The organism is Paenibacillus contaminans (genome assembly GCF_003285015.1).
Taxonomy (GTDB): domain Bacteria; phylum Bacillota; class Bacilli; order Paenibacillales; family NBRC-103111; genus Paenibacillus_V; species Paenibacillus_V contaminans.
Genome location: NZ_QMFB01000042.1, coordinates 1 through 57,671, shown reverse-complemented (window position 1 = coordinate 57,671; position 57,671 = coordinate 1). Strand labels below are relative to the sequence as shown.

General features: G+C 53.4%; 44 protein-coding genes and 1 tRNA gene (1 of these 45 running past the window's edge). 29 read left to right on the top strand and 16 right to left on the bottom strand.

Annotation, left to right across the window (positions count from 1 at the left end; genetic code table 11):
• Positions 1-2,060, top strand: partial view of a polyphosphate kinase 1 gene (gene ppk1 / locus DQG23_RS37580; RefSeq protein WP_113036188.1) — the 3' portion only. It extends 37 nt beyond the left edge of the window; only the last 2,060 of its 2,097 coding nucleotides appear in the window; its start codon lies beyond the left edge, outside the window; it ends in the stop codon at positions 2,058-2,060.
• Here ppk1 and DQG23_RS37575 read toward each other — a convergent pair.
• Positions 2,026-3,564, bottom strand: a complete 1,539-nt coding sequence (locus DQG23_RS37575) for a Ppx/GppA phosphatase family protein (protein ID WP_113036187.1) — start codon at positions 3,562-3,564, stop codon at positions 2,026-2,028. The two genes, ppk1 and DQG23_RS37575, sit on opposite strands and share 35 nt — an antisense overlap.
• Before the next feature lie 616 nt (positions 3,565-4,180).
• On the opposite strand from DQG23_RS37575, the gene citZ reads away from it, so the two are divergent.
• The 3 genes from citZ to mdh all read left to right on the top strand — a co-directional run bounded on the left by citZ (position 4,181) and on the right by mdh (position 7,664).
• Positions 4,181-5,293, top strand: a complete 1,113-nt coding sequence (gene citZ / locus DQG23_RS37570) for a citrate synthase (RefSeq protein WP_113036186.1) — start codon at positions 4,181-4,183, stop codon at positions 5,291-5,293.
• Between the two features lie 103 nt (positions 5,294-5,396).
• Positions 5,397-6,692 (top strand): NADP-dependent isocitrate dehydrogenase, encoded by a 1,296-nt coding sequence (icd, locus tag DQG23_RS37565; RefSeq protein WP_113036185.1) that lies wholly within the window; start codon positions 5,397-5,399, stop codon positions 6,690-6,692.
• Positions 6,693-6,722: 30 nt separating this feature from the next.
• Positions 6,723-7,664 carry a malate dehydrogenase gene (gene mdh / locus DQG23_RS37560; protein WP_113036184.1) on the top strand — a complete coding sequence of 314 codons (942 nt, stop codon included), beginning with the start codon at positions 6,723-6,725 and terminating at the stop codon, positions 7,662-7,664.
• A 243-nt stretch (positions 7,665-7,907) separates the two neighbouring features.
• Here the strand turns inward: mdh and DQG23_RS37555 are convergent, their stop codons facing one another.
• Positions 7,908-9,533: a response regulator gene (locus DQG23_RS37555; RefSeq protein ID WP_113036183.1), complete on the bottom strand. Its 1,626-nt coding sequence runs from the start codon at positions 9,531-9,533 to the stop codon at positions 7,908-7,910.
• Positions 9,514-11,322, bottom strand: a complete 1,809-nt coding sequence (locus tag DQG23_RS37550; protein ID WP_158560905.1) for a cache domain-containing sensor histidine kinase — start codon at positions 11,320-11,322, stop codon at positions 9,514-9,516. Before DQG23_RS37550 ends, DQG23_RS37555 begins: the two co-directional genes overlap by 20 nt.
• A 194-nt stretch (positions 11,323-11,516) precedes the next feature.
• Here DQG23_RS37550 and DQG23_RS37545 point away from each other — a divergent pair, with 194 nt between their 5' ends.
• The 3 genes from DQG23_RS37545 (at position 11,517) to DQG23_RS37535 (ending at position 14,640) form a co-directional block, all read left to right on the top strand.
• Positions 11,517-12,383, top strand: coding sequence for a carbohydrate ABC transporter permease (locus DQG23_RS37545; protein WP_238178226.1), 867 nt, complete (start codon positions 11,517-11,519; stop codon positions 12,381-12,383).
• On the top strand, positions 12,383-13,219 hold the full coding sequence (locus DQG23_RS37540) for a carbohydrate ABC transporter permease (RefSeq protein ID WP_113036180.1): 837 nt from the start codon (positions 12,383-12,385) through the stop codon (positions 13,217-13,219). The genes DQG23_RS37545 and DQG23_RS37540 overlap by 1 nt, the downstream gene beginning before the upstream one ends.
• A 119-nt stretch (positions 13,220-13,338) precedes the next feature.
• Positions 13,339-14,640, top strand: a complete 1,302-nt coding sequence (locus tag DQG23_RS37535; RefSeq protein ID WP_113036179.1) for an ABC transporter substrate-binding protein — start codon at positions 13,339-13,341, stop codon at positions 14,638-14,640.
• Positions 14,641-14,771: 131 nt separating this feature from the next.
• Here DQG23_RS37535 and DQG23_RS37530 read toward each other — a convergent pair whose 3' ends face one another.
• The gene (locus DQG23_RS37530) at positions 14,772-16,112 is read right to left on the bottom strand and encodes an FAD-dependent oxidoreductase (RefSeq protein ID WP_113036178.1); all 1,341 of its coding nucleotides are present in this window, start codon (positions 16,110-16,112) and stop codon (positions 14,772-14,774) included.
• Between the two features lie 80 nt (positions 16,113-16,192).
• Positions 16,193-16,732 carry a peroxiredoxin gene (locus DQG23_RS37525; RefSeq protein ID WP_113036177.1) on the bottom strand — a complete coding sequence of 180 codons (540 nt, stop codon included), beginning with the start codon at positions 16,730-16,732 and terminating at the stop codon, positions 16,193-16,195.
• A 204-nt stretch (positions 16,733-16,936) separates the two neighbouring features.
• Here DQG23_RS37525 and DQG23_RS37520 point away from each other — a divergent pair, with 204 nt between their 5' ends.
• Positions 16,937-17,548 carry a DedA family protein gene (locus DQG23_RS37520; protein WP_420330275.1) on the top strand — a complete coding sequence of 204 codons (612 nt, stop codon included), beginning with the start codon at positions 16,937-16,939 and terminating at the stop codon, positions 17,546-17,548.
• Between the two features lie 108 nt (positions 17,549-17,656).
• Positions 17,657-18,079 carry a hypothetical protein gene (locus DQG23_RS37515; RefSeq protein ID WP_113036175.1) on the top strand — a complete coding sequence of 141 codons (423 nt, stop codon included), beginning with the start codon at positions 17,657-17,659 and terminating at the stop codon, positions 18,077-18,079.
• An 82-nt stretch (positions 18,080-18,161) separates the two neighbouring features.
• Here the strand turns inward: DQG23_RS37515 and yfbR are convergent, their stop codons facing one another.
• Positions 18,162-18,779, bottom strand: a complete 618-nt coding sequence (gene yfbR / locus DQG23_RS37510; protein WP_113036174.1) for a 5'-deoxynucleotidase — start codon at positions 18,777-18,779, stop codon at positions 18,162-18,164.
• A gap of 89 nt (positions 18,780-18,868) precedes the next feature.
• The gene (locus tag DQG23_RS37505) at positions 18,869-20,071 is read right to left on the bottom strand and encodes a polysaccharide deacetylase family protein (protein ID WP_158560904.1); all 1,203 of its coding nucleotides are present in this window, start codon (positions 20,069-20,071) and stop codon (positions 18,869-18,871) included.
• Between the two features lie 310 nt (positions 20,072-20,381).
• Between DQG23_RS37505 and DQG23_RS37500 the strand changes: the two genes are divergently transcribed.
• The 4 genes from DQG23_RS37500 to DQG23_RS37485 all read left to right on the top strand — a co-directional run bounded on the left by DQG23_RS37500 (position 20,382) and on the right by DQG23_RS37485 (position 25,700).
• Positions 20,382-21,923, top strand: coding sequence for a fumarate hydratase (locus tag DQG23_RS37500; RefSeq protein ID WP_113036199.1), 1,542 nt, complete (start codon positions 20,382-20,384; stop codon positions 21,921-21,923).
• Between the two features lie 8 nt (positions 21,924-21,931).
• Positions 21,932-22,933 carry a bile acid:sodium symporter family protein gene (locus tag DQG23_RS37495; RefSeq protein WP_238178224.1) on the top strand — a complete coding sequence of 334 codons (1,002 nt, stop codon included), beginning with the start codon at positions 21,932-21,934 and terminating at the stop codon, positions 22,931-22,933.
• Positions 22,934-23,126: 193 nt separating this feature from the next.
• Positions 23,127-24,923, top strand: a complete 1,797-nt coding sequence (pnpS, locus tag DQG23_RS37490) for a two-component system histidine kinase PnpS (RefSeq protein WP_113036173.1) — start codon at positions 23,127-23,129, stop codon at positions 24,921-24,923.
• 60 nt (positions 24,924-24,983) lie between these two features.
• A complete protein-coding gene (locus DQG23_RS37485; RefSeq protein WP_113036172.1) occupies positions 24,984-25,700 on the top strand; it encodes a response regulator transcription factor in 717 nt (238 codons plus the stop codon).
• A gap of 156 nt (positions 25,701-25,856) precedes the next feature.
• Here the strand turns inward: DQG23_RS37485 and DQG23_RS37480 are convergent, their stop codons facing one another.
• Positions 25,857-27,011 (bottom strand): alpha-hydroxy-acid oxidizing protein, encoded by a 1,155-nt coding sequence (locus tag DQG23_RS37480; protein WP_113036171.1) that lies wholly within the window; start codon positions 27,009-27,011, stop codon positions 25,857-25,859.
• A 201-nt stretch (positions 27,012-27,212) separates the two neighbouring features.
• Here DQG23_RS37480 and DQG23_RS37475 point away from each other — a divergent pair, with 201 nt between their 5' ends.
• Entirely contained in the window at positions 27,213-28,061 is an 849-nt protein-coding gene (locus tag DQG23_RS37475) for a DUF92 domain-containing protein (RefSeq protein WP_113036170.1), read from the top strand.
• A 185-nt stretch (positions 28,062-28,246) separates the two neighbouring features.
• Here the strand turns inward: DQG23_RS37475 and DQG23_RS37470 are convergent, their stop codons facing one another.
• Positions 28,247-29,119, bottom strand: coding sequence for an AraC family transcriptional regulator (locus DQG23_RS37470; protein WP_113036169.1), 873 nt, complete (start codon positions 29,117-29,119; stop codon positions 28,247-28,249).
• 145 nt (positions 29,120-29,264) lie between these two features.
• On the opposite strand from DQG23_RS37470, the gene DQG23_RS37465 reads away from it, so the two are divergent.
• Positions 29,265-30,347 (top strand): Gfo/Idh/MocA family protein, encoded by a 1,083-nt coding sequence (locus tag DQG23_RS37465; protein ID WP_113036168.1) that lies wholly within the window; start codon positions 29,265-29,267, stop codon positions 30,345-30,347.
• A 139-nt stretch (positions 30,348-30,486) separates the two neighbouring features.
• Here the strand turns inward: DQG23_RS37465 and DQG23_RS37460 are convergent, their stop codons facing one another.
• From DQG23_RS37460 to DQG23_RS37445, 4 genes are all read right to left on the bottom strand, one after another.
• Positions 30,487-33,423, bottom strand: a complete 2,937-nt coding sequence (locus DQG23_RS37460; RefSeq protein ID WP_113036167.1) for a DEAD/DEAH box helicase — start codon at positions 33,421-33,423, stop codon at positions 30,487-30,489.
• Positions 33,420-34,973 carry an SWIM zinc finger family protein gene (locus DQG23_RS37455; protein ID WP_113036166.1) on the bottom strand — a complete coding sequence of 518 codons (1,554 nt, stop codon included), beginning with the start codon at positions 34,971-34,973 and terminating at the stop codon, positions 33,420-33,422. Before DQG23_RS37455 ends, DQG23_RS37460 begins: the two co-directional genes overlap by 4 nt.
• 342 nt (positions 34,974-35,315) lie before the next feature.
• Entirely contained in the window at positions 35,316-36,770 is a 1,455-nt protein-coding gene (locus DQG23_RS37450; protein WP_113036165.1) for a SulP family inorganic anion transporter, read from the bottom strand.
• Between the two features lie 309 nt (positions 36,771-37,079).
• Entirely contained in the window at positions 37,080-39,080 is a 2,001-nt protein-coding gene (locus DQG23_RS37445) for a methyl-accepting chemotaxis protein (RefSeq protein WP_113036164.1), read from the bottom strand.
• A 312-nt stretch (positions 39,081-39,392) separates the two neighbouring features.
• Between DQG23_RS37445 and DQG23_RS37440 the strand changes: the two genes are divergently transcribed.
• The 6 genes from DQG23_RS37440 to DQG23_RS37415 all read left to right on the top strand — a co-directional run bounded on the left by DQG23_RS37440 (position 39,393) and on the right by DQG23_RS37415 (position 45,797).
• Positions 39,393-40,316: a phosphate ABC transporter substrate-binding protein gene (locus tag DQG23_RS37440; protein WP_113036163.1), complete on the top strand. Its 924-nt coding sequence runs from the start codon at positions 39,393-39,395 to the stop codon at positions 40,314-40,316.
• 272 nt (positions 40,317-40,588) lie between these two features.
• Positions 40,589-41,488, top strand: a complete 900-nt coding sequence (gene pstC / locus DQG23_RS37435) for a phosphate ABC transporter permease subunit PstC (protein ID WP_192894692.1) — start codon at positions 40,589-40,591, stop codon at positions 41,486-41,488.
• The gene (gene pstA, locus DQG23_RS37430) at positions 41,485-42,342 is read left to right on the top strand and encodes a phosphate ABC transporter permease PstA (RefSeq protein WP_113036161.1); all 858 of its coding nucleotides are present in this window, start codon (positions 41,485-41,487) and stop codon (positions 42,340-42,342) included. The genes pstC and pstA overlap by 4 nt, the downstream gene beginning before the upstream one ends.
• Before the next feature lie 2 nt (positions 42,343-42,344).
• Positions 42,345-43,103: a phosphate ABC transporter ATP-binding protein PstB gene (gene pstB / locus DQG23_RS37425; RefSeq protein WP_113036160.1), complete on the top strand. Its 759-nt coding sequence runs from the start codon at positions 42,345-42,347 to the stop codon at positions 43,101-43,103.
• Positions 43,104-43,315: 212 nt separating this feature from the next.
• Positions 43,316-43,975, top strand: coding sequence for a phosphate signaling complex protein PhoU (gene phoU, locus DQG23_RS37420; RefSeq protein WP_113036159.1), 660 nt, complete (start codon positions 43,316-43,318; stop codon positions 43,973-43,975).
• Between the two features lie 34 nt (positions 43,976-44,009).
• Positions 44,010-45,797 (top strand): GGDEF domain-containing protein, encoded by a 1,788-nt coding sequence (locus DQG23_RS37415; protein ID WP_113036158.1) that lies wholly within the window; start codon positions 44,010-44,012, stop codon positions 45,795-45,797.
• 73 nt (positions 45,798-45,870) lie between these two features.
• On the opposite strand, the gene DQG23_RS37410 is transcribed toward DQG23_RS37415, so the two are convergent.
• On the bottom strand, positions 45,871-46,482 hold the full coding sequence (locus tag DQG23_RS37410; RefSeq protein WP_113036157.1) for a TetR/AcrR family transcriptional regulator: 612 nt from the start codon (positions 46,480-46,482) through the stop codon (positions 45,871-45,873).
• Positions 46,483-46,683: 201 nt separating this feature from the next.
• Between DQG23_RS37410 and DQG23_RS37405 the strand changes: the two genes are divergently transcribed.
• A complete protein-coding gene (locus DQG23_RS37405) occupies positions 46,684-48,156 on the top strand; it encodes a DHA2 family efflux MFS transporter permease subunit (RefSeq protein WP_113036156.1) in 1,473 nt (490 codons plus the stop codon).
• Positions 48,157-48,898: 742 nt separating this feature from the next.
• Here DQG23_RS37405 and DQG23_RS37400 read toward each other — a convergent pair.
• Positions 48,899-49,645 (bottom strand): HAD family hydrolase, encoded by a 747-nt coding sequence (locus tag DQG23_RS37400; RefSeq protein ID WP_113036155.1) that lies wholly within the window; start codon positions 49,643-49,645, stop codon positions 48,899-48,901.
• 418 nt (positions 49,646-50,063) lie between these two features.
• On the opposite strand from DQG23_RS37400, the gene polA reads away from it, so the two are divergent.
• From polA to DQG23_RS37375, 5 genes are all read left to right on the top strand, one after another.
• On the top strand, positions 50,064-52,721 hold the full coding sequence (polA, locus tag DQG23_RS37395) for a DNA polymerase I (RefSeq protein ID WP_113036154.1): 2,658 nt from the start codon (positions 50,064-50,066) through the stop codon (positions 52,719-52,721).
• 90 nt (positions 52,722-52,811) lie between these two features.
• A complete protein-coding gene (mutM, locus tag DQG23_RS37390; protein ID WP_113036153.1) occupies positions 52,812-53,672 on the top strand; it encodes a DNA-formamidopyrimidine glycosylase in 861 nt (286 codons plus the stop codon).
• Positions 53,673-53,821: 149 nt separating this feature from the next.
• Positions 53,822-54,496 carry a sporulation membrane protein YtaF gene (ytaF, locus tag DQG23_RS37385; protein ID WP_113036152.1) on the top strand — a complete coding sequence of 225 codons (675 nt, stop codon included), beginning with the start codon at positions 53,822-53,824 and terminating at the stop codon, positions 54,494-54,496.
• A 20-nt stretch (positions 54,497-54,516) separates the two neighbouring features.
• On the top strand, positions 54,517-55,113 hold the full coding sequence (gene coaE, locus DQG23_RS37380; RefSeq protein ID WP_113036151.1) for a dephospho-CoA kinase: 597 nt from the start codon (positions 54,517-54,519) through the stop codon (positions 55,111-55,113).
• Positions 55,110-55,676 carry a lytic transglycosylase domain-containing protein gene (locus DQG23_RS37375; RefSeq protein ID WP_113036150.1) on the top strand — a complete coding sequence of 189 codons (567 nt, stop codon included), beginning with the start codon at positions 55,110-55,112 and terminating at the stop codon, positions 55,674-55,676. The genes coaE and DQG23_RS37375 overlap by 4 nt, the downstream gene beginning before the upstream one ends.
• Positions 55,677-55,822: 146 nt before the next feature.
• Here DQG23_RS37375 and DQG23_RS37370 read toward each other — a convergent pair whose 3' ends face one another.
• Positions 55,823-56,041: an alpha/beta-type small acid-soluble spore protein gene (locus DQG23_RS37370; protein ID WP_113036149.1), complete on the bottom strand. Its 219-nt coding sequence runs from the start codon at positions 56,039-56,041 to the stop codon at positions 55,823-55,825.
• Positions 56,042-56,172: 131 nt separating this feature from the next.
• On the opposite strand from DQG23_RS37370, the gene nrdR reads away from it, so the two are divergent.
• Positions 56,173-56,646 carry a transcriptional regulator NrdR gene (gene nrdR / locus DQG23_RS37365; RefSeq protein ID WP_113036148.1) on the top strand — a complete coding sequence of 158 codons (474 nt, stop codon included), beginning with the start codon at positions 56,173-56,175 and terminating at the stop codon, positions 56,644-56,646.
• 808 nt (positions 56,647-57,454) lie between these two features.
• Positions 57,455-57,530: transfer RNA gene (locus DQG23_RS37360), tRNA-Ala, on the top strand.
• Positions 57,531-57,671: the final 141 nt, after the last annotated feature.

Sequence of the window (57,671 nt, the reverse complement as noted above, 5' to 3'; positions counted from 1 at the left end):
ATTACATAAACCGGGACTTGAGCTGGATCGAGTTCAATTGGCGCGTGCTTGAGGAAGCTCAGGATACGGCGACGCCCCTGCTCGAAAGAATGAAATTTCTGGCGATCGTTTCCAGTAATTTGGATGAGTTCATGAGCGTAAGAGTCGCGGGAGTTAAGGACCAATTGAAGGCAGGCTACGGTAAGAAAGATTTTACCGGCTTTACGCCGGCGCATCTGCTCAAGCGCTTGATGAAAAGAACGCTCCGTATGGTGACGGAGCAATACAAGACGTTCCGCGATATTACGCGGCAGCTTGCCAAGGAAGGCATCGTTTTCAGCGAATATGCGGAGCTCACGGCCACGCAGAAAAAAGCGATGGATGCTTATTACCATGACATCGTATTTCCGGTGTTGACCCCGATGGCGGTCGACCAGAGCCGGCCTTTTCCGCTCGTACACACGCAGTCGCTTTATCTTGCGGTCGTGCTGCTGAAGGAAGGCGACGATCCGGAGGACGAACCGTATTTTGCCATCGTCCAGGTGCCCTCCAATTTATCGAGGCTCATTCCGGTGCCGGCAAGAACGAACAGCAAGAAGCAGGACTATATTTTGCTGGAGGACTTGATCAAACAGCATATACGTACGCTATTCAGCGGTTACGACGCGCTTGCGGTCAATGAGTTCAGACTGACGCGTAATGCCGATCTGACGCTAAACGAAGAAGGCGCGGAGGATTTGCTGGAGGAGATCGAGAAAGAGCTGAGGAGGCGCCGCTGGGGGGCTCCCGTACGGCTCGAGGTGCAGAAGGGATTACATCCGTATGCGCTCGAGATGCTGAAAGAGGAGTTTGAGTTTAACGAGAACGAGCATATTTTTGAAATAGACGGCCCGATCGATCTCAGTTATTTGATGAAGCTGGCAAATGCGCTGCCGAATCACGGTCATTTGCGTTTTTCGGAGATCGATCCGGTATATCCGGAGGAATTTGAAGTCGAAGAAGACATGTTTACGGTGCTGCGGCGCAAGGATGTTCTCATTTACCATCCGTACGAATCATTTGAGGCTGTCGACGATTTCGTGACGGAAGCGGCCAACGACCCGCAAGTGCTTGCTATCAAAATGACGCTTTACCGGGTCAGCGGCAATTCGAAGCTGATCGAGGCGCTGGCCGATGCGGCCGAATCGGGCAAGCAAGTGACGGTGCTCGTCGAGCTGAAGGCGCGTTTCGACGAGGAGCGGAACATCGCCTGGGCGCGCAAGCTGGAGCAAGCGGGCTGTCATGTCGTTTACGGGCTTGTAGGCTTGAAGACGCATGCCAAAATAACGCTTGTCGTTCGCCAGGAAAAAGATATGCTGCGCAGGTACGTCCATGTGGGAACCGGGAACTACAATGGAAATTCCGCCAAATTATATACGGATGTCGGTTTATTTACGGCCAGCCAGTCGGTTGGGGAAGACGCATCGTCATTATTTAATGAGATTACCGGTTATTCGGCCCCCGTCCATTTGAAGGCGTTCGCGGTGGCTCCGACGACGATGAAGGACCGGCTGTTCGACTATATCCGGCGCGAAGCGAAGCATGCGCGGGAAGGCCGCCCGGCCCGCATTGTGGCCAAACTGAACTCCTTATCGAACAAGGAAATGGTCGATGAGCTGTACGAGGCTTCGCAAGCAGGGGTCAAAATCGACTTGATCATCCGCGGCGTCTGCTGTCTGCGTCCCGGCGTTCCGGGACTTAGCGAGAATATTACGGTTCGCAGCATCGTCGACCGGTTTCTCGAGCATTCCAGGATTATTTATTTCGAGAACGGCGGGCAGCCGGAGGTTTGGTTGTCCAGCGCGGATTGGATGACGCGCAACCTCACGCGGCGGATCGAGCTGATGTGTCCGGTCATGGATGAACAGCTGCAGCAAAGCGTCATCCGCATTTTGCAAATCAGCCTGAACGACAACGTCAAGGCGAGGGAGCTGCAGTCGAACGGGCTTTACCGCCGCGTGGCTGCGGGGGAGAAGGAATACCGCAGCCAATTCGAAGCGATGCGCATTACGTCGTGGAAAGAACCGTCTCTTCGCATGTAATGCCGATTCCCCATATTTTGCGGAAATCGCGCTCGAGCATTTCGACTTGCCGCAGCTCGACGGAAGGAGAGTGGGAGCAAACAAGCGACAGCTGGAGCGCTTTTTTATCGATGCTCGTCTGCATCCGGCCGATCGGCTGCGATTCGCTGCGGTCAAGCGCAGTAGCCAGCTGAACGAGCGAACCTAGACGGATGGCCAGCTGGCAGTCGGCTTCGCTGAGAAGGTCGCGGTGCTGCTGGTACGTGTACCTCGTACGGTTTCTCGACCGGTGGGAAGCGATCAGCGCGCAAAGCACGATTTCACGGTGCGACAAGCCGTCGATACGCGAATGCGCCATCAGGTAGAACGTATGCTTCTCAAAGTTGTAATAGTTGACGGTTATGCCGATCCGGTAAAGCAGTGAAGCGACATGCACGTATGAGCGGTTTCGCTCGTCAAGCCCGTGAAGCTCCTGGAGTCCGTCGAATAAGCCCAGCGCAAGCTTGTTTACTTGGATGACGTGCGTGAGCGGAACGGCCGGGTGCAGGCTCAGCAGGTTGTTTACGCTGTATTCCAGCACATTATCGACCATCGGCTGCTTCGGAAAGGCCGTTTCGTAGAAAATGCCGTCCCTTAGCCCCGAACCGCTTATGACAAAACGGGAGCAGCGCGTATAGGCGAAGACGGTTTGCAGGATGAGCAGCCCGGGAACGATAATGTCGGCGCGGTCTTTGGACAGGCCGTCCACCTTCTTGCGCTGCTCCACGCTCAGCGCAGAGAGCTCGGCAATAAGCCGTTCGACGGTCGAGCCGTCGAGCTCCAAGTTATGCGCAAGCGGCAGCGAGTGCTTCGTTTGCCGGAGAACCAGTTTAGCCGCGCTGCGGATCGTGCCGCCAAGCCCGATCAGCGGGAGTCCTGCGGCCGCGGTGCGAATCCAAGGCTCGCAATCGAGAGCGGCCTTAACCAGCGATTGGATGCGCTCCATGTCCTGCTGCTGCAGATGTCCGCTGTCGCTGAAGCGCTTCGTCGTGTTGACGGAGCCGAACGGGAACGAGACGCTGTTTACGATGCGCCGGTCGCGGAACAAGGTAATCTCCGTGCTGCCGCCGCCGATGTCGACGACGAACCCTTCGCGCACGTCGAGCGCGTTCATCGTGCCGAGGAAGCCGAGCCTTGCTTCTTCCTCGCCGCTCAGCACCTCGATATGGAGATTCGTATAACGCTCCAAATAACTTACGATTTCGGACGAGTTTTTGGCGTTGCGAATGGCTGCCGTAGCGACTGCGCGTATTTTGGACGTTCGATGGGATTGGCACAGCTTCTTGAAATGGTTGAGCGTATCGACGATCGACTGCATTTCCTGCTCGGGAAGGATGCCGTCGCTGCCTATTTTTTCGCTAAGCCTTGCCGCTTCCTTGCTTTCGTCCACTACGCGGTGAGCCTTGCGGTCCGTCTCCTCATAAATAACAAGTCGAATCGAGTTCGATCCGATATCGATAATGCCGAATTTGCGGTCTGATTTCATGCGAAGGCAACCTCCCAATAGCTTTGCTCTAAATCTCGGTAAACGCCGGGGCAAAGACGCCGGTCGACGTTTATCCTTGTATGTCGGGCCGTGTCGATTTTACGGTTCTTCTTATTTTACCATTGAATGGTGGGGGAGCAAACCGGAAGGACGAAACAATTCGGATGCCGGTTCAAGTTCTCCTGATAATGGGGAGGTGAGGCTCTTCGGACAAGTTCTGGACACAATTACAGAGGCTGCTCCCTTTACGCCGCTAACTAAAATTAGTATAATATCATGAGAATCATTATCACTTTTTACATATCGTTACTGTTCTCAGAGGTTGTCCGTCCGCGATTTTCCGCAAGGGAGCCGTTAAGCCCGTATAAAGGAATATCACCGCAAATCTTTGCCGGAAGCGCATAAATGCCACCTAACAAGGAACACTTTCAAGAGTGAGTTACGGCAGCGAAGTGCGTTGTCGGACGGATAAACAAAAATCTTTATAGAGCCGATAATGAAGTTTTATGCCTCATTTTGTTCACATCAACTACAAAATACTTTATTATTAAAGTATTGTTTGATGATAAAACTTCCTTATTAGCTACCCCATTCAATTATAAAGGAGAGAAAACTGATGACGGCAACGAAAGGTTTGGAAGGAATCGTAGCGACTACGTCCTCGATCAGCTCCATCATCGACGGCGTATTGACTTACCGCGGCATCAATATCGACGAGCTTGCTGAGAAAGCATCGTTCGAAGAAGTAGCCTATCTGCTCTGGTTCGGCAAGCTGCCGAACGCAACGGAGCTTGCACAGCTTCAACAACAATTAGGGGAAGCGGCGGCCGTTCCCGGCGCGGTTATCGACCAACTGAAGCTTTTCCCGAAAGATGCGAATTCGATGGCGGTGCTCCGTTCCGCAGTATCCGCGCTTGCGCTGTACGACGCGGAAGCGAACGAAATGAGCAAAGAAGCGAACATTCGCAAAGCGATCCGTCTGCAAGCTCAAATCCCGACTGTAATCGCCGCTTACGCCCGCATCCGCGAAGGCCAAGAGCCGGTCGCTCCTAAAGCGGACGTATCGGTTGCAGAAAACTTCCTTTATATGCTTACCGGCCAAACGCCTGAGCGTATTGCCGTAGAAGCGCTGGACAAAGCACTTGTTCTGCATGCCGACCACGAGCTGAACGCTTCCACGTTCGCGGCTCGCGTAACGGTTGCTACGCTGTCCGACATCTACTCCGGCGTTACTTCGGCTATCGGCGCTCTCAAAGGACCTCTGCACGGCGGAGCGAACGAAGCGGTTATGGCTATGCTGGAAGAAGTCGGCACGATGGAGAACGTCGAAGGCTACGTTGCACGCAAGCTGGAGAACAAAGAGAAGCTGATGGGCTTCGGACACCGCGTTTACAAAAACGGCGATCCGCGCGCTAAGCATCTGCAAGTGATGTCCAAAGAGCTGGGCAAAATTACGGGCAACTTGAACTGGTACGAAATGTCCGTTAAAATTGAAGAGCTCGTCACAGGACAAAAAGGATTGAAGCCGAATGTCGACTTCTACTCCGCTTCCGTTTATACGTCGCTGGGCATTCCGCGCGATTTGTTCACGCCGATCTTCGCGATCAGCCGTGCATCCGGATGGACGGCGCATATTTTGGAGCAGTACGACAACAACCGTCTGATCCGTCCGCGCGCTGAATATACCGGACCTGCAAGCGCAGCTTACGTTCCGATTAGCCAGCGCTAATTGCAAGCTTTAAGCAATTCCCACAGCGTGCTGCGGCCATCGCATCATGTTGTGGGAAATGTTTGTGTGACCATAACCAATTATGATCAGGAGGATTTCTTAAATGGCTCAGTTTGAAACTTATGCACAACCGGCTTCCGGCGAGAAAATTACAATCGAGAACGGCAAGCTTCAGGTGCCTAACAACCCGATTATTCCTTTTATCGAAGGCGACGGCACAGGCCGCGACATTTGGAAAGCTTCCGTACGCGTACTTGACGCCGCAGTTGAGAAAGCTTATAACGGCGAGAAAAAAATCGCTTGGTACGAAGTGTTTGCAGGCGAGAAAGCATTCAACACATACAACAACTGGCTGCCTAATGATACACTGACAGCTATGCGCGAATACATCGTTTCGATCAAAGGACCTTTGACGACGCCTATCGGCGGCGGTATCCGTTCCCTGAACGTTGCGCTTCGCCAAGAGCTTGACCTGTACACTTGCTTGCGTCCTGTTCGTTACTTCAACGGCGTGCCGTCCCCGGTTAAACGTCCTGAGCTTGTCGACATGGTCATTTTCCGCGAAAACACGGAAGATATTTATGCCGGCATCGAGTACGCAGAAGGTTCTGCAGAAGTGAAGAAAATGATTCAATTCCTGCAAAACGAAATGGGCGTTAAAAAGATCCGCTTCCCGGAAACTTCCGGTATCGGCATCAAGCCGGTTTCCAAAGAAGGCTCCGAGCGTCTGATCCGCGCTGCGATCGAGTATGCAATCAAGCACGACCGCAAGAGCGTAACGCTCGTACACAAAGGCAACATCATGAAATTCACCGAGGGCGCGTTCAAAAACTGGGGCTATGAGCTTGCAGAGCGCGAATTTTCCGATAAAGTATTCACTTGGAACCAATACGACGCGATCAAAGCGGAGCAAGGCACGGACGCTGCGAACGCCGCACAAAAAGCTGCCGAAGCGGAAGGCAAAATCATCGTAAAAGACGCGATTGCCGACATCGCCCTGCAGCAAGTTTTGACTCGTCCGAAAGATTTCGACGTAATCGCAACGTTGAACCTGAACGGCGACTACTTGTCCGACGCTTTGGCTGCGCAAGTAGGCGGCATCGGTATCGCACCGGGCGCGAACATCAACTACCTGACCGGCCATGCGATCTTCGAAGCTACTCACGGCACGGCTCCTAAATACGCTGACCTTGACGTCGTTAACCCGGGTTCCGTTATCCTGTCCGGCGTTATGATGCTTGAGCACCTGGGCTGGCAAGAAGCTGCCGACCTGATCTACAAAGGCATGGAAACATCGATCAACAACAAAACGGTAACTTACGACTTCGCACGTCTGATGGAAGGCGCAACCGAAGTGAAATGCTCCGAGTTCGCGAACCAAATCATCAGCAACATGTAATTTGACCTAACCAAGAGGAGGGGCAAGATCATGGCACTTACTCGCAAAAAAATTACCGTTGTCGGCGCAGGCTTCACAGGCGCTACTACCGCACTTATGCTGGCACAAAAAGAGCTGGGTGACGTCGTTCTTCTCGATATCCCGCAGCTTGAGAACCCTACGAAAGGCAAAGCCCTCGACATGCTCGAGGCTAGCCCTGTTCAAGGCTTCGACAGCAACATCGTCGGCACTTCCAACTATGACGATACGGCTAGCTCCGATATCGTCATCATCACGGCAGGTATCGCGCGCAAGCCGGGTATGAGCCGCGACGACCTTGTGAATACGAACGCCGGCATCGTGAAATCGGTTTGCGAAAATGTGAAAAAGACTAGCCCTGACTCTATCGTCATCATTCTGTCGAACCCGGTTGACGCCATGACTTACGCGGCTTATCAAACGCTCGGTTTTCCGAAAAACCGCGTTATCGGTCAATCCGGGGTACTCGACACGGCGCGCTACTGCACGTTCATCGCGCAGGAGCTGAACGTATCCGTTAAAGACGTTCGCGGCTTCGTGCTCGGCGGCCACGGCGACGATATGGTTCCGCTCGTTCGTTACTCGAACGTAGGCGGCATCCCGATCGAGAAGCTGATCCCGGCTGACCGCATCGAAGCGATCGTACAACGCACCCGCGTAGGCGGCGGCGAAATCGTCAACCTGCTCGGCAACGGCAGCGCGTATTACGCGCCGGCTGCATCGCTCGTGCAAATGACGGAAGCGATCGTCAAGGATCAAAAGCGCATCATTCCTTCGATCGCTTTGCTGGAAGGCGAGTACGGCTACGACAACCTGTTCCTCGGCGTACCGACGCTGCTCGGCGGCAACGGTATCGAGAAAATTTACGAGCTTGAGCTTACTGCGGAAGAGAAGGCGGGATTGGATAAATCCGCTGAATCCGTACGCAATGTAATCAAAATCGTAAACGGCTAATTCGTTTGCAACGTTTAAACCCCCGCCAATCGGCTGCTTATGCGGCTGATTGGCGGGGGTTTTTGAATTAATGTAAATACTGATTTGCTTTGTAACGAATATAAATNTAAATACTGATTTGCTTTGTAACGAATATAAATTTCAAAGAAACACGATTTCAAGAGCGGTTGAAAGCCTATACCCATTGCCTCGCCAACGAACAAACGTATATCGAACACCAAAGCCGCCGCAAGGCGGTTTTTCTTATAAATGCTTTTTTCGGTATTCCCCCGGCGACAGCCCCTCCGATTTTTTGAACACCTTGCTGAAATATTTCTCGTCGCGGTAACCGACCATTTCGGCTACCTGCACGATGCGAAGATGCGGGCTTTGCAGCAGCAGCTTAGCTTTATCGATGCGGATTCGTTCGATATAATCGGATAGATTTTCCCCGAACACTTGCTTGAACTTTCTGGAAATATATTCGCGGCTCAAATAAAACCGTCCGGCGATATCCTGAAGCGCAAGCTCGTGGTGATAGTGGTTCTGAATATATTTAGCCACCTCGTATATGACGTGATCGTCCTTACGCTGCTCTGCGGTCCTTCTCGATAATTCGAGCAGGCCCCGGGCCCATTCCCGCTGCCAGAGCGTGACGGATAAAATCCCTTCTTGATCGGACGGGATGATGTACCGTGAAGCGTCCGTTTGCTCCGGCCAATCTTCCGAGGTGGCGTCCGTGTCCGTCTTCGCTGCAAACTCCTTCGCATACCGGCTCCTCAGCACGTTGTACTCATGCCGCCACAGCTCAAGCTGCTCCAGACTGATGCCGGGAAGCTTGCGCACCGCTTCGAACCATTGCCCGACAGCCGATTCAATATGATCCTCGCTGCGGCTCCGCAAAGCAAGCCTGATCGCTTCCTCGAAATCGCCGACATGGAGATCAACGGATTTTGGAGCGTTACTTGGAGAGTAAACATGTACCCACGATTGCCGCTTAAGCAGGTTGCGTTGGCGCAAAGCCGTGTTCGCTTCTTGGAACGACTTGGTTATTCCGCAGGGGAACGGCTCCGTCGAGCCGATTCCGAAATCGAACCTCGTTTTGAGGGCGCCGGCAATGCCTTCATTGATCGAGTGAAGCAGCTTCTCCGCATTGTTCGTTTCCCGCCACAGCAGCAAAACGATTTCGCTCGTGCTGTTCCAATAACGGAAGGCGTATCCGGCGTTTCGTTTACGTAAATATTCATTGCAAATATTAACGATGGAGAAAAAAAGAAGGTCGAGCGACGAGGCGAACTTATCGCGCACATTCCTGTCCATCGTAAGCATGCTGAGAATAGCGACGCGGCATTGCTTGATCTCTCCGGATATTTGGAATTCCTGCTGAAGGCTGTCGGAAATCGACTCGAAGTACGTCGGCTCCGAAATCAGATTCGAGAACATTTTATCCCAGTAAACCGGCTTGAGCTGGTTCATTTCGATATTCCGCTGCTGAGCGTGCTGAAGGGCCTTGTCTTCCTGGCATCTTGCCTCGAATGCTTTGCGAAGAGCCTCATTCAGCTCCGAAGGATCGATCGGCTTCAGAATGTAATCCATGCCGCCGTATTTGACGGTGTTTCTGACCAAATCGAAGTCGTCGTGTCCGCTGATCACGATCGATTTCGTGCGCGGCGAATTCGTTTGAAGCCATTCCAGCAGCTGTACGCCGTTTATCCCGGGCATCATCATATCGGTGAAGAGAAACTCGGGCTGCTCCGTTTCCACAAGTTTAACCGCGGCTTCTCCGTCGCTTGCCTCCAGTATCGTATCGATCCCGAAGCCGTCCCAGTCCACAAGCAGCCGAATGGCATCGCGTACGTGCTTTTCATCGTCAACGATCAGTACTTTCAACGCCGGTTCCCCCTTGATTCAACGGAATCCACAAAATAACCTTCATCCCGTGAGGGACGACATTCTCCAGCTCAATCCGTGCATGATCGTTAAAATACAGTTTAAGACGCGCCAAAACGTTAAGCAAACCGATGCTTTCCTCGCCATCGAACCGGGCTTGCCAGCTCGTATCCAGTTTATGTTGAAGCGCAGCAAGCGTATCTTGCGGCATACCGCGGCCATTGTCGGACACATCGATACGCATTCGGCCGTCCCCTGAGATTTTCGCTGCAATTAAGATGCTCCCATCGCGCTCAGGCGAATCGAAGCCGTGCTTGAAATAATTTTCGACGATCGGCTGCAGGATCATTTTGGGCACCTTGACCGCGGCTGCGTCCGGCTCCAGCTCGAAGCGGTATTGCAAGCCTTCGCCGAAGCGCTGCTTTTGCAGCTCCAGATAAGCCTTGACATAGTCGGCTTCCATTGTCAGCGGAACGACCGTATCGTTCGTGTTCATGCCGTAGCGCATCATTTTGCCGAGCGAGGAGATGAGCGAATAAATTTTACGCTGATCCTGCTGCAGCGCCAGCGTTCCGATCGATTGCAGAGCATTATTGAGAAAATGCGGATTGATCTGCGCTTGCAGCGCTTTTAGCTCGTTCGTTTTGTTGGCAAGCTCCAGCCGGTACTCGCGCAAAATCATGTCATTCAACGTTTGCATCATCAGTCTGAACCGCCGTGCCAGCACGCCGAATTCGTCGCCGCCTGTCAGGTCGATCGCCACGTTCAAATGGCCGCTTTGGATTTTGTTGATGTAACCGATGAGCTTCCGGATCGGGTTCGTAAAGCGAAACGATATATATACGGTGGCGGCGATTACGACAACTAGAAACAACGAGTAAACGAGACTGTTGATCAGGGTGATCTGGCGGGCGCTTTGGTAAAGCGCTTCGTCCGAAATCCGCTTGACGAGCGTCCAGTTCATATAAGGCGTCGACATTCGTTCATAGAGCTGGATACCTTTAAAATCGCCGCCCTTCCATTCGAAGCTCCCCTTCGGCTCCGGAAGGCCAAGCATGTAAGGAACCCACCGGTCCTCCAATACACGGCCGATCTGCTCCTCGCGGGGACCGTAAACGACCGTGCCTTTATCGTCAAGAATGTACAGCTCTTCGCCGCTTTTGGTATACAGCTGCTCGCTGATGGAAGCGATAACATCCAAGTTAACGTCGATGGACAAGGTGCCGAGCACTTGCTTCGACGCTACGTCGTAGATCGAGCGGTGGAGCGTGATGACGGTGGCTGGGGGCACATACTCGGGCGTAAAAGGATTCAGCCCGTAATCATGGCTGCGGTGGGAAGGCTCCAGCCAAGCTTGTCCGGGCTCCAGCTCAGGAATATGCTCGGAATCGATCGCTTCCGAGCGGGTACGGTCGTTTAGGATAAGATGCGATCGGTTGCTTTTGGCCACGTGCAAATAAACCTGGTAAATTTCTTTGATCGAGTGGGACATCACCTGCATGCCGCGAAACACTTCTTTGTCGCTTAAATAGTCGGTCAGCCCGTGCTCGACGATGTCGAACAGCTTCGGGTCGTTATAGACGAAGAGCGACGTCTGCTGGATGATGTTCAAATAATTGACGATGTTCGTTTGACCCTGATAAATAAGGCTGGAGTTGGTGCTTTTCGTTTCGTTGATAACCGATTGCTTCGTATAAAAATAAGTGATGAAGATAGACGTGGTAATGGGGACGATCGTGGCGGCCAGCAAAAACAAAACCAGTTTGTTGCGGATGCTGCTTCTGATCATACGGCGCCTCATCTCGCTTCTTTTAAGGTTCAAATGGTAAATCCCATTGTATCAACTAAGATCAATAAATTCCACCTAGTTTGTCATCAGGGTCGGTGTTGCGGATGCTCCGCGAGTTTTATACTTTACATACCGAAATCGTTATAACAACCTGTCGGTAAAAGGAGCTGATGTCCGTGAGCGGCAGAACACGTATGGCAAATTGGCTGCAGCAGTCGGTTTTTGTCGGTCCGGCCGTATTGTTTTTCGGCATTGTCGTTGTCATCCCTTTCCTTATGAGCATCTATTATTCGTTTACGGAGTGGAACGGGGTATCCTCCCAGGTCAAATGGGTAGGACTGGGAAATTTTAAGCAGCTGCTGCTCGAGGATACCGATTTCCGCAAGGCGTTCTGGTTTACGATTCGCTTTTCGGTTGCCGGAGTGCTGCTGACCAATGCGGCAGGCTTCCTGCTCGCGCTGCTGCTGACGAAGGCGCTCAAGAGCCGCAACATACTCCGTACGGTCTTTTTTCTTCCGAACGTTATCGGCGGGTTATTGCTGGGCTTCATTTGGCAGTTTATTTTCGTCAAAGGGTTCGCTACGCTGGGGGAACTAACCGGAATCGGCTTCTTCGAGCTTCCTTGGCTGGGCGATGCTCCAACCGCCTTCTGGGGAATCGTTATCGTCAGCGTTTGGCAGGGCGCAGGGTATTTGATGGTTATCTACATCGCGGCTTTGATGAATGTGCCGAAGGAGCTTTCGGAGGCGGCGCGGATCGACGGCGCAAGCCGCTTGCAAATGCTCCGTTCCATAACGGTGCCGCTTATTATGCCGGCGGTTACGGTATGCCTGTTCTTGGCGATTTCATGGTCGTTCAAAATGTTCGATCTGAACTTGTCGCTCACGAAGGGCGGGCCGTTTAATTCGACGGAATCGGTCGCGCTTAACATTTATCAGGAAGCGTTCCGAAATAACCGGTACGGTCTCGGGACGGCGAAGTCCGTTATCTTTTTTATCGTCGTCGCACTTATTACGATCATTCAAGTCAGGTTTACGAAGCGAAGGGAGGTTGAGGCGTGATGGAAGCAGGGAACCGGTACAACGTCCGTACGTTCGGTCTGGAGCTGATTGCGATCGCTTTGGCACTTCTGTTCCTCGTCCCGTTTTACTTCGTTCTGGTGAATTCGTTCAAAAGCTTCGGCGATCTGCTGAGCAACTCGGCGAGCTTGCCGAAAACGCTTCAGCTTGACAACTATACCCGTGTCTGGAGCATTATGAATTATCCGAAAGCATTCGTAAATTCCTTCATGATTACGGTGCTGAGCAACGTGGGACTGGTCGTCATCAGCTCGATGGCGGCATATCGCTTGGTCAGGCATCCGAGCCGGCTGAACAACCTCCTGTTCGCTTGTTTCGTCGCAGCCATGGTCATTCCGTTCCAATCGATCATGATTCCACTCGTTCGGGTGGCCGATCAGCTCGGGCTGATGAACAGCATTCCGGGGCTCGTCATCTGTTACTTCGGTTTCGGCGTCTCGCTAAACTTGTTCCTGTATCACGGCTTTATGAAATCGATTCCGCGCGAAGTCGAGGAATCGGCCGTAGTTGACGGCTGCACGCCGTACGGCGTGTTTTGGCGGATCGTGTTTCCGCTTCTGAAGCCAATGAGCGTCACGATCGTGCTGCTCAACAGCTTATGGATATGGAACGACTTCCTGCTTCCGCTGCTCGTGCTGAACGGGCCGGAGCTGCGGACGATTCCGCTGGCTACTTACTCGTTCTTCGGCCAGTATACGAAGCAATGGGATTTGGCGCTTGCCGCTCTCGTGCTTGGCGTAACGCCGATCGTGCTTTTCTTTCTGGCGATGCAGAAGCATATTATCGAGGGCATTACAGCCGGCTCTGTGAAGGGATAGCTAGCAGAGAGTTCAACAAGTTCCACCTTTTCGTTCAATATTATCGGTGTGCGGCGTTATAACGTTTTTATAATATTAGCTTGTAAGCGGTAAATCATAACGATGAAGGGGTGTCCACTATGAAAAAGTTTTCTTTGTTCGGTCTCGTCCTTATGCTGCTCCTTGCGCTTGCGGCCGGCTGTGCAGCCAAGAAAGAAGAACCCCCGACAGGGGCTGCCGGAGAATCCGCGAAGCCGGCCGATAAGAAAAATGTGACGATCAAAATGTTCCAGTTCAAGGTTGAAATTGCCGATCAGCTGCAAAAGCTCGTATCGGAGTATGAGAAGCAGACCGGCGTCAAAATCGTAATCGAAACGGTTGGCGGCGGTGCCGACTACGGCGCGACGCTGAAGGCGAAATTCAATTCCGGCGACAGACCGGACATTTTCAATAACGGCGGAAACGCGGATCTGGATCTTTGGCTTGAGCATCTCGAGGATTTGACCGATCAGCCGTGGGTAAGCGATATGGTGAACGGCGCCAAAGACCCGATGACCAAAGACGGCAAGCTGTACGGCATGCCGCTTAACCTGGAGGGTTACGGCTTTGTATATAACAAGGATCTGTTCGCACAGGCAGGCATTACAGAGCTGCCGAAAACGTTAAGCCAGCTCGAGGAAGCGGCTAAGAAGCTGGAAGCGAAAGGCATCACTGCATTCGAGAACGGTTATGGCGAATGGTGGGTGCTCGGCAACCACTTCGTGAACATCCCGTTCGCGCAGCAGGCTGATCCGGATAAGTTCATCAAAGATCTGAACAGCGGCGCGGCCAAAATCACCGGCAATCCGGTGTTCGACAATTGGGTGAAGCTATTCGATCTGACTGTCAAGTACGGCAACAAAAACCCGCTGCAAACGGATTACAACACGCAGGTAACCGACTTCTCGACCGGCAAAGCGGCGATGATGCAGCAGGGCAACTGGACGCAAGTGCAAATTACGAAGACGAATCCGAATATCAAAATCGGCTTTCTCCCGATGCCGATTTCCGACGACGCAGCTGCTATGAATAAGCTTCCCGTCGGCGTGCCGAACAACTGGGTCATCAACAAAAACTCGGCGGTGAAGGAAGAAGCGAAGAAGTTTCTGAATTGGATGGTTACTTCCGACATCGGCAAAAAATATATTACCGAAGAGTTCAAATTCATTCCCGCATTCAAGTCGATAACGGCCGATGAGAACATACTCGGACCTTTGGCGGCCGATATTATCAAGTACAGCAAAGACGGGAATACGCTTAGCTGGAACTGGTTCAAATTCCCGGGCGGCGAATCCTCCAGCAAAAAATTCGGCGATGCGATGCAAGGCTACGTCGGCAAGCAAAAAACGAAAGAGCAGATGCTCGACGACTTCCAAAAAACGTGGGACAGCTTGAAAAAGTAGTGCATTTAATTTGCTTGCTTGGCGCAAGTGTGTCCCGACAACGCAAAGGAAGCCCCGGCGGAAATCCGCCGGGGCTTCTTGCACGGCCCGCGTATTTGGGCCGGAGGGTTACGCGAGTGCGAATGCTGCGCTTACGCGTATTGCGCGCGAATGTTTTCGCGGTGATGAATGTGTCGCTCTGCTCCAAGAGCGGCAATACAGCCGTCGGCTGCGGATATGACCGCCTGCTTCACGATGGTGCGCCGGGAATCCCCGCCTGCATAAACGCCCGCTACGCTGGTGCGAAGCTGGTCGTCTACGCGCACGTAGCCTTCTTCGTCCAACCGCACGGCATCCTTCAAGAATGAAGTGCCCGGCTTGAGACCGGACAAGTAGAGGAACACGCCGTCGATCGACCAAACCTGCTCTTGTCTCTTGTCGTCTTGGATGACGACCTCGTTGACGCTATGATCGCCATTGATTTGCTTGACGCGATATTTCTTGTAGATCGTTACGTTCGGCTTGGCTTCAAGCCGCTCCAGATCGTATTCGCCCCGTACGATGGCGGTAGGCATAAGTACTTTGACCTCGCGGCAGAACTTGGCAAGCGCCTCTGCTTCCTGCAGCGCCTCGTCGTTATCGCCGGCGACCACGACCGTCCTGTCTTGGAAGAAGGCGGCATCGCAGGTCGAGCAGTAGCTGACGCCGCGGCCGACAAACTCGTTCTCGCCAATGATCGAGCTTGAAGGAGCTTTCGCGCCGACCGCAATAAATACGGTACGCGCTTGAATCGTTCCTTCAGGCACTTGCAGCTTCTTAACGGCAGGGTCGCTGAAGTCGACGCCCAGCACGTTCGTTTGCACGAAGGTGGTGCCGAAATCTTTGGCTTGCCACTGCATCTCCTTCAGGAGCTCAAGGCCTGTCAATTCGCCGCGTACGCCCGGGTAGTTGGCGATTTTATGGGTTGTCGCCAATGTACCCGCTGTGGGCGCTTTATCGATGACAAGCGTATCGAGCCTACCGCGGCTCGCATATACGGCTGCCGAGGCGCCGGCAGGACCGCCGCCGATGACGACGAAATCGTATACCCGAGAGAGAATGCTTTCGTCCACTGGCTGGAACAGCTCATCTTTCTCTTCGGAAGAACCGGTATCGGAAACCGCGCCGGTTGCTTCCTCCGCTTTAGCGGCTTCGCTGTCGGCACTGGCCGCATCAGCCGCTTGCGGAGCGGAGGATTCGTTCGCGCTGCCGAATGCTCCGATGGCCTCCAGCGCTTGTTGAAGCTTCGCTTCCTGGTAGCCGAGGACGACCTTCGAACCGATGAAGGTAGCCGGCGTGCCGAAAATGCGGTTGCTTTGCAATTCTTTAAAATATTCCTCGCTCTCGGTAACGTTCCTCTCTTCGTAGGCTACGTTCCATTCCTTGAGCTGCCGCTTTACCTCGTGGCATCGCGGACAGCCGACGCTTGTATAAACAATAACCGGTGCTGTCATCGATAAGTCCCCCCTTGTCCAATTATGGAGATCGCTCAAAACGTCATCTTATGATGAAGTGAAGCCGATACTCCTATATTTTACAACGTACTGTCGCCCGGTTTCCAGTTGGCAGGGCAAAGTCCGCCGGATTGCAGCGCTTGAAGCACGCGAAGCGTTTCGTCGACGCTGCGGCCTACGTCGTTATGGTTAACGACTTGGTATTTCAATTCGCCTTCCGGATCGATAATGAACAAGCCGCGAAGCGCTACGCCTTCTTCTTCGATCAGGACGCCGTAATCGCGGGCAACCTGCTTGGTCAAATCCGCAGCAAGCGGGAAGTTCAGCTTGCCGAGTCCGTTAGCTTCTTTAGGCGTATTGATCCAAGCGCGGTGAGAATGCTTGCTGTCCACGCTGACGCCGACGATCTCGGTGTCGAGACGTTCGAAGTCTTCAGCCGCTTCGCTCAGCGCCGTAATTTCAGTCGGGCATACGAATGTGAAATCGAGCGGATAGAAGAACAGAACGAGCCATTTTCCTTTATAATCGCTGAGGGAAACTTGTCCGAAGCCTTCTCCGTTGCCGAAAGCCGTTTCCATCGTAAAATCGGGTGCTTGTTTACCTACTAAACGCGTTGTCATTGTGAATGTCCTCCCTGTGTTTGAGAATGATTATCAAAACCTGTTACTAGCTTATCAGGACAGCAGATTAAAGTCAATACTAAATTATAATTATTATAAATAAGAACTGCTATTCAAGCAACATATGTTATTTTGAGACAGATAGTGGTAAAATGTGTTGATGCGAAATTGTCGATGAACGGCATAGTTGGGGGAGAAGCGCGGTTGGAACATATCGATAAGCTTTTCGATGCTTACGGCTATTATGTACTTTTTTTCGGCTTAATGCTGGAGTTCATAGCGCTGCCTTTCCCGGGAGAAACGACGATGGCGTACGCCGGATATTTATCCTACGCAGGCCGCTTGAATTGGGTCGTATGCATGCTGTTCGCGATGCTGGGAACGACGGTCGGCATGACGATCACTTATATGATCGGTTTTTTTCTGGGTATGCCATTCATTGAAAGGTATGGAAGATGGGTGCTGCTTACCCCGGCGAAGGTGGAAAAAACGCGAGAACGCTTCGGCAAATACGGGAATGCGCTGTTGTTCACCGCTTATTTCATACCCGGAGTGAGACATATAACCGGTTATTTTGCCGGAATTATTCGACTGCCTTTCAGAACGTTCGCTTTGTACGCGTATTCGGGGGCGGCGTTTTGGGTCGTTTTTTTCATCGGGCTCGGCAAGCTGTTCGGCGCACACTGGGAAGAACTTTTTGCGAAGTTCGAGCGATATGCTCCTTATGTGATCGGGGCAGCGGTTTTGTTTGCCGCTTCATATATAGCGTTCTACTATCGGGACAAGCTCGCGGCATGGCTCGGCAAACGAAAATGAGTTGTCCGCCGTACGAGGATTCGCTATACTGAGGAGGAAAAGCTCCATACATAAGAAGCTCCCTATTTGAAAAGGCATTCAAAAGATGATCGGAGGTCGGTGTTCCTAATGGTAAGATTCATCTTGTTTTTGCATCTTCTGGGCGGTATCGGCATGGGATTTTACCTGATTCTGCCGTTCCTTGCCATGCGCATTTCAACGCTCAGCGCATCCGTTCGCGAAGGGTACGTCCACAGCCTACGCGCGGCTAACCGTATCGGGCAAATCCTGTTGATCGTTCAGTTCCTGACCGGAGGGTATTTGATCAGCAAAGCCGACGTATCGACTCCCTGGATCGTGCAAGTCATTATTTTGTTCGTCGTGATCGGCGGCATCACCGGCATGCTCGGCAAGCCGATGAGACTGATTCAGCAGCAAGCGGGCGGCGGGGGAGAAGTGGACAATTCCATTACGAACCGGTTTGTCGTATTCAGCTCGATCGCGGGCGTCCTGTTTCTTGCGTTGATCGTGCTTATGTTCTACAGCTTCTAAAATCAGCCTGCAACGCAAAAAGCGGGGCGTTATGCTGACGGCCCCGCGCGGCAGGTCATGCTTCAAATGCTTCAAAAAGACGTTAGCTTTCTTCCGTAAGCTCGTCAAGCGTTTTCTCCATGCTAGGCGCCAAATGTTCAAGGAAATAAGCGATCTCGGGCAGATTCATCGATTCGATGGACTGCTCGATTTGTTTTTTGGCGACTGCGAATTCGCGGTTCCCCGCTGACAGCTCGGTTACGCATTTCAAATAGGCATCGAGCAAGTCCGCCGCCTTGATGTACGTTTTAAGCTCCACCTCGGCGGGGTCGGGAGTTTGTCCGCTCGGCTGCGGCGCATGTTTGACAAGTGGCTCGTACACGGCTCTCAGGTCCTCGGGCACCATGCCGACAAGACGCTCGGCCGCCAGCTGCTCGATCGAGCGGAAGCTGCTTAGTATATGCGGGTTATGGTGCTTGACGGGAGTCGGAATGTCGCCGGTCAACACCTCTGTCGTATCGTGAAACAGCGCCATCGTGACCGCTTTGTCCGTCGCAATGCCGCGGCCGTATACTTCGTTGGCGATCGTGCACAGCATATGGGTCAGGATCGCTACGTGGAAGGAATGCTCCGCAACGTTCTCCTCGACGATATTGCGCATCAAACTCCACCGTTTGATATAACGAAGGCGATACATATAGGCGAAAAAATGATGATCCATAAACAAGTCCTTTCACGAATAAAATGAAGCCCCACGTTCGCCTGAACCAGCATAGGAGACGCGGGGCTTTTTTTCGGCCGGGAACGATTTTATTTCCCGCCGGATTTGCCGGAAGTTTGCTTGTCGGATTTCGTCTCCGCATCGATTGCGCTTTCGTCGGGCAGCTTGGCCGTGTACGTATGGGTTTCGGCATTGTAAACGATCTGCACGCCGAGCACCTTTTGCAAATCGTCAAGGCTGATGAAGGTTCGGTTGCCGACCACTTTGAGCGGCTTGGACAGCGGAATTTCGACGTTGTCTTTCAGCACGGCGCTGCCGCCGGGAAGGATTTTCCACTCCTGCCCGTTATAATTGATGACTTTGTTGCCGTCGCTTTTATCGACCGTCAACTCGCCGCCGATTTGTTCAAGCGTATCTCTAAGCCCGACTTTATCGAAAGGATGGTTGACCGAAGTCACCCGCCGCATAATCATGTTATGCAGGCCTTCCGGGGTTATGTACGGACTTCCCGCGTTAATGCGCGGAATTTTAAGCGGATCGGTATCGCGCGTCGTCATCCTCGGCAGTATCGTAAACGCATATTGAACGCCTGCTTCGTGAACGATTCCAGCGGCGGTTTTATTATAGATGCCGAACGGATAGGCAAGCGAGTCGATCGGACGCGGATACAGCCCGGTCAGCGTGTTCAAGCACATTTTCGTATCTTCGAGGATGCGCTGCTTGTATTGGTCTTCCGTCTCGGTATTGCCTTCGCTGTTCTTGATGCGGCCGGTAAGCGCCGCTACGCCGTCGATTTTTTCATGCAGGGCGTGCGTATGGCATTGAACGTCGATCGTGCTCATCTGAGCGGTCATATCGCGAATTTCTTCGCGCGACATTGCCGGGATGTAGCTGGACTTCGGGTCGAGGGTATCTTCCGTGATGGCGAAATTAACCGCCGGGATGTCCATCTTCTTTAGGATCGGAAACGCGTTCGTATAAAAGCTTTCATAGCCGTCATCGAAGGTGACGAGAACCGCGTTCTCCGGAACGGTCGCGCCTTTCAAAAACCGCTTGAGGTCGTCCAGCGTAATAAAGTTGTAGCCTTGGCTTTTCAAATAGGAGAGCTGCTCCTGAAACAGCTCAGTCGTTATCGTACCCGAGCTCTGCGCTTCGTCATGCACGTGGTGGTACATGAGGACGGCCACTTGGTCGCGGTACAAATGCTCAGGCTTAAACATGCTCAATGTCGTCAAAACCGTCGTCAATACGGCCGCGCAAAGGAGCAAGCTTCTAATTCCGTTACGTATCATTCCCGATCCTGCTTTCTTCCAAAATTGCTAGTAATAGATGCTATAAGGCCGAAAAGAAGAATGAAGCCGCCGCAGCTAGCGTGCGAAGCAGCTTATGGGCCTCTCGTGAAACTGTACTTTTTCGGCTTGCGGAACTATAATGAAGGTATATAATCGGCCAACAAGCTTGTGCCGTTGTTTTTTGCTGATGATTGCCGGATTTCCGCCCGTTGGCTGAGAGATTTGATGCCGAAGTTTATGACGCGGCGGTGCCATGTTTGTAATTATAAGTGCATATACGAGCAAAGACAATGAAAGGGGCAACTACTTCATGAAGCATTTTCAGGAAAGTGTGTACAAGCTAATCGTCGAAACGTCCACCAATTTGCCGGCCGACGTCCGCAAAGCGATCAACGAAGCGCGCCGTCAAGAGGATCAAGGAACGCGTGCCGCGTTATCGTTAACCACCATTGCCAACAACATCGAGATGGCGGAAACCAACGTATCGCCGATCTGCCAAGATACGGGCATGCCTACATTCATTATACACACTCCGGTCGGAGCAAACCAATTGATTATGAAAAAGCAAATTCTCCAAGCTGTCAGCCAAGCGACGAAAGAAGGCAAGCTGCGCGAGAACTCCGTCGATTCGCTGACGGGCGCCAACAGCGGAGACAATCTCGGACCGGGAACGCCGGTCATTCACTTCGAGCAATGGGAGCGCGACGATATCGAAGTGAAGCTCATTCTTAAAGGCGGCGGCTGCGAGAACAAAAACATCCAGTACAGCCTGCCTGCCGAGCTTCCGGGCCTCGGCAAAGCGGGACGCGATCTCGACGGCATCCGCAAATGCATCATGCATGCGGTATATCAAGCGCAGGGCCAAGGCTGCAGCGCGGGCTTTATCGGCGTCGGCATCGGCGGAGACCGGACGAGCGGCTACGACCTCGCCAAGCAGCAGCTGTTCCGTACGGCGGACGACGTCAATCCGAACCCGGAGCTGCGCAAGCTTGAAGAATACGTGATGGATAATGCCAACAAGCTCGGCATCGGAACGATGGGCTTCGGCGGCCAAGTGACGCTGCTCGGCTGTAAAGTCGGCGTGATGAACCGTTTGCCTGCCAGCTTTTTCGTTTCGGTAGCCTATAACTGCTGGGCGTTCCGGCGTCAAGGCGTACTGCTGAATGCCGAAACCGGCGAAATCAACGGCTGGGCTTACGATCGCGGCAGCGATGTGGCTATGGAGCAGGACGAAACGGCGCAAGCCGATGCCGCACCTGTGTCCGAGCGCCGCGAAATCGTCCTTCAAACGCCGATCAGCGAAGAGCAAATCCGCGAGCTGCGCGTGGGCGACGTTGTCGTCATCAACGGCTTGATTCATACGGGACGCGATGCGCTGCACAAATATTTGATGGATAACGATACGCCGGTCGATTTGAACGGCTCCGTCATTTACCACTGCGGACCTGTCATGGTGAAGACCGAGGAAGGCGAATGGCAGGTGAAGGCTGCCGGACCGACGACAAGTATCCGCGAGGAGCCTTACCAAGGCGATATCATCAAAAAGTTCGGCATTCGCGCGGTCATCGGCAAAGGCGGCATGGGCGCCAAAACGCTTGCTGCGCTGCAGGATCACGGTGCCGTCTATTTGAACGCGATCGGCGGAGCGGCTCAATACTACGCGCAATGCCTCAAGAAGGTTGAAGGCGTCGACTATATGGAATTCGGCATTCCGGAGGCGATGTGGCACTTGCAATGCGAAGGCTTTGCAGCGATCGTCACGATGGATTCGCACGGCAACAGCCTGCACGCCGAAGTGGACAAAAATTCGCTTGAAAAGCTCGAAACGTTTAAAGAAACGGTTTTTAAATAAGAGGCTTTATGCTTAACGCTTCCAGAAAGGCGCAGGCCGGACTGCGTCTGAACGGTTTTTTCGAATCGTATATGTTCATTTTCGTTCCACTATCGTTGATAGTGGGATTTCTTTTTCCGAGCCCGCTGCGCGAGTATACGGCGTGGGCTCCGTATTTGTTCGCTTTCATGACGTTCGTTATGGCGATGGGCTGCAGCCCTCTGCAGGTGAAACAGGCGATGCGGATGCCGCTTGTCATGCTCGTCACGCTTATGCTGGTGCATATTGCGGCGCCGCTTGCCGCTTATGGCTTGGGCGCGGCCGTTTACGGTCCGGATTCGCCTTACGTCATCGGCTTCGTTCTGTTTGCGATCATCCCGCTGGGTGTCTCGTCGATCCTGTGGGTCGGCATGGCCGAAGGCAATATTCCGCTCGCGCTAACGCTGGTCGTGCTCGATTCGGCGCTTAGTCCGCTGGTCGTTCCTGCGGAGATCGGCTTGTTTTTCGGTGCGGATCTTTCGTTCGACCATTGGAAGGTGATGAAGGATTTATTGATCATCGTAGTCATCCCGACGATTGCCGGCGTGACCGTGAACCATTGGAGCCGCGCCAAAGCGAAGGCATGGTCCGCGCCGGTCGCCGGGCCCGCCTCTAAGCTCGCGATGTTCGCCGTCGTCGCGATCAACGCGGCGGCGATCGAGCCTTTTATGAACGAGCTCAAGAACGATTTGCCTGCGATGATTCCGCTTGTTGTTCTGCTTGTTGTCATTTGTTACGTACTCGGCTTTGCGGGCGCATGGCTGTTCCGCAAGCCCGAGCTGACGGTGACGCTGCTTTACGCCGCCGGAATGCGCAATATTTCGCTCGGTATCGTGCTGGGACTCGGTTATTTCGAGCCGAAGGCGGCGGTGCCGGTCGTCATCTCGACGCTGATCCAGCAGCCGATGGCGACGATCATGCATAAGCTGGTCGCCAAATTCGGCATCGGGCGGAGCTCCAATCCTCCTCAAGCCGGAGAGAAGGCGGTTTGAACGCGGCCAAACATTTACACAACATTTACATTCCGTTAACGTACTCTGCTGGATTTTTGCGGATTGTAAAGGTAGGATGAAGGGAGCGGCGCGAAACGTGCCGTTCTCTTTTGCTGTTAGGCTGCCCGCCGCTGTTAAAGCCGGGTATGCCGGAAACGGCGAGGGATGCGAATAAGACCGTACAGGAGGACGTATGAGAAAATTCCGGACGCGCGTATCCTTTATATTTATTTTGCTGATCGGATTGTCCGTGCTCGGAGCAGGTCTGATTACGGCGAAACTCCTGGAAAACACGTATATTTCCGCCTTGAAGGAAAGCATGCAGCGGGAAATCCGAATCATTATGGCTACGATCGACTGGTCCAAAAGCGGCAGCGAGAGCGAGTTAACGCAATACTTCAGCGGTCAGGCGCGCTACTTGAAGGAGTCGGCGGACGCCCGCGTCACGTTCATCCGCACCGACGGCACAGTGCTGGGCGATTCGGATCACAAACCGGAGGAGATGGACAACCATCTGAACCGCCAAGAGATTATGCGGGCCCAGGAAGAGGGCGTCGGGGCATTCATCCGCCACAGCGACACGCTTGATCAGAATATGCTTTATGTAGCGGTTCGCGTAGATGCGTCCGGCGATAAGCAGCTGGCTTATATAAGACTGGCGACGGGGCTTGCGAATGTCGAAGCGAAGGTGCGGCAATTATGGATGCTGCTGCTTGGAGGTTTGCTCGTGCTGTTTATTATCGCGGGCATAATAAGCTTCCGGATCGCGCATAATTTGACCAGACCGCTGGAAAAGATTACGCGGGTCGCCCATCAAATATCGAATATGAACTACCGGTCGCGCGTAAATATCCGCAACCGCGACGAAATCGGGCAGCTTGGACAGGCGATCAATACGATGGCCGATAGCTTGCAGCTGCAGGTGAACCGCATTTTGGAAGACGAGGGCCGCTTGAAAAGCGTGCTTGAAAACATGATGAACGGCGTCGTCATGATCGACAGCGAGGAACGGATCGTTCTGTTAAACCGGTCGGCGGAGGAGTTTCTCGGCTTTTCTTCGGAGGAGCTGCTTGGGAAGCCGTATGATCAAGCGAAGCAGCAGTTCGAATTTACGCAAATGATCGGCGAATGCTTCGAATCGCATGAGCATATACGCGACGAAATTATTTTTTACTTTCCGGAGGAGCGCATTCTCGAGGTCAATTTGAGCCCGATGTCTCATGTGGATGGGGAATGGGCCGGCGTACTGATCGTGCTGCACGACATTACGGCCATGCGCCGATTGGAACGGATGCGCAGCGAATTCGTAGCGAATGTTTCGCATGAGCTGAAGACGCCGATCGCGGCCGTCAAAGGCTTTGCCGAAACGCTGCTGGCGGGAGCGCTGAACGATAAGGAAACGGCGAAATCGTTTCTGCAAATCATATTCGACGAGAGCGAGCGGCTCAATCGGTTGATCGGCGACATTCTGGAGTTGTCCAAAATCGAATCGAAACGAATTCCGATGCATTTCTCGCCGGTCGAAATGAAAAGCTTTGTCGATCGGCAGCTGCATATGCTGAAGGCGGAAGCGGATAAAAAGCGGATCGAGCTCAGCATGCAGGTGGACGACGATATTTACATCGAAGCGGATGAAGACAGACTGCGGCAAATCGTAATTAATTTGCTGTCGAACGGGATCAACTATACCCCTGAAGGCGGTAAAGTGAAGGTGCAAGTGGAGCCTATAGTCGTTCATCCGGACGTTGACTACGAGCGGGTGCGGATTATCATTTCGGACACGGGAATGGGCATTCCGAAGAAGGATTTGCCGCGGATTTTCGAGCGGTTTTACCGCGTCGACAAAGCGAGATCGCGCAGCTCAGGCGGAACGGGCCTCGGTCTTTCGATCGTCAAGCATCTTGTGGAGCTGCACAAAGGCACGATCTCGGTGGAAAGCGAAGTCGGTCTCGGCTCGCGGTTTACGATCGAGCTCCCGGTTATCCACTAGACGATAAAGCCCGATTATGATAGGCTTGTCACTGTAAGATCAAACTTTGGGGGTTTCCCTATGTCGCAGAACATTTTGGTAATCGAAGACGAACCGACGCTGGCCCGCCTGTTGTCCTATAACTTGGCGCAGGAAGGCTATGAAATCAAGGTGATCGATCATGGCGGAGAAGGCTTGCAAGCCGCTTTGCAGGCCGCCTATGATCTTATAATATTGGATATCATGCTGCCCGGAATGAACGGCTTCGAGGTGTTGTCGAAGCTGCGTCAGAAGGGCGTCAAGACGCCGGTCATTATTTTGACGGCGCGGAATGCCGAGGAGGAAGTCGTGCAGGGCCTCCGTTACGGAGCGGACGACTACATTACGAAGCCGTTCGGCGTGGCCGAGATGTTGGCCCGGGTATCCGCCGTGCTTCGCAGAACGCAGCCGGAAGACTTTCTCGCGGATACGAGCGGCAGCGGGGACAAAATGATCGCGGTCGGCGAATTGCGCATTTATCCCGAGAAATATGAGGTCATACTCGGCGGGGAATCGATCCCGCTGCGTCCGAAGGAGTTCGAGGTTCTGCTTTATCTCGTGCAGCGGCCCGGCGTAGTCGTTACCCGCGACGATCTGATGAACATCGTCTGGGGCTTCGATTATATAGGCGGTCAACGTACCGTCGACGTTCACGTCAGCTCTTTGCGCAAGAAGCTGGAAATGAACCAGCAATCGGTGCAGATCGATTCGATTCGCGGCGTAGGCTATAAGCTTGTCACGAATACGGTCAAAAAATAAACGCTTTCGCATATTGCGAGGCGTTTTTTTTCCTTCGGTATCGAAATGGTCACTGCGTAGGCGCCGCCAACCTTAGAACCGTCAGCGGTTTATGACGAATACACGCTGCGGGCCTGTATGTTTCATCACAGCTTAAGGCCATCGGGGCATGAACGTTTATTGGTGACCGCAAGGTCCGATAAATTGAAGTGATTCCCTGTCTAAGGATTGTACGTTTGGATGACCGGCGATGCCCATCGTCAAATCGAAATCGGCGATCATATTTTCCAGCACATGTCTTACGCCCTTCTCGCCGGCAACGGCCAATCCGTACAAGAATGGACGGCCGATCAGGACCGTGTCCGCTCCCAGGCACAGCGCTTTGCAAATATCGGCGCCATGCCGGACGCCGCTGTCGAATAGGACAGGGACCGCTCCTTTTACCGCGTCGACGACGAACGGCAGCCTATCCAGCGCGGCGACGGCTCCGTCGAGATGACGTCCGCCGTGATTCGAAACAATGATGCCGTCTGCACCGGCTTCGATGGCCTTTACGGCATCCGCCGGGTACGTGATTCCTTTGACGAGAAGGGGGAGACGGGTAAATTTCCGGACGGAGGAAAGAGCTTCCCAAGTCGTTTCCGGATTGACGGTAATCCACTGCACGGAGTCCGGCGTCAGGGGGAGACTGTATTTACGACGCACTACGGGATCGGTTACCAGATTGCCTACGCCTTCGGAAGAAGTGACGGGCTGGGTGGCGTTTTGCATATCCTTTTCCCGCCATCCGATCTCCGGACGGTCGAAGGTCAGCACGATACCGGTATAGCCGGCGTCCTCCGCGCGGCGAATGATGCTGGCCACTACTTCCAAATCATGCCCCAAATAAAGCTGCATCCACCTGTGCGCGCCTGTAGCCGCAACATCCTCCAGCGATCGGGACGCAACCATGCTGTGAATATATAATACGCCGGTGGCCGCAGCTGCCCGCGCGGTGGCGACTTCGCCTTCAGAATGATAAAACGCCTGTCTTCCGATCGGAGCGATGCCGACGGGAAAACGGTATACCCGGTCGAAAAGAGGAACCGTCAAATTCCGGTCGGCGACATCTACAAGAATACGCTGCAAAATACGCCAATGGGCGAATGCGCTGCGGTTGGCCTGCATCGTCGCTTCGCTGCCGGCTCCCGTCTCCGCATAATCGAATGCTTGGACGGGAAGCTTTACTTTGGCCCGAGCCTCCCAGTCTTCGAACGAAATCGGCAATCGGTCGCTGCCGGGAAGCTGCTGCTCTTTTATCCGGATACTGCGTATTTTGACCCCGTAGTTCATACGATCACCTCTTAGAAGTGTATGAGAAAGAGGAGCCCGATAGGTCTTATCTCTATATTTTAAAAATATAAGAGTGTATATGTTTCATCTATCAAGTGATTATATTTCAACGGTAAACGCGCTCATCCATGCATATACTTACGAAATCGCTTTCTGCGAATGCGGTTAAGCCGTTTATCATTATGAGGGGATGCAGAAAATATGGATGTTTGGATACATTGGGGGATCGGGCTGGCCGGCAGTTTAGCCGTCGTATCGGCGGCTTATGCCAAGCGCTCTCTCTCCGTTTCCGGAGCTGCGGCGGCCATCGTAACGGGCACCTTGTTATTCGGATGGGGCAGTCCGGCCTGGTTCGGTTCGCTGATCGCCTTCTTCCTATCCTCTTCGCTGCTGTCCAAATGGAAAAAGGCGGCCCGCGGCGAAGCGGAGGGCGGCTACGAAAAAGGCGGCCGCCGAGATGCCTGGCAGGTAGCCGCCAACGGCGGGCTGGCGCTGCTGCTTTGCGCGGCTAATCAGCTTTGGCCGGATCCGCTGTGGCTGGCCGCTTTCGTCGGCGCGCTTGCCGCCGTCAATGCGGATACCTGGGCCACGGAAATCGGCGGCCTCAGCAAAAGCAAGCCCCGGTCGTTGCTCACCGGGGCGTCTGTGCCGCCCGGAACGTCGGGCGGCGTAACGGTTCTCGGCCTCGCCGCATCGGCATGCGGCGGCCTGTTTATCGGCGCAGCGGCATATGCGCTGCTGCAAGCGACGCCGGCGGCAAGCCGCTTGGCGGCGGATGCCGGCGTTCTGGCCGACGGCCTGCTGCCGCTGCTGCTTGCGGCGTTCGCCGGGGGCATGGCCGGCTCGCTAGCGGACTCCGCGATCGGCGCCGCGTGGCAGCGGATGAACCGCTGCACCGTGTGCGGCAAAGAGATCGAGCGGGCGGAGCATTGCGGCAAGCCGGCCGTGCGTATCCGCGGCTTGCGCTGGATGGGCAACGACGCCGTCAATGTGCTCGGCTCGATTGCCGGAAGCGCCGTAGCGGTAGGCGTATGGGTGCTGCTTGTATAGTTAGTGGCGGGCCGACCGCCGTTATGAGCGAAAGACAACCTGCTCCGAGCTGCAAGCGGTACGAAGGCGGAGCAAGGAGTTTCCGGACTTTCGAAATCCTATGGAATCCGGCAGCAAACTCCGCTTGAAGTCATCAAAAAAAGCGCTGCTGACAGCCGAGAAGGCGGTTAGCGGCGCTTTTTTGGTTACTTCGACCATTCGGCCATTTTTTTGCGGTAATCATGCGGCGAGCAATCGTTGTATTTGCGGAACATTTTGTAGAAGTGAGCCATGTTCGGCATGCCGACCTCTTCGCCAACTTGGGCGACATTAACTTCGTTCGTGAGCAAGATGCGCTCCGCCCGCTTGATCTTTTTGTAATTGACGTATTCGAGGAACGACATGCCGAGCACTTTTTTGAAATACTTGACGAAATAGTAGTAGCTCATATTTACGATGCGGCTCGCTTCCTCCACCTGAATTTTGCCGCAAACGTTCTGTTCGATGTAATCGAGCACCGGACGAAGCCGAAGCAGGTCGTTATTCTCGCGATGGTGCGGAAAATGGCGGTTGTCGCTGCGAAGCAGGGTGAGCACGATTTTTTTGATCAGCAGGCTGACGGCGATTTCATAACCTTCCCGCTTCGTTTGGGACTCGTCGTAAATTTGCTTGACGCTGTCTACGATCGATTCCCGGGCTGTGTCGTTGTTGCCGAAAATATAATTGAGCTTGCTCCACGGATAGTCGGTTTCGGATAAAAAGCGGTAGTACGGCATGGTGCTCTGCTCGAAATAATCGTGAATATCGAATTGGAGCACGAAGTAACGCATCGTGCCCTCCTCGGCGTAGGAGCGGTCGCGATGCAATTGGTTGGCTCCGATCAGCACAAGCTCTCCGGCGCGAAGCATGTATTGCTCGTCCTCGACGAATACGTGCAGCACGCCTTCGGCTATGACGAGGATTTCAACCTCTTTATGGTGATGCCACCGCGATATCGCATCGACGACACGATTGGCGGCAAATATTTTCATGCTCAGAAACGGGTTCTCAAAGCGGATGTCCTCTTTATAAAATTGCACCTTATCGCATCTCCCGAATGACAAAATCGCATATAAGGATAACCAGATCCGTCATATCTTTTTGGCAGGCTTGTAACTATACTATCATTGTAGTATACCGAAGCGTACATTCATAGGTTTTTATGTTAAAGGAGGAACCGTTTCCATGTCCAAGAAGGTCAGAGTGGCTGTTATCGGCTGCGGAGGAATTGCCAACGGCAAGCATATGCCAAGTTTGGCGAAGCTTGATACGGTAGAGATGGTTGCGTTTTGCGATATCGTGACGGAGCGCGCGGAGAAAGCGGCTGCCAAATTCGGCACTGCGGAAGCCAAAACATATGAAGATTACCGCGAAGTGTTCAAGGATGCATCGATCGATGTCGTGCATGTTTGCACGCCGAACGATTCGCATGCCGTAATTACGATTGCCGCTCTGGAAGCCGGCAAGCACGTAATGTGCGAGAAGCCGATCGCCAAGACTGCAGAAGACGCGCGCCGCATGGTAGAAACGGCGAAGCGCACAGGCAAGAAGCTGACCGTCGGTTACAACAACCGTTACCGTCCGGACAGCCTGCACCTCAAAAAGGTTATCGAAGACGGTACGCTGGGCGAGATTTACTTTACGAAAGCGCATGCGATCCGCCGCCGCGCCGTGCCGACTTGGGGCGTGTTCCTTGACGAAGAGAAACAAGGCGGAGGTCCGCTTATCGATATCGGAACCCACGCGCTCGATATGGCGCTGTGGATGATGAACAACTACGAGCCGAAGGTTGTGCTTGGTACGGCCTACCACAAGCTCTCGCAAAAAGAAAACGCGGCGAATGCTTGGGGTCCTTGGGATCCGAAGAAATTCACCGTAGAAGATTCCGCATTCGCGATGATTACGATGAAAAACGGCGCAACGATTATCCTTGAATCGAGTTGGGCGCTTAACACGCTTGACGTGAAGGAAGCGAGAGTATCGCTTAGCGGCACGGAAGGCGGCGCGGACATGAACGACGGCCTGCGCATCAACGGCGAAGAACACAGCCGTCTGTACACGCACAGCGTCGACCTGAAATCCGGCGGCGTGGCGTTCTACGAAGGCAAATCCGAGAGCGATGCGGATATCGAAGCTCGCTTGTGGATCGACGCGGTCTTGAACGACACCGAGCCGGTCGTTACGCCTGAGCAAGCGCTTGTCGTTTCGGAAATTCTCGAAGCCGTATACGAATCCTCGCGTACGGGCAAAGCGGTTTATTTCGAATAAAGATTTGTATGAGCCGGCGGGACGATGTTCTGCCGGTTTTTGCTTACTCTGCGAGTACCCGCGAAGATTGCCCATAAAATCGGCATGCAAAAACCGCACCACACGCAAATCAAGGCGTGGTGCGGTTTTTCATATAACGCTACCACGACTGCCGAAGCGCAAACAAGTCGCGCAGCTCGTCGTTCGAGAGCTCCGTAATCCAGTTTTCGGAGGTGGAGATGACGTTCTCGCTCAAGCTCATTTTGCTCTCCAGCATTTCGTCGATCTTCTCCTCCAGGGTGCCGAGGGAAATGAACTTATGCACCTGCACATTGCGCTTCTGGCCCATCCGGTAGGCGCGGTCGGTGGCCTGGTTCTCGACGGCGGGGTTCCACCAGCGGTCGAAATGGAACACATGGTTCGCCGCCGTCAGGTTGAGGCCGACGCCGCCGGCTTTCAGCGACAGAACGAAGATGCCCGGGCCGGTTCCATCCGCCGCTTGGAACGTTTCGATCATCTTGTCGCGTTCCGCTTTGGGCGTGCTGCCGTTTAGGTACAGTACGGGCTCGCCCCGGTGCGCCCCCAGGATGTCGGTCAGCATACGGCCCATGCCTACATACTGGGTGAAGATCAAGCAGGAATCGCCCTCGTCCCGAAGCTCGTCCACCATGGCAACGATTCGCTCCAGCTTCGCGGATCGCGTGACGAATGATTCCCGGCGTTCCTCGGACAGCAGCGATTCCTCCGACATCGCCGTTTCCTTCGTCAACAGGACAGGATGGTTGCACAGCTGCTTAAGCCGGGTTAAAGCGCCGAGAATGGCCCCTTTGCGCTCGATGCCCTCCAGATGCTTCATTCGCTCCATCAGATCCTTGACCGTCTGCTCGTACAGGGCGCCTTGCTCCGGCGTAAGGTTGATATACACCTTCATCTCCTGCTTGTCCGGAAGATCGAGCTGGATGGCGGGATCTTTCTTTTTGCGGCGCAGCATGAAAGGCTTGACGAGCTTCTGCAGCTGCAGCGTGCGTTCCTCATCGTGATGCTTCTCGATCGGATTGGCAAAACGGTGCTGGAACCCGCGCTGGTTCCCCAAGTAACCGGGGTTGAGGAAATCGTAGATCGACCAAAGCTCCGACAGCCGATTTTCGATCGGCGTACCTGTCAGCGCGACGCGATGCGCCGCCTGAAAAGTACGGATTGCGGCGGATTGCTTGTTCTGCGCGTTCTTGATGTTCTGCGCTTCGTCGAGGCAGAGCGAGCTCCACCGGATTTCCCGCAGCGTTTCTTGGTCGAGCAGAGCGGTCGTATAGGAAGTGACGACAACATCCGTATGCTGCAAAACATCGCGAAACGCCTCGCCGTCCTGCCGTCCCTTTCCGTAATGGAGCAAAACGTTCAAATCGGGAGCGAAGCGCGCAAGCTCCTTCTGCCAGTTGCCGAGCACGGATGTCGGGCAAATGAGCAGGGCGGGAGCGGAATCCCGCTTGCCGGATGCATCCCCCTTGTGATACAGCAAATAAGCGATGAATTGGACGGTTTTGCCAAGCCCCATATCGTCCGCCAGACATGCGCCCAGCCCGAACTGTCTGAGGAAGCTGAGCCAGGTGAAGCCTTCGCGCTGGTAGCCCCTTAGGTTCGCTTGCAATCCTTCGGGTACGGCAAGCTCCGTCAGTTCCGACGGTTGAGCAAGCTTGCGCAGCAGGGCCAAAAGATGCGTGTTCAACTCGACTTCGAGTTTGATTCTATCTTCGTCTTCCGGCTCTTCTCCGGTCGCGCGGCCGCTTGCCGGAAGCTTCTCTTGCTCCGATTCCCTTAACAGGTGCAGTTGAAGAACATCCTGCAATGACAAGCCCTCATCCTTGTTTACGCCTTCCATAAGCTTGCGGATCTGTGCCAGAAGGGCGGGATCCAGGTAGACCCATTCGCCGCGGAAACGGATAAGCCGTTCCTTGCGGCTTAGCAGATCCGCGAATTCGGCTTCGTTCAGATCCGAGTCGCCGATCGCGATCCGCCAGTCGAAGTCGACAAGGGCGTTCATCCCGAACAGCGACTCTCCTCTGCCGCCGGCTTCCGGCGAAACCTGCGCACGCAGACGGGGCTTGCGCTTCGAGGCTGCCTCCCACCAGGCGGGCAGCATGACGTTCCAGCCGTCGTTCAATAATTGGCGGCTATCCGCGGTCAAAAATCGCCAAGCGGCTTCGTCGCTTAATGGTTCGGCAAACAGCTCGCCGCCGATATCGCCGCTTGGAAGGGCTGCCGCCAGCATTTCCGCCCATCCGGGAGAGCGCTCCAGGATGTAAGAGCTCCACTCCTCGGGCCATGCTCCCGACGCATGGCCGTCCGTTGCAAGGCGAACGTGAACGAGTGACGAGCCGTCCCCTTTGTCCTGCAGAACCAAACGAAGACGCCATTCATCCAGCTCTTCGTCCGGTTCAAGGAGCTGCAGGGCGGGGCGGAAGGGAGCGGTGTCCGGTTTCCAGCCGAGCGAAGCGAGCCATTCTTCTTCGGTAAGCGCATAAGCCGAGGTTTGACCCTCTTGAAATAGAGCGGGGTAATCCCGCCGAAGATCGGACATCGCCGCTACGTCCGTATAATGGAACGCGTTTACGGCGGCTGAGAAGGCTGCGCGCAAACCGTTCATCTCCTTGCCTATGCCTTCTGCCGCGCGCAATCGCTCCCAATCCAACCCGGCCAGCGCTTCGCCCACGGCTTCCCACGTCCACGCGAGCTTTCCGTTCCGGAAAGCGTCGTAGCTCGGCGAATAACGTCCGGCTTTGGCTTCTTCGAGCAGGAGCGGCGCCGCTTCAAGCAGTCCCATCGCGCCTTCTTCTCCGCCTTCCCACCGGAAGATTGCCATCAAATTCGGCTCGGCGAAGAAGGGGAGAACCATCTCCGCCGGCAGGACCGTTACGGTCAGTTCCCCCGCCTGCCGCAGCTCCAGCGCTGTGCCGTAGTAGGACGGTTCGTGCCAGGCGAACAATAGTTTGCGGAATTTTTCGCCGGGAATATCGTTTCCGTCCTGCAGCCCCCACAACAGGGCATCCCCGTCGTCGGTCAGAACGGCATGTAAGGTCATGCTGTACAATGTCGTACTCATCCTAGCAGCTTTCCTTTCTTCAATTCCTCATTCAGCGCGCGCAACCGGCTGTGCTTATCGGTAAATCCGGCGAAGAAACGCTCCCAGCGTTCGGGAAGCTTCATCTTTTTGTACACTTTTTCGAGCCTTTTGAGCAGCTTGACCGCTTGTTTGTAGTCATGCCTGTTTTTTAGGGACACATAGTGATTGACGGCTTGATGGTAATAAGGCAGAAGGAGCTCCGGCGCATCCTTCTCGATCGGCTGAAGGACGCTGACCCTATGGTGAAGAGGGTCATGCTCCTGCTGGATCTGCATTTCAATCCAGAGCTTCCATTCCCGCTGCTCGTAGAGCATGTCCTCGATAATCGACATGGAGTAGGGCAGCATGCTTTCCAGCAAGCTCCACATTTGCTGCTTGGCATATGGAACATGCTGTGCGGCTTCGTTCCATAGGCGGATATACGCTTCCAGCTCGTGGCTTCTCCTGCGATAGAAGGAAGAAGCCGTCTTCGTAAGCCAATTCGTCAGCGTTTCCCAGTCCCCGGAAGCCGAAATACGGTACAGGAATGAAAGCAGAAAGCTCGAAGGGATGTCTTTAAGTATGCCGCCGGTTTCAATAACAGCCCAAGCGTCTTCGTTTCTGGACTGTTGAAGGTACAGAAAAGCTTTCGCTGCCGCCAGAGACGGAGACAAAAGGCTTTGCTTTTCTATATCGTCGAGTTCACGCGAAACCCATATTTCAATTTCGGGGAGATGCGAGATCCAAAGCTCCCACATGACGTCGTACAGTCCGTATTCCATAAAGCTGAAGCCGGTTTCTTCGGCCATCTGCCGCCTAATATATTGCAGCGTTTGGCTAAGCCTCGCTTCCGAAAGCGAGAAATCGGACATGGCGGACTTTTGACGCAGCAGGTCATGCATGTCGCGGTATAACCGGGGCAGCACAAAAGACGTGTAGTATTTATATTCCCCATGCGTGCACTGCTCCCTAAACTTCCGCAAAACAAACAATTCTTGATGCACATCGAAATAAACCGAGTCGATTTCCGAAAAAGGGATGGAGGCTTTTCGAATATGCTGAAGGCGATAACGCAGTTCTTCTATATATTGGCTTTGGTTGTATGGCGGCTTGACTGGCGCGGTTATTTCATTCATCGCCTCATGCCAGCCGAAAACGTCCTTGCCCGGCAACTGCTTGAGCAGCTCCTCGGAAGGGGAGGCCAGCGCGATTTGCTTGATGTGATGTTTGGCATTCACAAGCTGGGAAGCCGGGTAGCCCATACGGTCGCCGAGCTCCATCATAACCGCCGCAATATGCTTGCAGTTATAGCCGACCGGACACGTGCAGCGGCCGGATGCGGGCTTGTCGATATGAAACGTAACGGTGTATTGTTCGGTGCCGGCCACTCTTGCTTGCAGCGAATGATCCCCGGAGGCGCTCAAGCTTCTTACGAACTGCTGCTTGAAATATTGAAACCCCCGGCTGAGGGTAACCTCGTTGAAATCCGAAGCTGCATATTTGAGAAGATTCAACCACTGCTCGTCGTTTAGAACGGGAATTGAACTCATAGCAAAGCTCCTTGCTTCATAGTGAAAGATCGAGTCTATTGTATTATAGAATGATACAGCGCAAAATACGAAATTTGCCTAGGGCGTGTCTGATAACTCCGAGGGAAGCAGATTTTGCCGAATTTTCGTACCTCCATCCGAAAGGGTAAGCTACGCATAACCTTGTGCGGATTACGCTACGGTAAACGCACCGCCCAAGAGAGGGCGGAAGCCGTTTATCCTTGCATGCAAGGCGCGTTTGGGAAGGCGTACCGGGGGTCGGCCTTCGCAAACGGAACGAAGCAGGGGGCGAAAAGGCGGTGAAAGATGACCCTGAGTGGGTTTTCAGACACGCCCTAACGTTTAATGCACGCCGGATGCGGATAATCCGACTTTTTCGATGAGCAGTCTGCTTTCTTCGTTCAGGCCGACGATGACGGCATGTTTGTTCGCAAGCTCGTATTTGACCATCACTTTGGCGATCGCCGTTACGGCGGAATGATCCCATACATGCGATTGCGTGAAATCGATGATCACCTGCTGCGGATCGGTGCCGGCAGGAAACTGCTCGACAAAATGCGATGTCGTTGCGAAAAACAGCTGGCCGGTTACCGCGTACCGTTTGACGCCGTCCGGCAGCTCGGCTGCATGGATGCGGATTTTGGCCATTTTCCAGGCGAATAAAACGGCGCTAAGGACGACGCCTGCCAGAACTCCTTTGGAAAGATCGTGCGTCGCGACGACGATCGCTACGGTGACGATCATAACGAAGGCATCGCCGCGCGGGATACGGTTCAGCTGCCGCAGCGACTTCCAATCGAAGGTGCCGACGGACACCATGATCATAACGCCGACCAGCGCGGCCATCGGAATTTGCTTGACGATGTCGCCAAGCACGATGATCAGGAACAAGAGGAAGGCGCCCGCCACGAAGGTGGAAAGCCGTGTGCGCCCGCCGGATTTCACGTTGATCACCGACTGTCCGATCATTGCGCAGCCCGCCATGCCTCCGAAAAAGCCTGTAACGACGTTGGCGATGCCTTGGCCTTTGATTTCTTTATTTTTGTCGCTTTTCGTTTCGGTCATTTCATCGACGATGGTTGCGGTCAGCAGCGATTCCATAATGCCGACGAGCGCAAGCGAGAACGAATAAGGGAGAATGATCCATAACGTTTCGAACGACCAAATGACATCCGGCAAATGGAAAATGGGCAGAGCGCCGGTAATTTCGCCCATATCGCCGACCGTGCTGACGTTAAGTCCGAAGCCGATGACGCAGACGGAGACGAAAACGATGGCGGCCAGTGCGGACGGAACAGCCTTGGTCAGGCGCGGCAGCGTATAAATGATGACAAGCGTAACGGCAACAAGAACATACATGACCCATCCCTGGCCGACGAAATGCGGCAATTGCGCCATAAAAATAAGAATCGCCAAAGCGTTGACGAAGCCGGTCATGACCGAGTGGGGCACGAACGTAATGAAACGCCCGAGCTTCAACAAGCCTAAGCCGATCTGGATGATCCCGGTCAGAACGGTGGCGACGAACAAATACTCGATGCCGTGCTCTTTGACGAGCGTGACCATTAAAAGCGCCATAGCGCCGGTCGCAGCCGAGATCATGCCGGGCCTGCCGCCTACGAAGGAAATGACTACGGCAATGCAGAACGACGCATACAAGCCGACCATCGGATCGACTCCGGCAATGATCGAGAATGCGATCGCCTCGGGAATAAGCGCCAAAGCGACGGTAATCCCCGATAAAATGTCCAAACGGGCGTTCGATAACCAGGAACTATTCAATTTTGACCAACTCAAAACAAAGTACCTCCCAAGATAGGTAGAATATGTTGACTTTCCACTCTCAGAAAAGTCGGGGCCGATAGTTTATGTCATAAATTATACAAGCAAACGCCGTATTCGCCAATCCTTATACATAAGACGCCCTAATCATGAATCCCGTATAAAATGCAAAAGAACCTTCAAAACCGCTAGGAAAGCGGAACGGAAGGTTCTTAATTAGCAGTATATGTATCAAAACGGGTCTGACAAGCTTCCGACGTGCATTGCGGGGTAACTTAGCTGCGCATAGTCCCATTTGACCCATTGCTCCTGCTTATGGCCGGCTCAGACGCCAACGAGTTTTTTCTCTTCCTCGGCTTTTTTGGCTTCGGGCTGCTTGGCGTCGCGCTCCGCGGCTTCTTCCGGAGCCTGCATAACGCCCGGCTCGTCCTGCAAGCGCTCCGGCTGATCCTCGCGCTCCTCAGAAGCGGGGCTGCCGCTATCCGCCGCCGGTTCGCCGTTTGGCATAGCCGGCGAATCGATCCTTGTTTCAGGCCGGCTGCCGGCTGCTTCAGACAGCGTAGTTGAAGCTGCGGAGCCGGATGAATTCGACGCACCGCTTTCAAGCTGCTCCGGCTCGATGCGGAATTTATTGATTTCCTCGAACAGCTCCTGCGACAGCCGGTTCATATCGTCGGCTTGTCCCGCGATAAGACGAATTGAGGCATGCTGCTGGAAGGAGGTCGAATTGACTTCCTGAACCCCGGCAGCCGTTTCTTCGGCGATTGCCGCAACGAAGTGGACGGAGTCTATAAGCCGTTTGTTCTGTTCCTGTGCGTTTCCGATCATGCCGCCGATGCGGTCGATTTGCCCGCCGATCTCTTGCATGGACATGCGAATGGCCGAGAACGAAGCGAGCGTCGCATCAACTTTGGCATTCTGTTTGTAAAGCTTGTCCCGCGTTTCCTGCATTTTACCGCCCAGCCCGCCGATTTGCAGCTGCAGGGCAGAGATTCGCTCCCCGATGCTTTTGGCCGACTCGTTCGTTTGCGCAGCCAACGTGCGTACCTCCTCGGCGACGACGGAGAATCCCTTTCCGTGAACGCCGGCTCTCGCCGCTTCGATTGCCGCATTCAGGGCTAAAATATGCGTCTGCGTCGAAATTTCCGTAATCGCCTTTACGATGCTGCCGATTTGCTTCGAGCCTGCGGAAAGGGTCTCCATCGCTTCCAAAGCCTGATCGATCATGGCTCCCGTCTGCCGCGACGCTGTGCTGAGCTCCTGCACCGACGCTTCGCCAAGCTCCGTTTTTTGTCCCGCCTCTGCGCTCATTTGCTGCATGTGCCGAGCGGCTTCCCAAACGGTTCGAACCTCCCGGTCCAACTCGCCGATAATTTGGGCGCTTTGCTCCGTTCGCTGCGCCTGTTGGTCGGCTCCCGCCGAGATTTCATCAATAGCCTTCAATATATCGGCATTCGCGGCGGCGGTTGACACCGAGACCTGCCGGAAGGATTGAGAGTTTTCGGACAGCGAGGAAGCGATTTGCTGCGTCGTACCGAGCATATGCCGCACCTGGTCGATCATTTTATCGAAGTTATGGCTGAGCTGTCCGAGCTCGTCGTTTGTCTGAGCGTTGATCTTATGGCGGAGATCGCCTTCGGAAATAAGCGCGACCGCCTTTTGCAGCCGGCCGATAGGCTTAACGAATGAGCGAATAAGAAGAGCGGCGACGATGCTTCCGAGCAGCAGGATCACAATGGCCGCGCCGATCATGACGGCAACCGTGCCGTCCATTTTTTCATTCGAGGCTGCAATCGCCGCATTCGCTTCGTCCGCATAAATCCGGTAAAACTTGTCCACCAAGTCAAAAATGAGATCCCGCTGCTGCTGCGCCTGGTTGTATAGGGATTCCGTGTTTTTCAGGATGTCGGTTTCGCTGTAGGACGTATCCTGAATGACCCGCACGGCGCGGTCGAACACTTCCATATACTCCGATGTGGCGACGATCAGCTGGCTGCGCAGCTGAATCTGTTCGGGCGTAGACGCCGTATTGCCTACCTTTTGCAGCAGTTCATTATATTCTTTCCGTTTGACGTTATATTTTTCGACGAAATCGAGCTTTCGGGAAATCATCAGGCCGGAAGAAATATCCTTCAAATCCTGCACGAGCACCTTTAATTCGAGCGCCGTCAATTCATACGTTATTTTTTCGTTCTGCACGCCGTGATGGGATTTGATATCTCTCACCTGCGCCAGGTTATAAAATGCGACTGCCAAAAACACAGCCAGCATACCCGCAAAGCTTGTTATGAGCTTGATTTTCATGGATACGTTCCGTTTCCCCATACCCGATTCCTCCTATTAATGGTTTACAGCCGCCGGCCGCCCGCATATAAGGAAAGCTTGCGCACGATTCGACATCTCTATCTCTATGGTGATAAGTATAGGCCGTTACTATTAACGCAGAAGATTCATTTTGTAAATGATATGTAAATTTTTCTAGTGCCTAGGATCGACCGCAAAGCCCTGATTTTCAACTTTTCATTTTTTACATTCCCTTAACGTTTTTCGGGTTTGCGCTTAACAATCGCTTGTTACGATAACAAACGTAGACGAAAACGAAATCATACAAACACATTAAAGGGAGGACATTCTACAATGTTCAAGCACGTATCTAAGAAAGCAATGAGTCTAGCATTAGCATCTATTCTGGTTGCAGGGGTAGCGGCAGGCTGCGGAAACAAAGAAGAGAAAAAAGACGGCGCAGCAAGCTCCTCGCCATCCGCTTCGACGGCACCTAGCACATCGCCATCTACGGCGCCTTCCAAGTCGCCTGAAATTACAGGAACGGTAACGGCTTCCGGCTCTACCGCTTTGCAGCCGCTCGTTCAGCAAGCAGCAACCGAGTTTATGAACAAAAATCCGAAAGTAACGGTTCAAGTAACGGGCGGCGGCTCCGGCACAGGCGTGAAAAACGTAGCGGACGGCGTATCCAGCATCGGTAACTCCGACGTCGAGGCAGACGCACAATATAAAGATAAGCTTGTCGAGCACATCGTAGCGATCGCTCCGTTCGCTCTGATCGTTAATAAAGATGTAAAAGTCGAGAACCTGACGAAGCAGCAAGCTGCCGATATTTACAGCGGTAAAATCACGAACTGGAAAGAAGTCGGCGGAGAGGACAAAAAGATCCAACTGATCCACCGTCAAGACAGCTCCGGTTCCCGTAAGCTTGTTGCATCGATCATTATGAACGGCGCGGCATTCTCCAAGGAAGGCGTAACGCAAGACTCCAGCAAAACCGTAGCGGAAGCTGTCGGTACGACGAGCGGTTCGATCGGTTACGTGGACACGCCATACTTGACCGAAGCTACCAAAGCGCTCAAAATCGACGATGTCGCTTACTCCAAAGAAGCGATTAAAGACGGCAAATACCCGCTTTACGGCGTAGAGCGCATGTACACCAAAGGCCAGCCTGACGCAGTGACGAAAGCGTTCCTTGACTACATCTTGAGCAAAGAATTCCAAGAAGGCCAAGTCGAGAAGCTGAAATTCCTGCCGGCCAACCTGCTGAAAAAATAATAGCTTTCTATTCAAATAGAGCGGAGCGCTTTTGGCCGCTCTTTTTGGGTTTCTATATTTTGCGCCGATGACTTTAGGACTACGCTTCGAGAATTGCTTCGCTTCGCGGGGCATTTTTTACATTCCCTTTACAATTGCTCGCATCTCTTCTAACAAATAAGTCCTATGATAGAGATAAGTCAAACGGCATTTACAAATCGTTATTGTCGGATTCGATAGGGGGGGTCTCGGTGTCATCGATCGCCGAAGAACTAAGTACAGGGAAGAATAAAATGGAAAAACGACTAAGCAAATGGACGAAATTGCAAAATCGCAAAGACGGTGCAATGAAATATTTGTTCGTCGGAAGCGCCGGTCTTGTCGCTATCGTCATTTTTTCTATAATCGCATTCGTAGGGTTTCAGGGCTCCAAAACATTCGCCGATGTCTCGATCATGGAGTTTTTCTTCTCCACGGATTGGACGCCTTCGTCGGAAAGCTCGCCAAGCTTCGGAACGTTCCCGTTCCTGTACAGCACGCTGCTGCTCACCTTGGTATCGGTCTTGCTGTCGGTGCCGCTAGCGCTGTCGGGAGCGGTATTTATGGCCAAAATCGCACCGAAATGGATGCGTGAAATATTGCGGCCGGCTGCCGATTTGTTCGTCGGCATTCCGTCGGTCGTTTACGGCTTGATCGGCTTGACGGTTATCGTGCCGGCTCTCGGAAAGCTGTTCGGCGGCGTCGGATACGGGATTTTGCCCGCTGCAATCATTCTTGCCGTTATGATTTTACCTACGATCATGTCGATCTCCGAGGACGCGCTCCGCTCGCTTCCCGGCAGACTTGAAGAAGCTTCGCTTGCACTAGGCGCAACGCGGTGGCAAACGATATGGCGCGTGCTCATTCCGGCGGCTCGCCCCGGTATTATTACCGGCGTCGTGCTCGGCATGGGACGGGCGATCGGCGAAACGATGGCCGTCTTCATGGTAATCGGCAACTCGCCGAAAATGCCGAGCTCCTTGCTCGATTCGACAACCGTTCTGACGACGGCGATCGTCAAGGATATGGGCCATATCGCCTACGGCACGACCTGGAACAACGCGCTTTATATGATGGCGCTCGTCCTGCTTGTCGTATCGCTGCTCTTGATTTTGATCATCCGCGTTGTTGCGAGAAGGAGCGAAGTGAAATGAAGAGCAAGTGGACCGATAAAGCGGCAACCGTATATTTCTGGGCGGCCGGTATTACGATCATTCTTATTTTGGCCTGGTTTCTTGTAAAAATTCTCGGCAGCGGGCTCGGTCATCTTTCTTGGGGGTTTCTGACCGGGAAGCCGTCCGAAATCGAAGCTGGAGGCGGTGTCGGACCGCAGTTGTTCAACTCCTTCTATATTTTGTTCCTATCGCTGCTGTTTTCCTTGCCGATCGGAATCGGTGCCGGTATTTACCTGGCTATCTATGCACGCAAAAATAAATTCACGGATTTGGTCCGCATTTCCGTAGAGGCGCTGTCTTCGGTGCCATCCATCGTATTCGGTTTATTCGGTGCCTTGTTGTTCGTTAAGCTGCTCGGTCTGAAGTTCTCCATTCTCGGGGGAGCCGCTACCTTGGCGCTGCTTAATTTGCCGGTGCTCGTCCGGGTTACGGAGGAAGCGATTCGCGCCGTTCCGTCTTCGTATTGGGAGGCATCCCTTGCGCTTGGCTCCACCCGCTGGCAGGCGATTCGCAGCGTGCTGCTGCCGGCATCTTTGCCAGGTTTGATTACCGGCGTCACGCTGGTAGCAGGCAGGGCGCTCGGCGAAACGGCCGTTCTGATCTTTACCGCAGGAACGTCGGCATCGCGGATTTTTCCGGACTTCGATCCGATGGCGATGGGGGGGACGCTTGCGGTGCACTTATGGTACGTCGGCTCCGCTTCGCTTGCGCCGGACGCTAAGCAAATCGCCCAAGGAAGCGCGGCGCTGCTCGTGCTCGTCGTCCTTATTTTCAACCTGTTGATCGCTATACCAAGCCGCATTCTACAGAAGAAATTATCCGGGGGGAAATAACCGTGGAAAAACATAAAATCAAAGTCGACAATTTGAACTTGTACTACGGAGACAACCGGGCGCTTCACGATATTAAGCTGAATATTCGGGAAAACTCGATCGCGGCGCTTATCGGCCCTTCGGGCTGCGGCAAATCGACGTTTCTGCGGACGCTTAACCGTATGAACGATCTGATCGACAATGTAAAAATTACCGGTAATGTCGTCGTCGACGGCCAAAGCATTTATGCGCCGGAAACGGACGTGGTGTCGCTTCGCAAACGGGTCGGCATGGTGTTCCAGCGTCCGAACCCGTTCCCGATGTCGATTTACGACAATATCGCATACGGCCCGCGTATACATGGTATTAAGAAAAAAGCCGTTCTCGACGAAATCGTCGAGCGTTCGCTGGAACAGTCTGCGCTGTGGGATGAAGTTAAGGATAGGCTGAACAAATCTGCGCTCGGTCTTTCGGGCGGTCAGCAGCAGCGTCTGTGCATTGCGAGGTTGCTGGCGGTCGAGCCCGACGTCCTTCTGATGGACGAACCGACCTCCGCGCTCGATCCGATCTCGACGCTGAAGGTCGAAGAGCTGACGCAGACGCTGAAAGACCGCTATACGATTATTATCGTAACGCATAACATGCAGCAAGCCGCCCGTATTTCCGATTACACCTCCTTCTTCCTTAACGGCTTCCTTGTGGAGTCGGACAAGACGGATAAAATCTTTACGACTCCGAACGATCAGCGGACGGAAGATTACATTACAGGGCGGTTCGGCTAGGGCGTGTCTGAATACTCCGAGGGGAGCAGATTTGGCCGAATTTTTGTTCTAGGCAAGGCGCGTTTGTGAAGGCGTACCGGGGGTACGTCAAGCAAACGGAACGAAGCATAGGGCGAAAAGGCGGTGAAAGATGACCCTGAGTGAGTTTTCAGGCACGCCATAAGCCGGCGCCACAATATTTCCCACAACATAGGGATAAAGGAGCTTGAGGAATGGATACAAGAGCGAATTACCATCAAGCGCTTCAAGGGCTGCAGACCAAGCTGTTGAAAATGGGGAGCGACGTGGAAATTCAAATCCGCGATGCGGTTGAGGCGCTGCGCCTCTTGGACGAGCCGATGGCGAGGGCCACGGTAGCGCGCGACGATGAAATCGACGAGCAGATGCTTCGCATTGAAGAAACTTGCTTCAGCTTGATCGCGCTTCAGCAGCCGATGGCAGGAGATTTGCGCACGATCGGCATGGCGATGAAAATCGCGATCGACCTTGAGCGGATCGGCGATCACGCCGTCGATATCGCCAAAATCGCGATTCGCCTGAACGGGGAGAAGCTCGTCAAGCCGCTTATCGACATTCCGCTCATGGCTTCCATCGCCCAAACGATGCTGCGCGACAGCCTTCTCGCTTATACGGAAGGCAACGTAAACCGCGCCGCTTCGCTCGCCGATAAAGACGACGAGGTCGATAAAATTTACAGCACAGTCGTTCAGCATTTGACCGAGCTAATGGGAACGGATATATCGACGAACCGGCAGCTCACGCACCTGCTGATGGTCGCGCATTATTTGGAACGCGTCGCCGATCATACGACGAACATCGGAGAGGGCGTCATTTATATGGTTGCGGGCAAACGGAAAGATCTGAACGTCTAATCGCGGACGTTGTCCGCTTGGGGCAGGGATCAAGATGAACAACAGGATTATAGGCGAAACGATCGAGGCGCCATCCGTCCATGAACGCCTGTCGGAAGAGCTTGCCGCCATTATCGAAGAGCAGCGCATCAACGCCGTATACCAGCCGATCCTTTCTTTGCTTGACGGGCAAATATTTGGTTTCGAGGCGCTTACGCGGGGACCGTCGGACAGCCCTTTCGGTTCCCCGATCGCGCTTTTCGACTTCGCCAAGACGGCAGGCAAGCTTTATCCGCTTGAACGGATTGCGCGCGAGAAAGCGATTCACGGCGCTGAGCTTCAGCATAACAAACAGATGCTTTTCCTGAACATTTCCTCCGAAATCATCGTCGACTCCCTTTTTACGCCGGGACAAACGCTCGAGCTGCTGCAGCGCCGGGGGCTTACTCCGAATAATGTCGTCTTCGAAATTACCGAGCGAAGCTCGATCGAAGATTTTTCGTTGGCCAAAAAAGTGCTGGGACACTACCGCAGCCAGGGGTATAAGATCGCGATCGACGACGCAGGCGCCGGTTATTCTTCGCTTCAAGCGATTGCCGAGCTTCAACCCGATTTTATCAAAATAGACCGGTCGCTCATTTCCAACATTCACAATGACAAGGTCAAGGAATATATCGTCGAAACGTTTGTGACGTTCACGCAGAAGATGAACATTTCATTGATTGCCGAAGGAATAGAGGAGCTCGACGAGCTGCTTTTGCTTACGCGCATGGGCGTACATTACGCCCAAGGCTTTTTGATCGGCAAACCTGCCGCTAAACCGGCTCCGATCGATCGGAAGCTTCTGGACAGCATCGAAAAGCATCGTATGAGGTATCCGAACAACGCGATGTGGACGATCGGCCATCTGGCCGCTCCGATCCGGCAATTTCAGAAAAACGTGCGCATTTCCGAAGCGGCAAGCTTTTTTAACGAAAACGAGGCGGCTGCCGGAGCGGTTGTCGTCGACGGCGACATTCCCGTAGGGCTCGTTATTCGCGACAGGCTGTTTCAGCAGTTGGCCGGACAGTACGGGTTCTCTCTCTTTTGGCGAAAACCGATCCATCATGCCATGGACGCAAATCCGTTGATCGTTGACGAAATGCTGCCCGTGGAGGAAGTTTCGCAAATGGCGATGTCGCGGGATAAAAGCAATTTGTACGATCTTGTCATTATTACGCGTCACGGAAAAATGGCGGGAGTCGCCTCGATCCGCTCCATTCTCGAATACATAACGAATATCCGCATGGAATCCGCGCGGTTTTCCAATCCGCTTACCGGCTTGCCCGGGAATACGCCCATTCATCGCGAGCTGAGCAGAAGGCTGGCCGCCGCCAAGCCGTTCTGCGTCATTTATGCGGATCTCGATTATTTCAAATGGTTCAACGATACATACGGTTTTCAGAAGGGCGATCAGCTTATCCAATATACGGCGGACGTCATTCAGCACACGATCAGCGTTTGCGGGAATCCGCTAGACTTCGTCGGCCATATCGGCGGAGACGATTTTATCGCCATCTCATCGGCGGAGGGGCCGGAGCAGCTTTGCAGAGAAATGCTTCGGCGATTCGATCAAGGCGTGCACACCATGTATGAAGAGGAGATTGTTACGGTGCTGGACCGCGACGGAAATCGGGTGGAAAGTCCGGGCGTCACCGTTTCTTTGTCGCTCGTCGTTTGCGAATGCCAGGACGGCTCGATAACGCTCGAGGACGTGTCAAGCATGGCGGCGACGCTTAAAAAGAAGGCGAAAGCGCAAAAAGGCAGCGTATACAGCTCTCACTACTTCCGCAATCGGGAGTAAAGCAAAAAAGCATGCGTCGGAACAATCCGAGGGCATGCTTTATTTCGGTTAGGCGATAACGCGCCGATTCCATTCAGCTTGTCCGTTTGAACAAAGGATCGATGAAATACATACTAAAATAATCGGCGATTTGCTCGGTCGTATAACCGTGCACCTGACGCAGATGCAAATGCACGACAGGAGACAGGCAAGAGATGAGCATATGCGTAACGAACGGAGCCTGAACGGGAGCCATTTCTCCCATATTGGCAGCTTCTTCAAACAAGGTGCAAATGGTTGTGAACATATATACGTATGGCGGCGTTTCGAAAAAATTAAGCCGATCCGGGCTGCAGGCGGTTGAAGATTGAATGGTGGCGATCCAGTCCGCATCCTTCTCCACGAAATGAATAAGAGACCGCATCAAGTAGCGCAGGCGCTTGACGGCGGGAGTGTCCGCGTTTTGCTTCAAATAGGTATTCCAATCCTCGGACAAATGCCGAAAACGATCCTTCATCAAATCGAGGCACAGGTCGCCCTTATTCGCATAGCGCCGGTACAAGGTACCTTGGCCGATTCCGGCCGATTTGGCCACCTGATGCATGCTGACGGCATCCACACCGTGTTCTTCAAATAACGACCGGGCGGTATTAAGTATCACACCGCTTAGCTGCTGGGCATATTTACGCTTGTCGTCCGTTGACATAAATTTAACAGCTCCATTCATTGACAACCGGACAATTGTCCGCTATTATTCAGAAATGCGGACAATTGTCCGGTGAAAGTACGGCATCACCATTGACTCCGAACATGTTATATTTTATCGCTTCTCTGGAGTATGGTCAATTCGTGGTTGTTGGTTTCACGGGATTTTGGTCGGATACAGAGAAATGGAGGAGAGAAACATATGTCTTCAAAAGCTACACAAGCCGGAACGGCTTCGCAGCCGCTGACGATGAAGCAAATCATCGCGCCGCTCGTGGCTATTATCGTCGGTATGTTCATGGTTATATTGGACGGAACGGCGATGAATGTCGCGATGCCGAATCTGGTCAAGGATTTTGAAAGCACAATCGGCGTGGTTCAATGGACGGTTACAGGATACGCGCTGGCGCAATCGGCGGTCATTCCGCTGGCGGGCTGGCTGTCCGACCGTTTCGGAGCCAAGCGTATCTTTTTGCTTTCCGTCGTTTTATTTACGCTCGGTTCCGGGCTTTGCGCGCTTGCGACGAATGCCGGCGAGCTGATCGCTTACCGGATCGTTCAAGGATTGGGCGGCGGGATGGTCGCACCGATCGCAATGGCCTTTACGTACAGACTTAGCCCTCCGGGGAAAGTCGGAGCTGTCATGGGCATGATCGGCATACCGATGCTGCTCGCTCCGGCGCTCGGCCCGGTTGTTTCCGGCTGGCTGGTCGATTATGTCACTTGGCACTGGATTTTCTTGATCAACTTGCCGATCGGCGTCGTTGCCGTTATCGTCGGTCTGCGCACGCTGCCGAAGCTCGACAGGCAATCCGTGCCGGCGCTGGACTTCCTCGGCATTATATTTGCACCGGTCGCGTTTGCCGCGTTGGCTTACGGCGTCAGCGAGGGCGGAACGAGCTGGACTTCTACTAAAACGATTGCCGGCTTGGTCATCGGCGGCGTCGCGCTTATCTTGTTCATCATCGTCGAGCTGCGCCGTACGCAGCCGCTGCTGGAGCTTCGCGTGTTCAAATCCGCGAATTTTACGCGCGGTATCGTCGTGCAGTGGATTTCGCAAATCGCGCTGTTCGGCACGATCTTCATGGTGCCGCTGTTCCTGCAGCAAGCTAAAGGCTACAGCGCGTTCGACACCGGCCTCATCATGCTGCCGCAAGCGATCGCAGCCGGCATATTTATGCCGATCGGCGGCCGTTTATACGATAAGATCGGGGCAAGACCGGTCGTCATATCCGGGATGGCGCTCATTACGATAGCGGCTTATGTTTTGTCGACGGTTTCGACGGAAACGAGCCTGATCATGGTGATGCTGCCGCTCGCGATGATCGGAGCGGGAATGGGTCTTTCGATGATGCCGCTCAACACGCACATCATCCAATCGGCGCCGCCCGAGCTGGTCAGCCGCGTAACGTCTCTGACCGCTGCAGCGCAGCAGGTCATGAGCTCCTTCGCGGTTGCAGGGCTCGCGACGATGCTGACGTCCCGCGTGGAGCACTACATGGGCGAAAATCCGGCGGATCCGTCCGCGGTCATGTCGTCGTCCTACGGCGATACGTTTTTCCTGCTGACCGGCATTGCGATCGTCGGCGCGGTTGTGGGACTGCTCCTGCGCAGACCCAAGCAGCAGCCGCAAGGGGCTGAGAAGCCCGACGTATCCATGATGATGGGACACTAATATAGAAGAGATTGTTTTTTCAATCGGAGTTCAAGAGTAAAGAAACGCCTTCATAACCACTGAACAAGTGGGGGATGGAGGCGTTTTTACTTTTCCGCACCGCACCTCGCCGCTCCCCGCACTGAACGCTGCTCCCCGCACTGAACGCTGCTCCCCGCACTGAACGCTGCTCCCCGCGCAGGGCGCTCGATCACGCAAGGTCTATCAAAAATTGTATATAATAGCGGTTCAACTTTTAAACTATTGATTGTGTAATGGATAAATCGTCGACATCATCCCCAAAACATCGGAGCTTAAGATGCATGCTCCATGCCGCTTATGACTTGTGTACTGGTGACATAGTAAGGAAAAGGTTACTGTTCATAAGGCAAACCTCACTATAACTCGCCTAAAACCCGTGTTCTGGCGAGTTAATGAGGCAAACGCAACTAATAGTGAGGCAAACGAAATTGATCGTTTCGTTTGCCTCACTAAAGGGCGAGTACGAGCATTTTACGGGTGGAATAGTGTGAACTGCCTCATTAACAATAAGGTTTTCTACACTAGCGAACGGTCCAAGCATCCGTGTTTGCTTCTCGTGTCTTCATCAGTCCCTAGTTTTAGACTTGAACACATACTGGTTGCATTGATGAGAAACTACCCTAGCAACGCAGCACAGCGGCACGTGCCGGATGGACACGCGCCGTTCGTTTTGAATTGTTATTCGTCCGCCACTGAGGCGTTTCATCGTACGTTTAGACGTTTAAAATATACTTAGCAGCATATCGATTTTGCGGACGATGATCACTTTGCGGTTTCTCAGCTTGCGCTGGGAGCTTTTTTTGCTATGGCCGGGATGGAGCCAAACCGCATCGATTCCTGCGCCGACTGCGCCGAGCACGTCGTTTTTCCATGAGTTGCCGACCATTACGGCTTGGGAAGGCGCGACGCCGACGCTTTGAAGCGCTTGCCTGAACAAGGCGGGGTTCGGCTTGCGGGCGCCTCCTTTTAGAGTGGCGAAAACGCGGTCTCCCGGAATGACTTCGCTTAAGTCGAGAATGCGCAGCTGGGATTCGACTTTCTCCTTGTTGCCGTTGCTGATGATGGCCAGCTTGTAGGTTTCCGCGAGCTTCTCGAGAGTGTCGCGCGCACCGGGGACGAGTGTGGGGGTGCGTGTTTGCTTGTCTTTGATCCTGCTGAGAAACGTGCGAAGGAACGCTTCATTTAATGTAAAAGGGAGCGGGTCGAGAGCGATTTTCAAGCAGGCCAGACGAATTTTGTCGCGATTGACGGCATTCATTCGTTTTTGCGTCAGCTTTTTTCGCCATTCATCCCAGTAGCGCTCGACGATGCTTTGCTGCGTATATTCGCCGTCGCCCGACCACCTGCCGGTATATTCGTTCAACACGTCAAGAAAGCTGTCGTAGAACGACTGATGCGGATCGATCAATGTATGGTTCATATCGAAAAAAATAACTTTGGTTTGCTCGGGAGCGAAAAACCGTTTCATAACCCTCACCTCGGGTAAAGTCCTTTAGATTGGCGGCGACGAAGCGAAATCGCGTTCGATTTGCCATGGAGAAAGCGGCAGGCTGCCGCGAAGCTGTATCGATCGGCCGCGCTGTACCGCTATTTGACTGCCCGCCGAAGAATGCTTGCTCCTCTATGCAGACCCCGGCAGCGCAGAAACGGTTCCTTCGTCTTAATCATATGTATGCGGGATGCGGCTTTTTTAACATCGCTTGAAAGGATATTCTCGGCAGATTGTTAAGGTGCGGGTAAGCTGAGGTTGAAATTGCCTCCGATGGAAAGGAATTATATTATTTCGGCGATCGTCCGGCCTCAGGTTTCAACCGGACACGTTCGTATGCTATGATGGAAGATAGCGAACAAAGTACCCTGAGAAACTATAAGTGAAGAGGTGGAAAATGAGCAAGCTGATTGTCATTGACGGAAACAGCATTGCATACCGCGCTTTTTTTGCGCTGCCGCTTTTGAGTAATTCGCAGGGGCTGCATACCAACGCGGTATTCGGATTTACGACGATGCTTCTGAAATTGATCGAGGATCAGAAGCCGACCCACTTTCTCGTGGCATTCGACGCAGGCAAACAAACGTTTCGACATAAAGATTATGCAGATTATAAAGGAGGGCGCGAGAAAACGCCTTCCGAGCTCTCCGAGCAGTTTCCCGTGCTTAAGGAGCTCATTCAAGCTTTCGGTATTTCGCAATTCGAGCTTTCGGGCTACGAAGCCGACGATATTATCGGCACCTTGACTCGGGTGGCTGACGAACGCGGAGACATGGAGGTAGTCGTCGTTTCGGGCGACAAGGATATGCTTCAGCTCGCGTCCGAGAAGGTGACCATCGCGCTAACGCGCAAAGGCATCAGCGAGGTCGATCTGTTCGATCCGCCGGCGATTCAAGAAAAATACGGCCTCGTGCCGAAGCAGATTATCGACCTGAAGGGCCTTATGGGGGACGCGTCCGACAATATTCCGGGCATCCCGGGCGTGGGCGAGAAAACGGCGCTCAAGCTGCTTCATCAATACGGCTCGGTAGAGGACGTTCTTGCAAATGCTTCCGAAATAACCGGCAAAATGCGCGAGAAAATCGAAGCGCATGCGGACGATGCGCGGATGAGCAAGGAGCTCGCCACCATTTTCCGCGAAGTGCCGATGGAATCGGAGTGGTCTTCACTCGCCTACAGCGGTTATGAAGGACAAGCTCTTGCCGCTATGTTCCGAAAGCTTGAATTCAAGTCGCTTCTGGACAAAATGGATTTTACCGGCGGGAGCGAGGGAGACGGCGAGGACCAAGCGGACGAGGCGTTCAGCTTCGTTATCGTGGATGAAGAAGGCTTGCCGGCATTCGTCAAGAGCTTGGATGAAGCCGATGCGCTGAATGTGGAAGTGATCGGCGACAATCCGCATATGTCGGAAGTGCTGGGCGTCTCCTTCCATACGCCGGAGAAGGTGTACTACACGCCATTCCATTTGCTGGCTTCCGAGGCGGCCAAGCCTGTGAGGGAATGGCTGGGAGACGGGACGAAGCGGAAGACGCTGTACGATCTTCATCGTGCGGAAGCGGCGCTTGCCTGGAAAGGCATCGCGCTTGCCGGCTGCGATTTTGACGTGCTGCTGGCTGCATACCTGCTCGATCCGACCGAAGCGAGTCATACGTTAAGCGCGCTTACGTTTAAATACGGGCAGCCTCCGGTCAAGGAAGACGAGGCCGTGTTCGGCAAAGGCGCCAAATTCAAAATACCGGAAACGGCCGTAACCGGCGAGCATCTGAGCCGCAAAGCGTTAGCGATCGCCCGGCTGGCCAAGGTTCTTCGGGAAGAGCTTGAAGAGAAGGAGATGAAATCGCTCTTCTTCGAGCTCGAGCTGCCGCTGTCGACCGTGCTTGCGGGCATGGAGCTGAAAGGCATACGCGTCAACAAAGACGAATTGAAGCAGCTAGGCGTCGAGCTTGCCGCACAAATCGATGTGCTGATGACGCAAATCTACAAGCTGGCCGGCGTCGAATTCAACATCGGCTCGCCGAAGCAGCTTGGCGAAATTTTGTTCGAGAAGCTCGGTCTGCCGGTCTACAAAAAAACGAAAACGGGTTATTCCACCGACGCCGAGGTGCTGGAGTGGCTGGCTTCGAAGCATGAGATCGTCACGCACATTTTGCAGTACCGCCAGCTGGCGAAATTGCAGTCGACTTACGTGGAAGGACTGCTGAAGGAAGTTCGCGAGCAGACCGGCCATATTCATACGTATTACAAGCAGACGATAGCTGCGACGGGTCGGCTCAGCAGCCAATATCCGAATCTGCAGAACATTCCGGTCCGGCTGGAGGAAGGACGCAAAATCCGCAAGGTGTTCGTTCCTTCCGAGCCGGGCTGGCATATGCTTGCCGCCGACTATTCGCAGATCGAACTGCGCGTGCTCGCGCATATTTCGCAGGACGAGAAGCTGATCGAGGCGTTCCTGCACGACATGGACATTCATACGAAAACGGCGATGGACGTATTCGGCGTCGCCCCATCGGATGTCGATGCGAACATGCGAAGACAAGCGAAGGCCGTCAACTTTGGTATCGTTTACGGTATCAGCGATTACGGCTTATCGCAAAACCTGGACATTACGCGTGCGGAAGCTTCGAGATTTATCGAGCAGTATTTTGCCGTCTTCAAGGGCGTACGCAAATATATGGACGATATCGTGCTGAAAGCGCGCAAGGACGGCTATGTGACGACGCTGCTCCAGCGCCGCCGGTATTTGCCGGAGATCGGCGCGTCCAACTTCAATCTTCGTTCCTTCGCGGAACGGACGGCGATGAACTCGCCGATTCAAGGCACCGCCGCCGATATTATAAAGCTGGCCATGGTACAAATGGCCGAACGATTGCGCGAAGCCGGCTTGCGAAGCCGCATGCTGCTTCAGGTTCATGACGAACTTGTTTTCGAGGTTCCGGAGGATGAGCTGGAGACGATGCGCAAGCTCGTTCCCGAAGTGATGGAAAGCGCGCTGAAGCTTGATGTGCCGCTTAAAGTCGATGTAAACGACGGTATTAACTGGTATGAGGCGAAGTAAGTTTACGCTATCGATTGGATTCAACAGCATGAGCAGAAAATGCCGCTCGCAGGACATATCCCGGCGGGCGGCCAGCAAGAGGTGAAAGCTATGCCGGAATTACCGGAAGTGGAGACGGTCAGACGCACGTTAAACGAGCTTGTGGCCGGGAAAACGATCGAACGCGTTTCCGTTCATTTGCGCCGCATTATCCAGCGGCCTGAAGATCCGGAGCAGTTCGCCGCCTTTTTGCAAGGGCAAACGATACGAACGGTTGAGCGGCGCGGGAAGTTTTTGCGCATCCTGCTTGATGACAGGGTTATCGTGTCCCATTTGCGGATGGAAGGGCGTTACGGGGTATACGATCAGGACGAGCCCGTCGAGAAGCATACGCATGTCGTGTTTCATTTTTCAGACGGCACGGAGCTGCGTTATAAAGACGTTCGTCAATTCGGAACGATGCATTTGTTTATGGAGGGCGAGGAATTCAAACTGCCGCCTTTGCATAAGCTTGGGATAGAGCCGTTAGACACAGGCTTCACGAAGGAAGCTTTTCGCGAGAAAATCGCGGGACGTTCCACCAAGATCAAGCCGCTGCTGCTCAACCAAGAATATATTGTCGGATTGGGCAATATTTATGTAGACGAAGCACTGCATGCCGCAGGCGTGCATCCGGAGCGCGAAGCGGACAAGCTCAGCCGCGCCGAAACGGATCGTTTATTCGAGTCCATCGTGCTTACGCTGCAAGAAGCGGTTGATGCCGGAGGCTCGTCGATCAAGTCTTATGTCAACGGCCAAGGCGAGATGGGGATGTTTCAGCAGCAATTGAAAGCATACGGCCGTAAAGGCAAACCGTGCGAGCATTGCGGCCATCTGATTGAAAAAACGGTGCTTGGCGGCCGCGGTACGCATTTTTGTCCGCAATGCCAGCCCCTTAAACCGAAGAAAAGGCTGCCCAAACGATCGATATAAGACCGTCGGCTTAAGCACGCACCCTTCTAGGCTACCCTCCATATGTTAGAGAGACGAATGCGCCCAGACGGATATCGAAACTCCGGTTCGCGCATAAGTTAGGAGGGCGGGCTGCGGCAAGCGCTGCACCCGCAAGGGAGGGACGGACAATGCTGCCGGTTGTGTCGCTGATGATTCTCGCGTTTGCCGTTAGCCTTGACGGCTTTGGTGTCGGAGCTATGTACGGGCTTCGCAAAATTAAAATTCCTGTTCTGTCGCTTGCCATCATCTCGCTGTTGTCGGGGACTGTCATTTTTGTCTCGATGCATATCGGCCTGGCGATGGCGAGCTTATTTTCGCCGCGTCTGGCATCGGCCGTAGGTGCGGTCATTTTAATCGGGATCGGCATCTGGGCTTTGTTCCAGATGCTCATGCAGAAAGAGCAGGACGGCGAGGAGACCAAAGCGCTTCCGGAGCGGGTCGCCGATAAAGCCGGTGAGCTCAAAAAGCTTTTTTCCATTGAACTGAAACGGCTCGGGTTAGTTATCCAAATATTAAAAACGCCGTCCGCAGCAGACGTCGACCGATCCGGCAACATTTCGGCTTCGGAGGCTATGCTGCTCGGTATCGCGTTATCGCTTGATGCGTTCGGAGCGGGAATCGGCGCCGCCCTGATCGGGCTTACGCCGTGGCTCACTTCCGTTATTATCGCAGCGGCAAGCGGAAGCTTTATTACGATCGGATTAAAAATAGGATTTCTATATGCCGATCTACATTGGGTACGGCGGTTGTCGATATTGCCGGGATGTATTTTAATTGTTATGGGCGTTATGAAGTTAATGTAAGGAACAAGGAGTTGGCACCGATGCATATTGGGTTGACAGGAGGAATCGCCTGCGGCAAAAGCACTGTTGCCGACATGCTTGTGCGCCGCGGTGCGATCCTCATCGATGCGGACCGGGTGGCCCGCGAAGTTGTAGAGCCGGGAAGTCCTGCGCTAGCAGACATTGCCGACCGCTTCGGCGGCGATGTCCTGCTGCCCGACGGATCGCTTAACCGGAAACGGCTGGGGGAGATCGTGTTTCAAGACGAAACGTCGAGGAAAGCGCTCGAAGCGATTTTGCATCCGGAAATTCGAAGGAGGATGTTCGGAAGAATGGCATCGGCGGAAGCCGATCATCCGGACAAGCTGGTAGTAGTGGATATACCGCTTATGTACGAATCGGGGCTCGAAGGCCATTTTAAGGAAATTATGGTCGTTTATGTGCCGAAGGACATTCAAATCAAGCGTCTGAAAGAACGGGACGGACTGACCGCGGAGCAAGCGGAGCTTCGGCTTGCCGCACAATGGCCGATCGATCGCAAAAAAACATTGGCCGATATCGTGATCGACAACAGCGGAAGTCTGGCCGACACGGAGCGTCAGTTGAGCGAATTTTGGCACGCTAAGGGTCTGCGATGAAACGTTTCCGCAAAAAGCGATGGTTCGCGCTCGTACTGCTCGTTGTTCTGCTCGTTCTTTTCTATAGCAGCGATTGGCTCGGCAAAATCATGTATCCGATCCAGTTTCGCGACGGTATTGAGGCCAGCTCCAAGAAACACAAGGTCGATCCGCTTTTGGTGGCTGCAATCATACGCGTAGAATCGAATTATCGAACGGACCCCCGATCCAAGAAAGGCGCGATCGGCATCATGCAAATCATGCCGGATACGGCGGAATGGCTGTTCGAAAGGGAAGGATTTCGATCATTCTCGCTTGCCGATCTGGACGACCCGTACATAAATATCGAGGTAGGGACCAAGTACCTCAATTTGTTGAGCATTCAATTTAAAGATAACCTGACGCAAGTGATTGCCGCCTATAATGCCGGACCAGGCAATGTGAACAAGTGGTTGAAAAACGGCACTTGGGACGGTACGTTCGAGAATGTGGCACAAATTCCTTTTTGGGAAACGCGTGGATATGTTCAGCGGGTATGGTATTATTATAAGAAATATATGAATATCTATGCGGATTCCGCTTAAAGTACGGGTTCGAATAGCCGACTTATCGATCACAGGTTTACTTGGAACAGCAACTTATCCTTCAAACGTCTTCTAGGACGCAAAGAAGCGTTGGACAAACTCTTGAGAGTTTGTCCAACACTCCGCTCTTTTTTGGAGAAAAAGCATTATTTCCCTGCAAGTTGTTGTTCGGCGATTTGCACCAGACGGCGAGTAATGTTACCACCAATCGCGCCAGTGTCGCGGGTAGCCATGTTACCGTAGTAACCGTCCTGCGGGATCGCAATACCCAATTCTTGTGCTACTTCATACTTCAGTTGGTCAAGAGCCGCATTGGCTTGAGGCACGACCAGGGAGTTGCTGCTGCGATTTTGTCCTGCACCCATATCTGTTCACCTCCTTGTCGGTTGGTAATCCTATTATGCTCGGTTACGGAAGGTTCATAACAGGTAACGAATGGGAAAAAGATCGGCCGGATTCGGCGACCCATCAACATTTACAACGAGGAGAGATCCTGATGAAATGCCCATTCTGCGACTACTCCGGGACGAAAGTGCTGGATTCGCGTTCTGCTAACGAGAACAAATCGATTCGCCGCCGCCGGGAGTGCGAGCAATGCGGAAAACGCTTTACGACGTTCGAAACGATCGAAGAAATGCCGCTGATCGTCATTAAAAAAGGCGGAAGCCGCGAAGAATTCAGCCGCGAGAAAATGCTGCGCGGACTTATTCGCGCCTGCGAGAAGCGACCCGTCTCCATGGAGAGACTGGAGTCGATCGTATCGGAGGTCGAGCGCCAGCTTCGCAATACGGCCAGCTCCGAGGTCGAAAGCCGAAATATCGGCGAAATCGTCATGGAGCAGCTGTATCCGGTCGACGAAGTCGCCTACGTACGCTTCGCGTCCGTGTACCGCCAGTTCAAGGACATCAATATGTTTATGCGCGAGCTGACGCAGATGCTTGTCAAGCATCAGGACGGCTCGGAATCTTAAAGCGTTAAACGGAGAGGGGCTGGAACCGGCTTCTCTTGGGAAATTTATCATCGAAAGACTCGCTTTTCTTCGGAAAAGCTAAGTGTGTCGGAAAAGTCCAAAGGACTTTTCGGGCACTTTATTTTTTATGCCGGAAAGAACGGAATAGGCGTTAGGCGATGGAGGCTCGACCAATTAGGCAGCTGCTGAGGCTGTCTGGAAATACCCGACAGGTTGTGTTTCGCGGTGGGAGGTAGGGGCGAGCAAATAGACTGGGGGATGCAACCTGTAGTGAGGAAAAACTCATTGATTATGAGGCAAACCTCATTATTCAACCGGTAAAATTGAGCTTCTGACCAATTAGTGAGGGATACGAAACGAATAATTTCGTTTTCCTTATTGTTAGTGAGGTTCTCCTCATTAACCGAGCAAATCGCGGGTTAGGGGCATGAAACAGTGAGGTTTACCTCACTATTCATTGCCTTTTCCTCATTATTTTTCTGAAGAAGGGGCATCGGCGGAAAGAAGTACGAGTCTGAAGCTACGGATTGATCGAGGCGTCGGCCCGTTTGTTAATTAAACGCGTGATATCTATAGATCATGTTTAGAAAGGCTGAGAGCAGGTTAGTTTCTCGAGTGATTAAGGTTTGTTAGACTAGCGGTTCGTGCAACGTCTTCCATCCATGCTTCAAAATGACATTCCCGTGCATAAGTGGAACCATCCCCTATAGTGCCTGCTATCAAAGGAGAGTTAGTTTTCGAATCATGTGAAACTTATTGTTGACAGCAGGTCCAACTACGTGCTATTATCGATTTTGTCACTACATGAGGGGCCTTAGCTCAGCTGGGAGAGCGCATCGCTGGCAGCGATGAGGTCAGGGGTTCGATCCCCCTAGGCTCCACCAATATAAAATGTTAATCCACCTGAAAAGGTGGATTTTTTATATTGGTGGAGCCTAGGGGAGGGAGAACCCCGAGTGGGTTCGTCCCGCGCGGACGGAGCGATCGAAAGAACATCATTGATATACATCGAGTGGAGGAGCACG

What these genes read in the sequence shown, in the direction of transcription:
- DQG23_RS37575 (WP_113036187.1), bottom strand. Translation starts at nt 3,564, where the DNA reads ATGAAATCAGACCGCAAATTCGGCATTATCGATATCGGATCGAACTCG.
- citZ (WP_113036186.1), top strand. Translation starts at nt 4,181, where the DNA reads ATGACGGCAACGAAAGGTTTGGAAGGAATCGTAGCGACTACGTCCTCG.
- icd (WP_113036185.1), top strand. Translation starts at nt 5,397, where the DNA reads ATGGCTCAGTTTGAAACTTATGCACAACCGGCTTCCGGCGAGAAAATT.
- mdh (WP_113036184.1), top strand. Translation starts at nt 6,723, where the DNA reads ATGGCACTTACTCGCAAAAAAATTACCGTTGTCGGCGCAGGCTTCACA.
- DQG23_RS37550 (WP_158560905.1), bottom strand. Translation starts at nt 11,322, where the DNA reads ATGATCAGAAGCAGCATCCGCAACAAACTGGTTTTGTTTTTGCTGGCC.
- DQG23_RS37545 (WP_238178226.1), top strand. Translation starts at nt 11,517, where the DNA reads ATGGCAAATTGGCTGCAGCAGTCGGTTTTTGTCGGTCCGGCCGTATTG.
- DQG23_RS37540 (WP_113036180.1), top strand. Translation starts at nt 12,383, where the DNA reads ATGGAAGCAGGGAACCGGTACAACGTCCGTACGTTCGGTCTGGAGCTG.
- DQG23_RS37535 (WP_113036179.1), top strand. Translation starts at nt 13,339, where the DNA reads ATGAAAAAGTTTTCTTTGTTCGGTCTCGTCCTTATGCTGCTCCTTGCG.
- DQG23_RS37530 (WP_113036178.1), bottom strand. Translation starts at nt 16,112, where the DNA reads ATGACAGCACCGGTTATTGTTTATACAAGCGTCGGCTGTCCGCGATGC.
- DQG23_RS37525 (WP_113036177.1), bottom strand. Translation starts at nt 16,732, where the DNA reads ATGACAACGCGTTTAGTAGGTAAACAAGCACCCGATTTTACGATGGAA.
- DQG23_RS37515 (WP_113036175.1), top strand. Translation starts at nt 17,657, where the DNA reads ATGGTAAGATTCATCTTGTTTTTGCATCTTCTGGGCGGTATCGGCATG.
- yfbR (WP_113036174.1), bottom strand. Translation starts at nt 18,779, where the DNA reads ATGGATCATCATTTTTTCGCCTATATGTATCGCCTTCGTTATATCAAA.
- DQG23_RS37505 (WP_158560904.1), bottom strand. Translation starts at nt 20,071, where the DNA reads ATGATACGTAACGGAATTAGAAGCTTGCTCCTTTGCGCGGCCGTATTG.
- DQG23_RS37500 (WP_113036199.1), top strand. Translation starts at nt 20,382, where the DNA reads ATGAAGCATTTTCAGGAAAGTGTGTACAAGCTAATCGTCGAAACGTCC.
- DQG23_RS37495 (WP_238178224.1), top strand. Translation starts at nt 21,932, where the DNA reads ATGCTTAACGCTTCCAGAAAGGCGCAGGCCGGACTGCGTCTGAACGGT.
- pnpS (WP_113036173.1), top strand. Translation starts at nt 23,127, where the DNA reads ATGAGAAAATTCCGGACGCGCGTATCCTTTATATTTATTTTGCTGATC.
- DQG23_RS37485 (WP_113036172.1), top strand. Translation starts at nt 24,984, where the DNA reads ATGTCGCAGAACATTTTGGTAATCGAAGACGAACCGACGCTGGCCCGC.
- DQG23_RS37480 (WP_113036171.1), bottom strand. Translation starts at nt 27,011, where the DNA reads ATGAACTACGGGGTCAAAATACGCAGTATCCGGATAAAAGAGCAGCAG.
- DQG23_RS37475 (WP_113036170.1), top strand. Translation starts at nt 27,213, where the DNA reads ATGGATGTTTGGATACATTGGGGGATCGGGCTGGCCGGCAGTTTAGCC.
- DQG23_RS37465 (WP_113036168.1), top strand. Translation starts at nt 29,265, where the DNA reads ATGTCCAAGAAGGTCAGAGTGGCTGTTATCGGCTGCGGAGGAATTGCC.
- DQG23_RS37460 (WP_113036167.1), bottom strand. Translation starts at nt 33,423, where the DNA reads ATGAGTACGACATTGTACAGCATGACCTTACATGCCGTTCTGACCGAC.
- DQG23_RS37455 (WP_113036166.1), bottom strand. Translation starts at nt 34,973, where the DNA reads ATGAGTTCAATTCCCGTTCTAAACGACGAGCAGTGGTTGAATCTTCTC.
- DQG23_RS37445 (WP_113036164.1), bottom strand. Translation starts at nt 39,080, where the DNA reads ATGGGGAAACGGAACGTATCCATGAAAATCAAGCTCATAACAAGCTTT.
- DQG23_RS37440 (WP_113036163.1), top strand. Translation starts at nt 39,393, where the DNA reads ATGTTCAAGCACGTATCTAAGAAAGCAATGAGTCTAGCATTAGCATCT.
- pstC (WP_192894692.1), top strand. Translation starts at nt 40,589, where the DNA reads ATGGAAAAACGACTAAGCAAATGGACGAAATTGCAAAATCGCAAAGAC.
- pstA (WP_113036161.1), top strand. Translation starts at nt 41,485, where the DNA reads ATGAAGAGCAAGTGGACCGATAAAGCGGCAACCGTATATTTCTGGGCG.
- phoU (WP_113036159.1), top strand. Translation starts at nt 43,316, where the DNA reads ATGGATACAAGAGCGAATTACCATCAAGCGCTTCAAGGGCTGCAGACC.
- DQG23_RS37415 (WP_113036158.1), top strand. Translation starts at nt 44,010, where the DNA reads ATGAACAACAGGATTATAGGCGAAACGATCGAGGCGCCATCCGTCCAT.
- DQG23_RS37410 (WP_113036157.1), bottom strand. Translation starts at nt 46,482, where the DNA reads ATGTCAACGGACGACAAGCGTAAATATGCCCAGCAGCTAAGCGGTGTG.
- DQG23_RS37405 (WP_113036156.1), top strand. Translation starts at nt 46,684, where the DNA reads ATGTCTTCAAAAGCTACACAAGCCGGAACGGCTTCGCAGCCGCTGACG.
- DQG23_RS37400 (WP_113036155.1), bottom strand. Translation starts at nt 49,645, where the DNA reads ATGAAACGGTTTTTCGCTCCCGAGCAAACCAAAGTTATTTTTTTCGAT.
- polA (WP_113036154.1), top strand. Translation starts at nt 50,064, where the DNA reads ATGAGCAAGCTGATTGTCATTGACGGAAACAGCATTGCATACCGCGCT.
- mutM (WP_113036153.1), top strand. Translation starts at nt 52,812, where the DNA reads ATGCCGGAATTACCGGAAGTGGAGACGGTCAGACGCACGTTAAACGAG.
- ytaF (WP_113036152.1), top strand. Translation starts at nt 53,822, where the DNA reads ATGCTGCCGGTTGTGTCGCTGATGATTCTCGCGTTTGCCGTTAGCCTT.
- coaE (WP_113036151.1), top strand. Translation starts at nt 54,517, where the DNA reads ATGCATATTGGGTTGACAGGAGGAATCGCCTGCGGCAAAAGCACTGTT.
- DQG23_RS37375 (WP_113036150.1), top strand. Translation starts at nt 55,110, where the DNA reads ATGAAACGTTTCCGCAAAAAGCGATGGTTCGCGCTCGTACTGCTCGTT.
- DQG23_RS37370 (WP_113036149.1), bottom strand. Translation starts at nt 56,041, where the DNA reads ATGGGTGCAGGACAAAATCGCAGCAGCAACTCCCTGGTCGTGCCTCAA.
- nrdR (WP_113036148.1), top strand. Translation starts at nt 56,173, where the DNA reads ATGAAATGCCCATTCTGCGACTACTCCGGGACGAAAGTGCTGGATTCG.